The organism is Thermococcus sp. (assembly GCF_026988555.1).
In the GTDB taxonomy this organism is placed as follows: Archaea; Methanobacteriota_B; Thermococci; order Thermococcales; family Thermococcaceae; genus Thermococcus.
Window position 1 is genome coordinate 1 of record NZ_JALSLB010000056.1, and the last position, 40,997, is coordinate 40,997.

General features: G+C 54.2%; 52 protein-coding genes. 23 read left to right on the forward strand and 29 right to left on the reverse strand.

Annotated features, from left to right (window positions below; all coding sequences use genetic code 11):
- Positions 1–270, forward strand: a 270-nt coding sequence (locus MVK60_RS08745) for a hypothetical protein (RefSeq protein WP_297438507.1), incomplete at its 5' end; no start/stop codon positions are given.
- A gap of 7 nt (positions 271–277) precedes the next feature.
- Here MVK60_RS08745 and MVK60_RS08750 read toward each other — a convergent pair.
- Positions 278–940 carry a TIGR00266 family protein gene (locus tag MVK60_RS08750; protein ID WP_297438591.1) on the reverse strand — a complete coding sequence of 221 codons (663 nt, stop codon included), beginning with the start codon at positions 938–940 and terminating at the stop codon, positions 278–280.
- Positions 941–1,096: 156 nt separating this feature from the next.
- On the opposite strand from MVK60_RS08750, the gene MVK60_RS08755 reads away from it, so the two are divergent.
- Genes MVK60_RS08755 through MVK60_RS08765 form a run of 3 tightly spaced genes read left to right on the forward strand, consistent with a single transcriptional unit; the run spans position 1,097 to position 3,739 of the window.
- Entirely contained in the window at positions 1,097–2,149 is a 1,053-nt protein-coding gene (locus tag MVK60_RS08755) for a hydroxymethylglutaryl-CoA synthase (RefSeq protein WP_297438593.1), read from the forward strand.
- Positions 2,150–2,166: 17 nt separating this feature from the next.
- Positions 2,167–3,333: a thiolase domain-containing protein gene (locus tag MVK60_RS08760; RefSeq protein WP_297438595.1), complete on the forward strand. Its 1,167-nt coding sequence runs from the start codon at positions 2,167–2,169 to the stop codon at positions 3,331–3,333.
- 1 nt (position 3,334) lies between these two features.
- Positions 3,335–3,739 carry a Zn-ribbon domain-containing OB-fold protein gene (locus tag MVK60_RS08765; protein WP_297438509.1) on the forward strand — a complete coding sequence of 135 codons (405 nt, stop codon included), beginning with the start codon at positions 3,335–3,337 and terminating at the stop codon, positions 3,737–3,739.
- A gap of 75 nt (positions 3,740–3,814) precedes the next feature.
- Here MVK60_RS08765 and MVK60_RS08770 read toward each other — a convergent pair whose 3' ends face one another.
- On the reverse strand, positions 3,815–4,111 hold the full coding sequence (locus MVK60_RS08770) for a hypothetical protein (protein ID WP_367270885.1): 297 nt from the start codon (positions 4,109–4,111) through the stop codon (positions 3,815–3,817).
- A gap of 10 nt (positions 4,112–4,121) precedes the next feature.
- Entirely contained in the window at positions 4,122–4,628 is a 507-nt protein-coding gene (locus tag MVK60_RS08775) for a GNAT family N-acetyltransferase (protein ID WP_297438510.1), read from the reverse strand.
- Between the two features lie 70 nt (positions 4,629–4,698).
- Here MVK60_RS08775 and MVK60_RS08780 point away from each other — a divergent pair, with 70 nt between their 5' ends.
- Positions 4,699–5,241: a multiprotein bridging factor aMBF1 gene (locus MVK60_RS08780; RefSeq protein ID WP_297438512.1), complete on the forward strand. Its 543-nt coding sequence runs from the start codon at positions 4,699–4,701 to the stop codon at positions 5,239–5,241.
- Between the two features lie 45 nt (positions 5,242–5,286).
- Here the strand turns inward: MVK60_RS08780 and MVK60_RS08785 are convergent, their stop codons facing one another.
- Positions 5,287–5,658 (reverse strand): DUF356 domain-containing protein, encoded by a 372-nt coding sequence (locus tag MVK60_RS08785; protein WP_297438514.1) that lies wholly within the window; start codon positions 5,656–5,658, stop codon positions 5,287–5,289.
- Positions 5,659–5,794: 136 nt separating this feature from the next.
- On the opposite strand from MVK60_RS08785, the gene MVK60_RS08790 reads away from it, so the two are divergent.
- Together MVK60_RS08790 and MVK60_RS08795 are read left to right on the forward strand one after the other, a co-directional pair.
- Complete coding sequence (locus tag MVK60_RS08790) at positions 5,795–6,367, forward strand: TATA-box-binding protein (protein ID WP_297438516.1); 573 nt, start codon at positions 5,795–5,797, stop codon at positions 6,365–6,367.
- A gap of 217 nt (positions 6,368–6,584) precedes the next feature.
- Entirely contained in the window at positions 6,585–7,454 is an 870-nt protein-coding gene (locus MVK60_RS08795) for an asparagine synthetase A (protein ID WP_297438518.1), read from the forward strand.
- A 194-nt stretch (positions 7,455–7,648) separates the two neighbouring features.
- Here MVK60_RS08795 and MVK60_RS08800 read toward each other — a convergent pair whose 3' ends face one another.
- Genes MVK60_RS08800 through MVK60_RS08810 form a run of 3 tightly spaced genes read right to left on the reverse strand, consistent with a single transcriptional unit; the run spans position 7,649 to position 11,591 of the window.
- Entirely contained in the window at positions 7,649–8,266 is a 618-nt protein-coding gene (locus tag MVK60_RS08800; RefSeq protein WP_297438520.1) for an indolepyruvate oxidoreductase subunit beta, read from the reverse strand.
- Positions 8,263–10,203, reverse strand: a complete 1,941-nt coding sequence (gene iorA / locus MVK60_RS08805) for an indolepyruvate ferredoxin oxidoreductase subunit alpha (protein WP_297438522.1) — start codon at positions 10,201–10,203, stop codon at positions 8,263–8,265. Before iorA ends, MVK60_RS08800 begins: the two co-directional genes overlap by 4 nt.
- Before the next feature lie 11 nt (positions 10,204–10,214).
- Positions 10,215–11,591 carry a CoA-binding protein gene (locus MVK60_RS08810; RefSeq protein ID WP_297438524.1) on the reverse strand — a complete coding sequence of 459 codons (1,377 nt, stop codon included), beginning with the start codon at positions 11,589–11,591 and terminating at the stop codon, positions 10,215–10,217.
- 226 nt (positions 11,592–11,817) lie between these two features.
- On the opposite strand from MVK60_RS08810, the gene MVK60_RS08815 reads away from it, so the two are divergent.
- Entirely contained in the window at positions 11,818–12,492 is a 675-nt protein-coding gene (locus MVK60_RS08815; RefSeq protein WP_297438526.1) for a metal-dependent hydrolase, read from the forward strand.
- Positions 12,493–12,536: 44 nt separating this feature from the next.
- Positions 12,537–13,541, forward strand: coding sequence for a cell wall-binding repeat-containing protein (locus MVK60_RS08820; protein WP_297438528.1), 1,005 nt, complete (start codon positions 12,537–12,539; stop codon positions 13,539–13,541).
- A 35-nt stretch (positions 13,542–13,576) separates the two neighbouring features.
- Here MVK60_RS08820 and MVK60_RS08825 read toward each other — a convergent pair whose 3' ends face one another.
- The 4 genes from MVK60_RS08825 to speE all read right to left on the reverse strand — a co-directional run bounded on the left by MVK60_RS08825 (position 13,577) and on the right by speE (position 16,914).
- Complete coding sequence (locus MVK60_RS08825; RefSeq protein ID WP_367270884.1) at positions 13,577–14,398, reverse strand: hypothetical protein; 822 nt, start codon at positions 14,396–14,398, stop codon at positions 13,577–13,579.
- 31 nt (positions 14,399–14,429) lie between these two features.
- Positions 14,430–15,107, reverse strand: a complete 678-nt coding sequence (locus MVK60_RS08830; RefSeq protein ID WP_297438530.1) for a hypothetical protein — start codon at positions 15,105–15,107, stop codon at positions 14,430–14,432.
- Between the two features lie 65 nt (positions 15,108–15,172).
- Complete coding sequence (locus MVK60_RS08835) at positions 15,173–16,054, reverse strand: lysylphosphatidylglycerol synthase domain-containing protein (protein WP_297438532.1); 882 nt, start codon at positions 16,052–16,054, stop codon at positions 15,173–15,175.
- A gap of 5 nt (positions 16,055–16,059) precedes the next feature.
- Positions 16,060–16,914, reverse strand: coding sequence for a polyamine aminopropyltransferase (gene speE / locus MVK60_RS08840; protein ID WP_297438601.1), 855 nt, complete (start codon positions 16,912–16,914; stop codon positions 16,060–16,062).
- A gap of 194 nt (positions 16,915–17,108) precedes the next feature.
- Here speE and MVK60_RS08845 point away from each other — a divergent pair, with 194 nt between their 5' ends.
- Positions 17,109–17,609, forward strand: coding sequence for a hypothetical protein (locus tag MVK60_RS08845; protein ID WP_297438533.1), 501 nt, complete (start codon positions 17,109–17,111; stop codon positions 17,607–17,609).
- A gap of 39 nt (positions 17,610–17,648) precedes the next feature.
- Here the strand turns inward: MVK60_RS08845 and MVK60_RS08850 are convergent, their stop codons facing one another.
- The 3 genes from MVK60_RS08850 to MVK60_RS08860 all read right to left on the reverse strand — a co-directional run bounded on the left by MVK60_RS08850 (position 17,649) and on the right by MVK60_RS08860 (position 21,433).
- Positions 17,649–18,122 (reverse strand): pyruvoyl-dependent arginine decarboxylase, encoded by a 474-nt coding sequence (locus tag MVK60_RS08850; RefSeq protein ID WP_297438535.1) that lies wholly within the window; start codon positions 18,120–18,122, stop codon positions 17,649–17,651.
- A 168-nt stretch (positions 18,123–18,290) separates the two neighbouring features.
- Positions 18,291–19,442 carry a cation:proton antiporter gene (locus tag MVK60_RS08855; protein WP_297438537.1) on the reverse strand — a complete coding sequence of 384 codons (1,152 nt, stop codon included), beginning with the start codon at positions 19,440–19,442 and terminating at the stop codon, positions 18,291–18,293.
- A 59-nt stretch (positions 19,443–19,501) separates the two neighbouring features.
- Positions 19,502–21,433, reverse strand: coding sequence for a hypothetical protein (locus MVK60_RS08860; protein ID WP_297438539.1), 1,932 nt, complete (start codon positions 21,431–21,433; stop codon positions 19,502–19,504).
- A 225-nt stretch (positions 21,434–21,658) separates the two neighbouring features.
- On the opposite strand from MVK60_RS08860, the gene MVK60_RS08865 reads away from it, so the two are divergent.
- Positions 21,659–22,066: an ACT domain-containing protein gene (locus MVK60_RS08865; protein WP_297438541.1), complete on the forward strand. Its 408-nt coding sequence runs from the start codon at positions 21,659–21,661 to the stop codon at positions 22,064–22,066.
- Here the strand turns inward: MVK60_RS08865 and MVK60_RS08870 are convergent.
- Genes MVK60_RS08870 through MVK60_RS08905 form a run of 8 tightly spaced genes read right to left on the reverse strand, consistent with a single transcriptional unit; the run spans position 22,049 to position 25,825 of the window.
- Complete coding sequence (locus MVK60_RS08870) at positions 22,049–23,527, reverse strand: proton-conducting transporter membrane subunit (protein WP_297438543.1); 1,479 nt, start codon at positions 23,525–23,527, stop codon at positions 22,049–22,051. The two genes, MVK60_RS08865 and MVK60_RS08870, sit on opposite strands and share 18 nt — an antisense overlap.
- Complete coding sequence (locus MVK60_RS08875) at positions 23,524–23,811, reverse strand: cation:proton antiporter subunit C (RefSeq protein WP_297438545.1); 288 nt, start codon at positions 23,809–23,811, stop codon at positions 23,524–23,526. Before MVK60_RS08875 ends, MVK60_RS08870 begins: the two co-directional genes overlap by 4 nt.
- Positions 23,804–24,211 carry an MnhB domain-containing protein gene (locus MVK60_RS08880; RefSeq protein WP_297438547.1) on the reverse strand — a complete coding sequence of 136 codons (408 nt, stop codon included), beginning with the start codon at positions 24,209–24,211 and terminating at the stop codon, positions 23,804–23,806. The genes MVK60_RS08875 and MVK60_RS08880 overlap by 8 nt, the downstream gene beginning before the upstream one ends.
- Positions 24,202–24,453, reverse strand: a complete 252-nt coding sequence (locus MVK60_RS08885; RefSeq protein ID WP_297438549.1) for a hypothetical protein — start codon at positions 24,451–24,453, stop codon at positions 24,202–24,204. The genes MVK60_RS08880 and MVK60_RS08885 overlap by 10 nt, the downstream gene beginning before the upstream one ends.
- Positions 24,450–24,680: a hydrogenase subunit MbhD domain-containing protein gene (locus MVK60_RS08890; protein ID WP_297438551.1), complete on the reverse strand. Its 231-nt coding sequence runs from the start codon at positions 24,678–24,680 to the stop codon at positions 24,450–24,452. The genes MVK60_RS08885 and MVK60_RS08890 overlap by 4 nt, the downstream gene beginning before the upstream one ends.
- Positions 24,661–24,975, reverse strand: coding sequence for a monovalent cation/H(+) antiporter subunit G (gene mnhG / locus MVK60_RS08895; RefSeq protein WP_297438553.1), 315 nt, complete (start codon positions 24,973–24,975; stop codon positions 24,661–24,663). The genes MVK60_RS08890 and mnhG overlap by 20 nt, the downstream gene beginning before the upstream one ends.
- Positions 24,972–25,244 carry a monovalent cation/H+ antiporter complex subunit F gene (locus MVK60_RS08900; RefSeq protein ID WP_297438555.1) on the reverse strand — a complete coding sequence of 91 codons (273 nt, stop codon included), beginning with the start codon at positions 25,242–25,244 and terminating at the stop codon, positions 24,972–24,974. Before MVK60_RS08900 ends, mnhG begins: the two co-directional genes overlap by 4 nt.
- Positions 25,220–25,825, reverse strand: coding sequence for a Na+/H+ antiporter subunit E (locus tag MVK60_RS08905; protein WP_297438557.1), 606 nt, complete (start codon positions 25,823–25,825; stop codon positions 25,220–25,222). The genes MVK60_RS08900 and MVK60_RS08905 overlap by 25 nt, the downstream gene beginning before the upstream one ends.
- Positions 25,826–25,999: 174 nt before the next feature.
- On the opposite strand from MVK60_RS08905, the gene gcvH reads away from it, so the two are divergent.
- From gcvH to MVK60_RS08920, 3 genes are all read left to right on the forward strand, one after another.
- Positions 26,000–26,404 (forward strand): glycine cleavage system protein GcvH, encoded by a 405-nt coding sequence (gene gcvH, locus MVK60_RS08910; protein WP_297438603.1) that lies wholly within the window; start codon positions 26,000–26,002, stop codon positions 26,402–26,404.
- 162 nt (positions 26,405–26,566) lie between these two features.
- Positions 26,567–27,220: a neutral amino acid NAAT transporter SnatA gene (gene snatA / locus MVK60_RS08915; RefSeq protein ID WP_297438559.1), complete on the forward strand. Its 654-nt coding sequence runs from the start codon at positions 26,567–26,569 to the stop codon at positions 27,218–27,220.
- Positions 27,221–27,264: 44 nt separating this feature from the next.
- Positions 27,265–27,546 (forward strand): family 4A encapsulin nanocompartment shell protein, encoded by a 282-nt coding sequence (locus MVK60_RS08920; RefSeq protein ID WP_297438560.1) that lies wholly within the window; start codon positions 27,265–27,267, stop codon positions 27,544–27,546.
- Here the strand turns inward: MVK60_RS08920 and MVK60_RS08925 are convergent.
- The 5 genes from MVK60_RS08925 to MVK60_RS08945 form a co-directional block, all read right to left on the reverse strand.
- On the reverse strand, positions 27,530–28,426 hold the full coding sequence (locus MVK60_RS08925) for a triphosphoribosyl-dephospho-CoA synthase (protein ID WP_297438562.1): 897 nt from the start codon (positions 28,424–28,426) through the stop codon (positions 27,530–27,532). The two genes, MVK60_RS08920 and MVK60_RS08925, sit on opposite strands and share 17 nt — an antisense overlap.
- Positions 28,427–28,654 (reverse strand): hypothetical protein, encoded by a 228-nt coding sequence (locus MVK60_RS08930; protein ID WP_297438564.1) that lies wholly within the window; start codon positions 28,652–28,654, stop codon positions 28,427–28,429.
- 1 nt (position 28,655) lies between these two features.
- Positions 28,656–29,090, reverse strand: a complete 435-nt coding sequence (locus MVK60_RS08935) for a PspC domain-containing protein (RefSeq protein ID WP_297438566.1) — start codon at positions 29,088–29,090, stop codon at positions 28,656–28,658.
- 260 nt (positions 29,091–29,350) lie between these two features.
- The gene (gene pfpI, locus MVK60_RS08940) at positions 29,351–29,851 is read right to left on the reverse strand and encodes a deglycase PfpI (protein ID WP_297438568.1); all 501 of its coding nucleotides are present in this window, start codon (positions 29,849–29,851) and stop codon (positions 29,351–29,353) included.
- A gap of 73 nt (positions 29,852–29,924) precedes the next feature.
- The gene (locus MVK60_RS08945; RefSeq protein ID WP_297438570.1) at positions 29,925–30,377 is read right to left on the reverse strand and encodes an Lrp/AsnC family transcriptional regulator; all 453 of its coding nucleotides are present in this window, start codon (positions 30,375–30,377) and stop codon (positions 29,925–29,927) included.
- Between the two features lie 118 nt (positions 30,378–30,495).
- On the opposite strand from MVK60_RS08945, the gene MVK60_RS08950 reads away from it, so the two are divergent.
- The 8 genes from MVK60_RS08950 (at position 30,496) to MVK60_RS08985 (ending at position 39,296) form a co-directional block, all read left to right on the forward strand.
- On the forward strand, positions 30,496–31,665 hold the full coding sequence (locus MVK60_RS08950) for a GTP-binding protein (RefSeq protein ID WP_297438605.1): 1,170 nt from the start codon (positions 30,496–30,498) through the stop codon (positions 31,663–31,665).
- Positions 31,666–31,851: 186 nt separating this feature from the next.
- Complete coding sequence (locus tag MVK60_RS08955; RefSeq protein WP_297438572.1) at positions 31,852–33,330, forward strand: FAD-dependent oxidoreductase; 1,479 nt, start codon at positions 31,852–31,854, stop codon at positions 33,328–33,330.
- A 2-nt stretch (positions 33,331–33,332) separates the two neighbouring features.
- Positions 33,333–34,493 (forward strand): FAD-binding oxidoreductase, encoded by a 1,161-nt coding sequence (locus tag MVK60_RS08960; RefSeq protein ID WP_297438575.1) that lies wholly within the window; start codon positions 33,333–33,335, stop codon positions 34,491–34,493.
- 114 nt (positions 34,494–34,607) lie between these two features.
- Entirely contained in the window at positions 34,608–36,053 is a 1,446-nt protein-coding gene (locus MVK60_RS08965; protein WP_297438577.1) for an FAD-dependent oxidoreductase, read from the forward strand.
- Positions 36,046–36,564, forward strand: coding sequence for a 4Fe-4S dicluster domain-containing protein (locus MVK60_RS08970; protein ID WP_297438579.1), 519 nt, complete (start codon positions 36,046–36,048; stop codon positions 36,562–36,564). The genes MVK60_RS08965 and MVK60_RS08970 overlap by 8 nt, the downstream gene beginning before the upstream one ends.
- Positions 36,557–36,847, forward strand: a complete 291-nt coding sequence (locus MVK60_RS08975) for a (2Fe-2S)-binding protein (protein ID WP_297438607.1) — start codon at positions 36,557–36,559, stop codon at positions 36,845–36,847. The genes MVK60_RS08970 and MVK60_RS08975 overlap by 8 nt, the downstream gene beginning before the upstream one ends.
- Complete coding sequence (locus tag MVK60_RS08980; protein ID WP_297438581.1) at positions 36,837–37,994, forward strand: FAD-binding oxidoreductase; 1,158 nt, start codon at positions 36,837–36,839, stop codon at positions 37,992–37,994. The genes MVK60_RS08975 and MVK60_RS08980 overlap by 11 nt, the downstream gene beginning before the upstream one ends.
- 63 nt (positions 37,995–38,057) lie before the next feature.
- Entirely contained in the window at positions 38,058–39,296 is a 1,239-nt protein-coding gene (locus MVK60_RS08985; RefSeq protein WP_297438583.1) for an MFS transporter, read from the forward strand.
- Here the strand turns inward: MVK60_RS08985 and MVK60_RS08990 are convergent.
- Together MVK60_RS08990 and MVK60_RS08995 are read right to left on the reverse strand one after the other, a co-directional pair.
- Entirely contained in the window at positions 39,280–39,819 is a 540-nt protein-coding gene (locus tag MVK60_RS08990; protein WP_297438585.1) for an RNA 2'-phosphotransferase, read from the reverse strand. The two genes, MVK60_RS08985 and MVK60_RS08990, sit on opposite strands and share 17 nt — an antisense overlap.
- A 32-nt stretch (positions 39,820–39,851) precedes the next feature.
- A complete protein-coding gene (locus MVK60_RS08995; protein WP_297438587.1) occupies positions 39,852–40,715 on the reverse strand; it encodes a hypothetical protein in 864 nt (287 codons plus the stop codon).
- A gap of 49 nt (positions 40,716–40,764) precedes the next feature.
- Between MVK60_RS08995 and MVK60_RS09000 the strand changes: the two genes are divergently transcribed.
- The coding region (locus MVK60_RS09000) for a hypothetical protein (RefSeq protein ID WP_297438589.1) at positions 40,765–40,997 on the forward strand (233 nt) is incomplete at its 3' end.

Genomic DNA, 40,997 nt, shown 5'->3' on the forward strand with positions numbered 1-40,997 from the left:
AAGGACTTCAGAAGGGCAGAGCCCAATGAGGTGCTTGAGGTCAGGGTCAACGGGCTTGCCTTTGGTCGATACAGGCTGGGAGAATACAGGGGTGCATACGGGTATGTGGAATCCTACGCCATCTCAAATTCCGGTCTTCTCATAGAGGATGCAGATGGAAAATGGTACTATCTGGCTTTTGACAATATTCATGAAGCTGTGGACGCCATGATGGACGATAACAAAAAGGAGAAGGTTATAGAGGTACGGCGCTTCCATCAGGCTAAATAAATAAAAATCAGTCCCTGCCCTTCGGCAGATGGGGGATTATCCAGCTTATAAAACTGTCCATGCTCCTCGTCTGTATGTAGAGAGTTCCCGTGCCGTGGAATTCCGCCACCAATCCTTCTCCGCTGAAGAGCGTGCTCTTAAGCCCTCCAACACGCCTTACCTTGAAGTCCAGTCCGTCCGTGAAGGCCACCATGTGTCCGGTATCTATGACAAAATGCTCGTTGTGGAGTTCCTTCCTGTATATCGCCCCGAAGCTTGAGAGGAATACCATACCCCTTCCGCTCATCTTAAGGAGGAAAAGGCCTTCCCTTCCGAAGAAGGTTTTTGCCCCTCCCCACTTGGTATCTATGCGTATTCCCTCGCTGCTGGCCAGAAATGCCCCGCTCTGGGCGTAGAGGGTTCCGTCGATTTCCAGCCCCTCTATATCCCCGGGATAGGAGGGTGCAAGCCCCAAAGTCCCAGGCCCGCGGAATGTGTTGATGAAAAAGCTCTCTCCCCCGAGCATTGAACGCTTTAAAGCGCCAAAAACGCCTCCCTTGGCTTTTGTCTCCATCTTTATGGTGGGACTCATGTGCACCATGGCTCCGGCCTCCGCCTGAATGGCCTCCCCCTGGGAGAGCTCCACCTCAAGCAGAGAAAAGCTCGGCCTGTGGTTTATCGTGTATCTCAAAAACATCACCTCACAGAGATTATGCAGGGGTTCCTTATATACCTCCGCATCGTTAATCGTCGAAAAAACCTTTTACTTTCACCGAAAGACTTTTATAATGGCCGGGTTTAGCACTAAAAGAACGTTTAAAGCTCAGCTCTTATGCAGGTGATGGCCATGGGAAAACTGCTGAAACCTATTAAGGATGTCGGTATCGTCGGATACGGTGCCTACGTCCCCATGTACAGGATTAAAAACGAGGAGATAGGAAGGGTCTGGGGTGTTTCGAGCTTTCCTATCAGGGAAAAATCAGTCCCGGGTCTGGATGAGGATGCAATAACGATTGGAATTGAGGCAGCGAGGAATGCCCTTAAAAGGGCGCGGATTGATCCCAGGCTTATAAGGGCACTCTGGTTTGGAACCGAGTCAAAGCCCTACGCCGTCAAGCCTTCTGCAACGGTTATAGCCGAGGCAATCGGTGCAACACCCGATCTGGATGCAGCCGATTTCGAGTTTGCATGCAAAGCGGGAACCGAAGCCCTGCAGGCTGCTATAGGATTCGTGGGTTCTGGAATGGCTGAATATGCCATGGCGATAGGTGCCGACACATCCCAGGGGAGGCCGGGTGACCACCTCGAATTCACCGCCTCGGCCGGTGGAGCGGCCTACCTCCTCGGTCCAAAAGGTTCTGATACCCTCGCGTATTTTGAGGCAAGCTACTCCTACGTAACCGATACCCCCGACTTCTGGAGGAGGCAGCACGAGCACTACCCGAGGCACGGCAACCGCTTCACAGGCGAACCTGCATACTTCCATCAGATAATAAGTGCCGCCAAGACCCTCATGGAAGAGATGGACTACACGCCGGACGACTTCGACTACGCCGTCTTCCACCAGCCCAACGTCAAGTTCCCGCTGACGGCCGCAAAGATACTCGGCATCCCGAAGGAAAAAGTAATTCCAGGACTCCTTACAGGGTTCATTGGCAACACCTACAGCGGCGCAACCCTCGTCGGCGTTTCGGCGGTTCTCGACGTGGCCAAACCCGGTGACAGAATTCTCTGGGTGAGCTTTGGTTCAGGAGCAGGAAGTGACGCCTTCAGTCTCGTCGTGCAGGACGCCATAGAGGAGAAGAGAGACCTAGCACCGAAGACAATGGACTACGTGAACAGAAAGAGGTACATCGATTACGCGCTCTACGCGAAGGCCAGGAGGAAGTACATACTGTAGGGGGTGTTAAGATGACGATTGAAAAGCCCGTGATCATCGGCGTTGGTATGATTCCTGTCGGAGAGCACTGGAAGCTCTCGCTCAGAGACATAGCCGTTGAAGCCCTTCTCAACGCGATGGATGATGCTGGAGTCGAGAGGGTTGACTCGCTCTACGTTGGAAACATGATCTCAGGTTCCTTCATTGAGCAGGAGAACCTCGGCGCCCTTATAGCCGACTGGGCAGGCCTTGGAAACGTTCCAGCCGTTAAGGTTGAGGCCGCATGTGCTTCAGGTGGGGCGGCTGTGCAGGAGGGTGCAAAGGCCGTAATGGCCGGCCTTGAGGACGTTGTTGCGGTTGTGGGTGTTGAGAAGATGACCGACGCCTGGCCGAGCGACGCCACCAGGTATCTGGCCTACGCCGCTGATGCGGACTGGGAGCTATTCCACGGGGCCAGTTTTGTGGCATTAAACGCACTCATAATGAGGCACTACATGAATACATATGGCTACACCGAGGAGGACCTGGCGCTCTTCGCAGTCAACGCCCACGCCAACGGTGCCAAGAACCCCTACGCAATGTTCAAGGGACCCATAAAGGTTGAGACCGTCCTGAAAAGCCCCTACATAGCAGACCCTCTCAAGCTCTTCGATGCATCGCCGGTCTGCGACGGTGCGGCGGCAGTGATAATCACCACACAGGAGAAGGCCAAGGAGCTCGGCGTTCCCAGGGAGAAGTGGGTCGAGGTTGCTGGAATGGGGAGGGCGATTGACACCATAAACCTCGCCAACAGGGAAGACCTTCTCACGCTTAAAGCTGCGAAAATTGCAGCGGATAGGGCATACAGAATGGCCGGCGTTGAGGCTAAGGAGGTCAACTTCTTCGAGGTTCACGACGCCTTTACCGTCATGGCCGCGCTCAGCCTCGAGGCCCTCGGTGTCGCGAAAAAGGGAGAGGGCGCGAAGCTCGCCAGGGAGGGCCAGATAGCGGTCGATGCAAACTACCCGATACAGACTATGGGAGGGCTGAAGAGCAGAGGGCACCCAGTTGGAGCCACCGGCGTTTACCAGACGGTCGAGGCGGTTCTGCAGCTCCGCGGCGAGGCACCTGAGGGGATACAGGTTCCGAACGCCGAGGTAGGTCTGACCCAGAACATAGGCGGTACGGGCTCGAACATAACGGTCAACGTGTTTAGGAGGGTCTGAGATGGGAAAGCCCATGCAGGTTGCAAGGCACTGGAGACACTTCCGCGAGAAGTACGCCCTCATCGGGGGCAAATGTGAGAACGGCCACATATTTTTCCCCTACAGAAGCGTCTGTCCCGTATGCGGAAGCAGGAACGTCAAGGAATATGAACTGAACGGAAAGGGGAAGGTCATAAGCTGGACAATAGTACGGAACCCCCCGAGCGGCTTTGAATACTACCGGCCGTATCCCCTCGCACTAATCCAGCTGGAGGAGGGTCCCGTCGTTCTGGCCCAGCTAACCGACGTTGACCCCGAGGAAATCCATGAGGGTATGGAGGTGGAGATGGTAACAAGAAAACTACGCGAGTTCGACGAGGACGGAATAATACTCTACGGGTACAAGTTCAGGCCCGTTTTGAAGTGAGCTCTTTCCTATTTCTTTCCTACCCTCCGGAAGTCGCCCAAATAGGAAGCGGTGGTAAAGTGGATGTGCGGCTCCTCAAGCCTTTTCGATCTTCATTCGCTCGCCGCTCTCAAACTCCAGCTCCAGGAGGCCCCTTTTCATCCTAACCTTGATACCATCAACGACGGCTTCTATCCCACCATTCTCCGCCCTAACACCAAGCATCCCCGCTATCTCATCCACGCTCTTCAGAGAGCCGTTCATGGTAGTTTCCATGACCTCACCTTCGCTCTCAATGCTAATCCTGAGCTTTCCTTTACCGTCACGTATGAAACTCTCCTCTTTCAATTCCCTTACCTTATCGGGTTGAGGTGGGTGTACACACGGCATCATTTTCACCGATTCAATCTTCACCCGGGGGTTTATCAGGTTTTGCATGAAGGTCCCTGACCATCCTAACCCATATTCCGCTCTGCCCAACCTTCCTAAAGCCGTAGCTTTCGTAGAACTCGATGGCACCCCTGTTTTTCTCACCGACCCACAGCTCAACACGATCCGTGTAACGGGACAGGTAATCCAGACCTTTCCCCATCAGGATGCGTCCGATACCGTGGCCCTGGAATCTTCTGTCGACGACGAACTCATGAATCGCACCAACTATCCTGCCCTCGTACTTGCTGTACCAGTCACGGTCACATACTATAAAGCCCGCGAGTTCTCCGCCCCTTCTGGCCACAAAAAAGCCATCCCTGGCCTTACTCCAGCACCAGCGGAGATAGCGTTTGGCGTAGCCCTCGCCCTCACCACCGTACTCACGGAGTCCCTCGTACCCCCTCATGTAGATCCCGACGAGTTCCTCCAGGGTTTCCGCGTTGAGTCTATCAAGCCTCTCAACTTCTACCGCGCCCATCAGAGATAGTACGGCGACGGGTTTATAAAAGATAGCTCTAAGCCTTAAATGGAGCAAGAAGGTGATTGGGATGGGGAAGGCGAAGCCCAAGTTATGTGAAATCTGCGGTGCACCGATAAGAGGGCCTGGACACAAGATAAGGATCGAGGGGGCCGAACTTCTGGTGTGTGACCGGTGTTACGAGAGATACAGCCATAAGAAGCCCGGGACATTCAGCACCATGCCCACCGGCAGGCGGCCGGTCAGGAGAACTCACATCCCGTCGGGACCGAAGCCCAGGAATACCGGAAGACCCAGAACCGAGCGCCCGCTATACCAAGAGGAGATAGTGGAGGACTTCGCTGACCGGGTCTACCACGCGATTCAGAAAACAGGCAAAAGTTACGAGGAACTCTCCCACGAGATCGGCCTCTCAATGAACGACCTGAGGGCGATCGCTCACGGCTACCGCGAGCCCACCATAAAAGAGGCAAAAAAGCTTGAGAAGTACTTCAAGATAACGCTAATCGAGCGCACGGGCCAGGAGGTTCAGGAAAAAGCCACGGTTCCAAAGGATTATGAACCGACCCTCGGGGACGTAGCAAACATCAGGATCAAGAAGCGGAAGAAGTAACGGACACCGACCAGCGCCCTTCCGAACCACTCACTCGTGTTTTCTTCAGTCCTCATTCTTCGCCCTCTTTGGGGGGTGGAACCCTTTAAGTTTTTCAAAGGTTCTCCAAAGACGCATCAGCTCCTCCCAAGCATCGGTATCTGGGGGAATCACCAGTACATGCGCCGGTGGGTGGATGTCGGTCAGCCGTCCTATGGCCTTCGCGGGGGGAAGGTCCACCTGGGCAACTACGTGCGCGTTGAACCTTCTCCTCGGCTTCTCACCGCTCACGCTCTCAAACGCCCAGTCCGAGAGGGCGGGGGGTATTATCCTTGGATCACCCCGGATCCTCATTCCTCCGTAGCGAACGAGATCGGCCAGTGCGATGCTGGCCTTGTGAAAATCGTCAGTTCTAACCAGGATAAACGTGTTTCTCATCGAACGTCACCGTGGCCCCTTGAATGAAGACCTTTTAAGGGTTCCTCAATGAAAGCCTCGCGTACCTAAACCTTTAAAAACTCATCCGGGCTCATTTATAAAGGGTTTTTAAACCCACCATGTGGAGGTGTAAACCTTGGTTGATATGGGCAATGTAAAGCTCAGAATTGAGAACATAGTCGCTTCTGTTGATCTGTTTACCCAGCTGAACCTTGAGAGGGTCATAGAGATATGCCCCAACTCCAAGTACAATCCGGAGGAGTTCCCCGGAATTATATGCCGCTTCGAGGAGCCAAAGGTCGCCCTTCTGGTGTTCAGCTCCGGAAAGCTCGTTGTCACAGGAGCCAAAAGCGTCGATGACATCGAGAGGACAGTGAACAAGCTGATTCAGATGCTCAAGAAGATAGGGGCGAAGTTCGGTCGGGCACCCCAGATAGACATCCAGAACATGGTCTTCAGCGGCGACATAGGTATGGAATTCAACCTCGATGCGGTCGCTTTGAGCCTGCCCAACTGTGAATACGAGCCGGAGCAGTTCCCCGGCGTCATCTATCGCGTCAAGGAGCCAAGGGCCGTGATACTGCTCTTCTCCTCAGGAAAGATCGTCTGCTCTGGGGCAAAAAGCGAGCACGACGCTTGGGAAGCCGTTAGGAAGCTTATCAGGGAGCTTGAAAAGTACGGCCTCATTGAAGAAGAGGAAGAGTGGTGAAAGGCTTTCTCTTCTTATTCCCTCTTTGTCAGGGTCCCGAACGCTCTGTTTTGCCTTAGTACAATCTCCCGAGAGGCCTAGGAAAGGGCGGTACCCATATTCCTGGCTGTCATTTATTCAGATATTACCGTTAATATGGATATATTTTAATCAATAATCCAAAAATTTCGAATAAATGTTATTTAACCCTAAGTTTTATTGTCTTCAGGTGGAAACCATGGACACCAGAACGTTAAGGATAAAGACTGAGATACTGGGCTACCTCTCGGACACATTTCTGTCAAAGGGCTATCTCTGGATGCTTCCCAAGGTGCTTTCTCCAGTAACCGATCCCCTATGGCCAGACCCAGCGGAGCAAAAAACCGAACTGCTGGAAGTCGAGGTGAGGACGTACGGGATGAGACTGCGGCTGATGCACAGCATGATACTCCACAAACAGACGGCGGTTTCAAGGTTCGGAAGGATATTCGTGCTGTCTCCGAACGTGAGGATAGAGGCCCGGAAACCAGACGGGTGGCACACCTTTGAGTTCACCCAGTTTGACTTCGAAGCCCGCAATCTGAGGATGAAGGACGTAATGGAAACCCTAGAAGAGGTCATTAAGGGAATCGTCAGAAGGTTGTGTGAGGATGCCCTCGTATCCTGCGAGGAGTATGGGAGCATATTAAAAGGAGGCTTCCCAGTTTACAATTATGCCGATTTGGGAGAGGAGGAAGTAAACCGGTTAACACAGGAGAAAGAACGGCCGTTTTTTGTTGTGAACATACCGCGCGAGTTCTACGACTACTACGACGAAGAAACCGGGGAGTGGCATAACTACGATCTCTACGTGCCGGGATACGGCGAGGTGGCAAGTGGAGGTGAGAGGGAGTGGGAATACGAGAAGATAAAGCGGAAGATACTCAAAGGTGGCCTTAAAGTTGAGAACTTCGCTCCCTATCTCAGGATGGTCAAAAACGGCGAGATCATGCCTTCGGCAGGGGCAGGACTTGGAGTGGAACGGCTCGTAACGTTCTTCTCAGGCCTTAGGGATATATCTGAGGCGCAGGTGTTTCCACGGATTCCATACATGAAGGTGGAACTTTGAAGGAGAATTTGGATTCAACGTTCATCCGGTGGTGACGTTTCATCGAGTGAAGACGGGGCATACCGCGGTGCAGGGAAATCCCCCAACCGTAAGTTAGGTTCACTGGAAAGGATAATGGTTTTTAGGGATAAAAATCCGAGATCAACACCAGAGAAGCACTGATGCTTGAAATTAATAAAAATTGCAGGAGGGCATCAAAGCCCCAGAATCTCCTTCGCGGCCTCGATTCCGAGGTCAAAGGCTTTCATGTTCACGTCAACGGCCTTCGGCGGGACGTTGAGCCTTATGACCTCCCTGACATGTTCTGCGTCGAGCGGGAACTCGGGGATCTGGGTGAGTGCCCCTATGAGGACGGTGTTGGTTGTGATGACGTGCCCCGCTTTGATGGCCAGTTCCTCCGCGTTGAAGCCGATCCACTTGGCCCTAAAGTCGTCTTCCACTATCTTCTTTATCTCGTCGAGTTCTGGATAGCGGGCCTTACCCATCGAGACCTGGACGGGGACGATGGACTTGGTGTTGGTAACGATCATCCCCCCCCTTCTGAGGTGGTTGATGTAACGGAGTGCCTCGACCGGCTCAAAGCTGAGGATAACATCACCCCTTCCTTCCGGGACCATCGAACCGTAGACCTCGTCGCCGAAGCGGACGTACGAGACGACGCTTCCAAATCGCTGGCTCATCCCGTGAACCTCACCCATCCTAACCTTGTAGCCTGCATGAAGGGCGGCCCAACCGAGTATATTCGCCGCGGTGAGAACACCCTGACCGCCAACACCCGTAATCACTATGTTGTACTCATTAACGGGCTTCATTCCTCTCCCCCCTCTACTGGCTTGAAGGCACCGAATGGACAGATCTGCGCGCACCCTCCGCAGCCCCAGCACATGCTGGGCTCTATCCTCGCCTGCTTCTCCTCCTCATCCCAGTAGATTGCAGGACAGCCGTAGGCGTTGATACATATCTTACAGCCGGTACAGGCATCCTCATCGACGTAGTATATCGGCCACTTCTCGCCCCTGCGCCTCATCTGACCTATCTTGTAGAGGGCACAGACCTGCCTCGACACGACGACGCTGACTCCTTCGACCTCAAGAGCCTTCTTAACCGTCTCGTAAGTCTTCTTTATGTCGTACGGATCAACCACCGCCACAAAGTCGGCACCCATCGCCTTAGCGACGTCCTCTATCGGAATCCTCTTACCCATGCCGTGGGGCGTCTGGCCGGTGCTCGGGTTAGGCTGATCGCCGGTCATGGCCGTGACCAAGTTGTCGAGAACCACTATGAGCACGTTGGAGCGGTTGTATATCGCGTTCGCCAGGGCGGGAAGACCGGTATGGAAGAACGTTGAGTCCCCAATGGTGGCCACAATGACCTTCTTCTCCTTCTTTCTCTGTTCCTCGCTCACCGACCCGTGCTGGGCCATCTCGAGCCCATGGGCGATGCCGATTGAGCCGCCCATGGCGACGGTCGTGTCAACCGCGTTGAGCGGTGGGAGCAAACCGAGGGTGTAGCAACCTATATCGCTCGGGTAGATTCCCCTCGAGTGGGTGGCCTTCTTTATAGCGTAGAAGCTGTTCCTGTGCGGACAGGCGGGACAGAGGCTCGGCGGCCTCGGCGGGACCACCTCGAGGGCCTTGTTGTACTTGACGTCGAGCTCTTCGTAGTTCAGCGGGGTCTCAAGGTTGAGGAACTTCGCTATGGCGGTAACCGCCCTTCTGGTGGTCATCTCATAAACCCTCGGTACAAGGTCCTTGCCATGTATCGGGATCGTGAGACCCTTATCGTAGGCCCAGGTCTTGACCTGCTCCTCAACCACGGGCTCAAGCTCCTCGACGATGAGAACCTTCTCAAGGCCCTCCATGAACCTCTCAAGCAGGCCGTAGGGAACCGGGAAAGGCGTGCCAAGCTTGAGAACCTTGACATCCTCCACGCCAAGCCAGTGAAGTGCCTCCTTTACATAGGCGTAGGAAAGGCCCGGCGCTATTATGCCAACCTTCGCGTTCTCATTGCCTTCTATCCAGTTGAACGGACAGTCTTCGAGCTCCTTGCGGATCTTCTCGATCTTTTCAAGAATCTGCGGGTGGAAGCGTCTCGCATTTGATGGGACGTCAACGAACCTGTTCGGGTCTTTTTTGAACTTGCCAAACTTCCTCTTGCCGGTCTTTATATCCTCAGGGAGCTCCCCAAGGACGACGTCTCCCCTAGAGTGGGAGCTTCTCGTCGTGGTCCTCAGGATGACGAAGTGCTTGAACTTTTCGCTGAGGTCAAAAGCGTACTTAACCATCTCCTTTGCCTCATGCGGGTCGCTGGGTTCAAGCACGGGGACGTTGGCGAACTTTCCATACATTCTTGTGTCCTGTTCGTTCTGGCTGCTCCACATGCTCGGGTCATCCGCCACCATTATGACAAAACCGCCCTCAACACCCATTCCAACGGAGCTCATGAATGTGTCGGCGGCAACGTTGAGCCCCACGTGCTTCATCGCCGTCATTGCCCTTAAACCGCTCCAAGCCGCTGCGAGAGCGGTCTCGAAGGCGACCTTCTCGTTGGTGGAGTACTCCATGTAAACGCCGGCCTTCTTGGCAACTATCGCCATCGTATCCGTAAGCTCAGAACTGGGGGTTCCTGGATAGGCCGCATAAACAGCGACGTTCGCCTCAAGCGCACCTCTGGCTATAGCTTGGTTGCCGAGAAGGGGAACCTTCTCCCCCGGCTTGTCCCACAAAACCATATCGGTAACTTTTGCCATCCAAAATCACCTCACTCCTCCTTCAAAACTCCCCTTGCCTTTGCAGACTCCACCAGGGCGTGAGCCCCAGCCGCAACGTCCTCAGGCCTTTCGTAGCTCGGAATTCCGTTCGCCTCGAGGACTTCCTTAGCCTTCTCACTCACGTAGCCTGCCATGAAGAGGCCGAGGACGGGCTTGCCGTTGTTGACCTCCTTAACGGCCTTGATAACGCCCTCAGCGTGCTCGGTCGGGGTCATTCCCGCGAAGGTTGGGACGACGCAGATGCTTATGAGCATGTCAACGTTCGGATCCTCAAGGAGAAGCTTTGCGGTTCTGTAGTAGTCCTCGCCCCTGGCACTCGCGATCATGTCGACCGGGTTCTTGACTGCTGCCATCGGCGGAAGGAACGAGCGAAGCTCCTCAATCGTCCCCGGTTTGAGGTCCGCCAGGTTGAGGCCGAGCCGGTCTATCGCGTCGGCTGTGAGGACGCCGGGGCCACCCGCATTGGTCATTATGGCAACGCGCTTGCCCTTCGGAAGCGGCTGGGTGAAGGCCCTCGCCATGCTGAGCATGTCGTCTATGGTCTCCGCGACTATGACACCGCTCTGCTTGAAGGCGGCTTCGTAGATGCGCCAGCTTCCAGCGAGGGAACCGGTGTGACTCGAAGCGGCCCTCGCACCGCTTTCGCTCTTTCCTGCTTTGAGAACTATTACAGGCTTTTTCCGGGTAACGCGCTTGGCGACCTCCATGAAGCGTCTCCCGTCCTTGAGACCCTCTATGTAGAGGGCTATGGCCTTGTCCTCCCCGGTGTCCGCCAGATACTCCATGAACTCGGAGAAGTCCACGTCCGCCATGTTGCCTATGCTGACGAACTTGGAGAAGCCTATCCCCTCCTTGACGGTCTTGTAGATTATCCCAGCTCCTAGAGCCCCGCTCTGACTGATGAAGGCTATGTTACCCTTTTTAGCATCCATGACGAAGGTCGCGTTCATGTCGTCCTGGGTGTTCATTATACCAACGCAGTTCGGGCCTACGAGCCTCATGCCATACTTCCTTGCTATCTCAACGAGCTGGCGCTCCTCCTTCTTTCCCTCAGGTCCAACCTCACCAAAGCCCGCGGTAATGAGGATTATCCCCTTAACCCCCTTCTCACCGCAGTCGATTACCGTCTGCCTGACGAAGCGCTTCGGAACGACGATGACCGCGAGGTCAACCTCGTCGGGGATATCCTTCACGTTTCTGTAAGCCCTGACTCCCTGGACCTCTTCATCCTTGACATTAACTGGATAGACCTTGCCAGCCTTGTATTTTTTGAGGTTTTTGAAGACTTCATAGCCGAGCTTGAGGGGGTCGTTTGATGCCCCTATAACAGCTACAGCCCTCGGCTTGAAGAAGTAGTCAAACGTCATCTGTCACTCACCGTTAAAACCTCGATTGAATCGTATATAAGCTTTCCCAAAACGGACAGTGAGGCAGATATGGACGTTAACAGCCTATATAATGCTTTAATGGGCATAACAGAACATTAAACGGCGGGGTTCATATCATTAACCCGAATGAGAGGGCGCCGTTAAAGACCCCCTGTCGAAAACTTTATAGCAACCGCCGGTTAGTATAACTCCGGAGGTGGTCTGAGTGGTGCAGATTCGGTTTTTGGGACACGCCGCGTTTGAGGTAGCCGGCAGCAAGAGAATTCTGATAGATCCATTTCTTACGGGGAATCCACAGGCGGCAGCGAAGCCAGAAGAGCTCAATGCAGACCTGATCCTCGTCACACACGCCCATGGTGACCACATCGGTGACGCTGTGGAGATAGCCAAGAGAACCGGAGCCAAGATAGTCGCGATGTTCGACGTGGCCAACTACCTAGTCGAGAACAACGATGGGATAACCACGATAGGAATGAATTATGGCCCGACCGAGATCGATGGTGTAGGGATCGTGCAGGTTCCCGCCTGGCACTCCAGCAGCGATGGAAAGTACAGCATAGGCAACGCCTCAGGATACATCGTAAAACTCGACGGAAAGACGATATATCACGCCGGGGACACCTTCGTCTTCTCCGACATGGCCCTGTTCAGTGAGCTTTACGGGCCGATTGACGTTGCCCTCCTCCCAATAGGCGGCCACTTCACGATGGGGCCGAGGGAGGCCGCTAAGGCCGTTGAGCTGCTGAAGCCAGGAAAGGTCGTTCCGATGCACTACAACACCTGGCCCCCGATTTCCGCCGACCCGGAGGAGTTCCAGGGGCTCGTCGGGGACGGAGCGGAGGTCTATATACTCAAACCCGGTGAGGTCCTGGAGCTTTGAAAAAGCTTTTTAAGCTTCCTCCCCCACCCTTTTTAGGTGATAAAATGGTTAGACGGGCCCTTGCACTGGTATTCATCCTCGTAATTGCATCGTCGTTTGTTATACCCCTAATAGGGGCCCAATCCGAAAACCCCAAATACGACCTTATCATCGTCAGGAATGATGATCCGATAGATTACATAGTTGCCTTACCCTATTCAAAGATGCTGGGCATTCCAATCCTGCCCGTTAATCCCAAAGAACTGGACACCACGATGCAGGCCCAGCTCCAGTCATACGCCCAGTTCGGATGGAGTCACGTTCTGATAATCGGTGACTCAAAGGCCGTGAGCGACACCGTACAGGACCAGCTCATGAGCCTGGGCTTTATCCCCGAGAGAATTGGGGGTGTGGTGAGAACCGCAACGGCGGCGAAACTGGCGGAGTACTTCTACCCCAACGGAAAGGACACCGTGGTAATAGCAAGCTCCAGCGACTACGGTTCGGCCCTAGCGGCGGCGCGCTTCGCCATGAACTACGATTACCCTCTCCTCCTCAATCCCGAGACCAATCTCTCGGTGTACACCGAGGAGGCACTCAAGAAGCTCAAACCAAGTTTGGTGATACTCGTCGGTGCCGGCCTCCCCGCGAACCTAGAGCAGACCCTGAACTCACTGGGGTACCACACCTACTGGTACAAGAAGAACGTCGAGATAACAATAAAACCACCGGCGAAGGGGAAAGAGACCGACTGGACAAAGGTCATCATAGCCGTGGCCCTCTCCCTTGCAGTGGCGGTTCCAGGATCCCTCTACTACGCCAGGAAGAAGTGGGCCGAGAACAGGGTTCCCATTGAGGTGCTCACCGAGAAGGAGCGCATAGTTGTCAAGGCCATAGTGCAGAGGGGCGGTGAAGTCAAACAGGAGGATCTCCCTGAACTTACGGGCTATTCAAGACCCACAATAAGCAGGATAATCCAGGAACTTGAAAAGAAGCAGTTGGTTACCAGGGAGAAGATAGGGAAGACTTTCATGGTAAAACTCACAAAAGACATAATCATGCGGGATTGACCCCAAGACAACGGCTTTCAAAAGGTAGAGATAAATCAGAGCCAGATCCTGTTTCCCTTGACCTTTATGTATCCTAATGTCTGAAGTTCCTTGAGGAAGTCCTCGATGGAGTCCTCGTCGAAGTACACGTTGATCCTCTCGTTCTTCCCATCCACCACTATCGGCTCCCGCTCCATAAGGGCTTCCAGGAGCTCGTTCTTTTTCCTGTGCTCCCAGGCCATCTCAAGTATGGTGTCCGCCAGAACCGAGCGGGCTATCCCCTCAAACATGGCATCAACGATGCTCTCCTCGGTTGCGCGGTCCTCGGCTATCCGAAGGGCACTCTCGATGAGTTCCCTATCGACCTCCATGACTTCGACGTAGTAGTGTTTCGCAAGGGTAAACTCCGTTATCATGCCTACGTTGAAGCGTTCCTCCACGGCCTCAAGGTACCCCTCCATCTCCTCTATCGGGAAACGGAGCTCCAACCTCAAGGAATCCAGAGAAGGCACCTCCCGGAGAATCAGCTTCCCATCGTTCTCCACGACCGCCCCGGACTCGAGAAGTGCCATCATGAGCATGAACTTTCCGTGCTCCGACTCGTCAAAAAGTTCCTCAACACGTTTCTCCGCACTAGGTTTCCAGTAGGAGAGGAGGTCATCGAAAGCGGCTTTGAGCTCCTCCAGGCTCTCAGCTACGGGTTCAATTCCCTCTGCCCGTTCAAGGAGCTCGGCGTACGTACCGCTGATGATGGTGTAATGCGCAACATCCGGTCGAACTTCCTCCTTAGTCCTGTTCATGACCCCCGCCCTACTGAGCTCCCGGGAGAGGGTGTTCATATCCTCCTTGCTCAGAACTTCGAACCTCAACGTTCTCACCAGGGAGATAAACGGGTGAGGGGTTATAACCTTATTCACGTTTTCCATCGGTCTCGGCGGGGGGCAGAAGGGTACGGAGGAGCATTCTGAGGGGTTTGTTGGTCAGGGAAGTGAGGGTCTCCTCAACATCCTCCTTGAGGCCCTCATCATAGGTTGTGTACAGGTAGAGGGCGTAGGCCATCATCTTTGGGTCCCCTTCGTGTGTCCGTTCCAGTGCACGGGCGAGTAGGGGATCGTTTAAGAGCTTTTCCGCGAGTGCCCTCATCCCATCAACATCCCCCTCCTCAACGGCCCCCCGAAGTGGGGTGTAGAACCCGGAGATGACGAGTTTGGCGGCCCGTTCAAGCTCCTCAAGCTCCTCAATGGGCGTTCCCAGGTGCTCCTTTTTGTTTAGAACGAGATAAACCAGGGGGGCCACCGCAATCACGAGGGCTATGATGAGGTAAGGGAGCAGTGGAAGGTTAAACGTTTCAGGTAGATTCCTCTTCATGCGTATGAGTACTAGGACCCCCGCCATCAACCAGAGGCCCAGCAGGATGAGGTAGTAAACTCCGTAGTCCTTCCTACCCCGCAGAAGGCGATACTTTGATGGAGCGCCTATACCCTCTAGGTATTTGAGCCGCTCCTCGGCTATCTCAATCTGGGCGCTCAGACGTTTTATCCTGCCGTCGATCTCGGCGAGCACGTTCTCCGTTTTCACATCACCCACTAACTCCTCTGCCGCGTTATCCTTCATAAGGTTTCCCACCCGATGTCCCGACGGTGAGGATACCGCTATCTCTCCCTCCCCACCAGCCGGTAGAAGGCAACCGCGCCCAAGAGTGCGTACGCGTACTGGCCGATGAACTTGTAGGTTATTGCGGTTAACGCCGCCAGTCCGGAGTGTCCTATGCCGAACATGAGACCCACCTCGTTCGCGCCCATTCCCCCAGGGGTTCCAAGGAGGCCTCCAAGAACCTCCGAGTAGATGATGGCCATAACGGCACTGCGGAAGGAGAAGTCTGCACCAAAAGACAGGCCAACCAGGAGGAGGGAAAGGGCATTAAACACCACGAGGAGGGAGGCGACGAAGAAAGCGGCGGCCAGGTTGACGGCCCTCGATTTAACGGCGCTCCATCCTTGGTAGAAGGACCGAAGGCTTTTCTTGATGCCCTCCCATTTAAGCCGGTTTATTGGGTAGGAAACCAGACGATAGTAAAAACCGTCGAAAACTACCGCCCCGAGGAGGAGAAGCACGAAAGGGAGTGCACTCATATCGGAGTTCAACCCCATTATCATCATGCCGCCGACCGTCAACTCAAGGGTTATCGCTAGTGCCGTAGCCCCAAGGACCTTGAAGTAGTCAGTGCCAAGGAACTTGGCCTTGATGATGTTCCCGATGGCGGCGTTAAGTGAAAAAGCCAGGTACGTCCCAGCTAGATTGACCTTCAGGACCTCAGCGTAGGTGGTTCTGGCGACCCCCCTGACGAGAACGTACCAAAGAAGCGTGTAGAGCAGGTACGAGACCACCCCCGCCAGCACCGCCAGGAGGAAGAGTAAGGGGTTGAGGTGCCGTATACTGGCCTGGACGTTGGAGGCCTCGCTCTTTATCTTGTAGAGGAGGTAAAAAAAGAGTACCGCTGTTATAACCAGTGTGGCTGCCTGCTTCCTGCGCATTTGGCTCACGTTCGCTCGTTCTCAAGCAGCCGTCTCACATAGCGTGGCATCTGGAATAGAGTCCCGTGTCTCTCCGGGTCGTAGTAGTAAAGGTCAAGCTTTCCTGCCCTCCCCAGGTCAACCTTGTTGAAGTCAAGGTAGCCCCTTATCCCGACGAGAAAACCCCAGGGTGAGGCGTAGCCGATTACCGGGAAGCTGAAGTAGTGGACGTGATCGAAGACCTTCTTCATCGCCATGTAAGCGTCGAGGAGCTCGTTCGTGAAAAGGTAGACGCTACCGGCCTGCGTGATGTACAGGCCGTTGTCGTTTAAGCGGGTGTACGCGCTCTCAAAGAATCCCTCAGAAAAGAGGAGCTTGGCCGGTCCAACAGGGTCTGTTGAATCCACTATTATGACGTCGAATCTCTCCCCCGTGTTCCGGAGGTACTCAACACCGTCCCCCACTATCACCTCAGCCCGGGGATCATCAAAAACGCCCTTGGCAACGTCCATATAGAGCTTTGAGACCTCTATAACCGTCTCATCAATCTCAACCATGACAACTCTTTCAACGTCTTCGTGCTTTAGAACCTCCCGAAGGGCCCCCCCATCGCCACCGCCGATTATCAAGACCTTTCTGGGACGTGGATGGGCCAGCATAACCGGATGAACGAGAACCTCATGATAACTCTCCTCCCCCACCTCGAGGAGCTGAACCGTCCCATCAAGGACCAGCAGTTTACCGAAGCCCTCGGTCTCGTAAAGCTCCAGCCTCTGGTATTTAGTCTGGGTTTCAAGGAGCCTCTCTTTGACTTTGAAACCCACCCCATATCCCCGCGGATACCACTCAATGAAGGCGTTATCCTCCCTGTTGAATCCCATGTTTCTCACCTAAATCCAGAGACGGGATTGGGGTTTTAAAGTTGATGCCCCCCGGTCCCCGTGCTCAGTTATCCATGTACAATAGTAGCATAAGTTCACACAGACAGCAACGGACATTGATGTACTATAATTTTTGCAACTGCATGGTAAGGATTATAAGACGAAAACACGAAATGTGTCCACAGGTGCGGTAAATGTCCACGGGCCATTCAAACATCAGAAAGGAGCTCTTCCGCAGGATAAAACGCGTGGCGAAAGAGGCTGAGGACGGGATGAGGTACGGGGTACCGCACTTGGTGGGGGAGGTCAGTCTGGAGGGAAACGACCCCAAAGTGGAGGTTGTCGTTGCGGTATTTGAGGACACCAGACACCGTTTCATGATAGTCGAGGGTGGGAGCGTTAAGTTTCTGTTTCCCGTGGACAGTGAGAGCCCCCGCAGGACATTTATGGAACTGTGGATGTTCCTAAACGGGAAGTCCGAAGATAGTCGCATCAGACCTGGAAACACCATAAAAGGCCCCCTTTACGAGGTGCTCCGGAAGAAGAGGTTTGAAATCGTGTGGATGAGCTCCCAGGGGAGTGAGAGCACCGGATACGCCCAGATCGTTGCGATCAGGGACGGCGTGCGGTACAACATGCTGTTCGAGGTTCTGGGGGACAACCTCTTCAGAGTAGTTGACGTGAAGGAGACATAAAGAACAGCGAAGAGAGATTCTCAAACAAAAAGGGACAGTTCAATACGGAAACATAACGACGACCGCCAGTGCCGCCACTGGTTTGTCCCTTACGGTGGCCTCGGCAGAAGCCACGCGGAACTCTTTGAGGTTCCAGCCGCGGACTGCGAATCCCTCCTCGACCATTTTTCTGACCATTTCCTCGGCCTCTTCTTTAGTGCAGTAACCGGAGTACTCGTAGATAAGACCCCCCTGGTTACCCTCACTTATACCGACCCCAAGGGCCGCACTGATGGTCATTCCGGGCTCATCACTCTCCACATGGGCATAGACGGTGGGAAGGAGCATTCCTATGGGAACGTCGTGGACGCCCTCCATCCACTCAATGTGTGCGGGGATGACGCTGCTCAGCTTGACCAGATTAACGTTACCTATACCCAACTTCAGCAGGGCGTTGTCAAAGGCGTTGAGCTTGGTACCGCCTTCGGCAGCGGCCGCGCCTATAAACGCCTTCTTGGGAGTTGTCCAGCTCATCTCAACTTCCTCCGTCCAGTTCTCTCCAGTCTTTCATTTAATGACTTAAACCCGAACTCGCTCACTCGCTAATCAAGCACTGGCTTAAAAACGTTTCGTTACAGCGTGCACTGCGGGAATGGCAAAGCCAAGGAGGGTAAGAGCGGTGGATAAGCCTCCACGCACCCCTCAGGGAGCTTCTCGGGCCTTACTGTTGTACACCTCCACAGCCCTTCCTATTGTGGCCGACACGAATATCCCGAGGATGCTCACGAGGGAGGCGAGGGCGTACATGTGTTCACTCAAAACCCCGTACGAGTATCCGATCTCCCCAACGAGAAGACCGAGAACTCCAAAACTCGAAATCCCGGCAGCCCTTGACAGGGACGTCTTCAGACTTTCCTCCCACACCAGCGCCGTCGTCAGCACTATCCTGACCAAGTATATAACAACGAAGAAGTACACGACGACAAGGGAGAGCTCGGTATCGAAGTTTATTCCCCTCCAAGCGAAGAATATGGGGGCGAAGATGCCGTAGGTCACGCCAGAGATTATGGTGTGAACCCGCTCGTACTGTTTGGTGCCCATGAGGTCGCTGTGAAGGAGTAGACCAACTAAAAAAGCCCCAATGCTGAAGTGGAGGCCTATCTGCTCGCTGACCAGGGCAAGGGACGTCGCCAGTATCATAACCATCCCAAAGACGGCCTCATCACTTTTGAGCCTGCGAAGTTTGGTCACGAGCCACAGCTTGTGCTTTATGCCGATGACGTAATTGATGCCAAGTATAACAGTCAGGAAAACCGCGTCCTTGACGAGTTCGAGGAATATCCCGAAGTAGCTGAGGTGATGCAGTTCGAAATTTATGAGAAGGTACAGAATGACCAAGGTTCCGACCTCGCTTATAACGGCATAAGAGAGGGCTATGTGCAGAAAATCCTTCCCAAAGAAACGTGTCATCCTCAGAACCACGGGTGCGGACGCGACTGAGAGTATGGAGGCGACTATCACGTTGTCGGCTCCCACCCGGTAAGAGGTAAAAGGAACCGTGAGGAGGAACATGACGGTGAGGGTGATGAGATATATCGGGAAGCTCTTCCTGCCGCCCAGACGGACCTCCTCCGGCGTAAGCTCAAGGCCAGCGTATAGCATGAGAAAGAATATACCAAGCTCGGCCAGGAGACCCAGTTCCTCCCTTGGAAGGTTGTGGATGATGGCCCCCAAAAGCAGTCCGGCAGAGATCTCACCGAGAAAGCCGGGATAGCCGAACCGCTCAAAGATCTCAGCGAAAATCCGTGCGGTGGCTATGATAATGAAGACGTAACCGATAACGTCGAACGCCAACAGGCACCCCCATAACTTCTGCGGGGTATCCCTTAAATATCTTTGGCGGTTCTAACTCCCTAAGCCAAGAGGATACCCGCGTTTATCAGGAAATGTACAAGGGACAAATACGGAACAGATGGGTGACGGTCGTACAGATAGAGGCTGAGGAGCTGATAGAGGAAGAGGTACACCGAGTAAATAGGGATAATCTTCAGATACGTGAAGAAGATGTTCAGGTTCAAGAGATGGGTAAACAGGAAGAGCATGCCGACGACCAGCCTCGTCTGGAGGGACGTTCCAGCCCCCCTATAGATTATTCCCTTCATCATGACCTCCTCCGCAACGCTGAAAAGTAAGAGCAGCAACAGGCCCACCGCGGTTTTGCTGAAGGGAATGATCTCACCCAGCCCCCTCCCGAACAGGATGAACGCGGGAACAAGCAGCAGGGAGAATACCACAGTGCCCCTGTCTGGCAGAGAATGAACCAGTTCATCCCTGAAATTGAGGATGAAATAGAGCAGGACCAGGAGAAGGACCGAGAGAAGTTCGTACCGTCCAAGGAAGAGGATCGTTGACAGATAAAAGACCAGAGCGCCCTTAAGGAATATTCCAGAGGTCCCAGACCTCACGGCCACGAAGTACAGCGCCATTAAGATGAAAAAAGATGTGGAGTAGATAGAAGGAACCAGAACCAGAAATACCAGAGCCACGTAGAGGAGCACAACCTGAGTAAGCATTCCCGGGGCCGAAACAAGTGCCTGCCTCATCCAATCCCAGGATATCACGGCGATGGAGATGACAAAGAAAGCCAGCAGAACAACCAAGAACACGAGGTAGGGCGAGGTACGGTACCACATGATGATGCTCTCGGTGAGGGAGTAGATATAGACGAGCACGTACGGTGCTATAAACGAGAGTGAGGCCAGAGGGAGGACCGAGGAAAGCACCTCCGGCCAGTTCTTCTCGTAGAGGGGGATAATGGCGAAGAGAGACAAGGACGCCACGAGCGCGAAGATGGACAGGCGTACGTCGTAATTAGGAACCCACGGCATCATAACAACGCCATAGCCATTGTAGCTCACCAGAGGGCTCAGGAGAACGGAGGGAAAGATGAAGAAGGTTACCATGACCGGTATCTCAACGACTGTGAGCTTTACAACATCGAGTTTTTCATGTAGCGCCCTAAGAAGGAAGGGATAGAGAATGGAATAAACGTACGCTCCAAGGGAAATGTAGGTGGCGGCCGGCACATGAACTCTGGAAACGGTGAGTCCCAGCTGGGCGAGGTAACCTGAGGGGTCCCAGAGCCCGGTTGTAGCAGGGACCACGTATAGATTAAAATCGGAGAGAATATAGAACAGGAGAACTGCATAAAAATAAAAAGCCAGCTTGTTAACCTTACCTGCGGGTTTTATCAGGAGTTCCTCGGCAATGAAGGTATCAAACTCAAGAACCATCTGAAAGAGCTCCCGGAGGTTTAGGCCCTCCCTCGAAGTACTCTTGACCACAGAATACACGAGGTAGAGGGTGGCTGCGAGCGCCACAAACTTGTCCATCAGGAGAGAATAAAGCTGACTGACCGGATAAACTATCCCAATGGCCAGCAGGAGGAGCATAACCATCTTTCTAACGCTCTTCTCGAAAAGGTAGGCAACAACGGGGAGGACCAGGAACATCAACAGGATCGGCAGCATGTTGAGAACTCCCCTGTACTCTACAAGAACCCTATTCGGAAGAATGAACTTCAGCATTATGTTAACGTTCGAAAGGAAGAATATAGAAATGAGGGTGTACACGGTAACGGGACGAAGTCCAAACTCAATTTCAAGGAATTCTTGGAATATGAAGAACGCTAAAAACATCGTGGCGAATATAGCCAGATCGTTGAGAAACGGGGGGAGGCTAACCTGCACGTTAGCGGCATCCAGAGAATCCAGAACGAAATCGTAAACCTGAAGCAGGAGAAGAATGAACACGAAGAGCGAAGCTATCCTCTCCCTAAGCTTCATTTTAACTCCCTCAATCTGTGATTGGAGAGCGGGATTGGCAAATGGAGCTTAACCCCATGTTCACCCACCCAGTGTTAAAGTAGGACGGCCGTTATCTCCACGTGCCTGTCCAAGTCTCCAAATCTTTGAAACTTATAATACTTAAGGGTTGCGTATTCCAGTAAAGATTGCAGGGGCGGACGTAACTTAGAGTAGGTTTTTATCCATGAACCTGAAAGTCCATACATGAAACACTACGAGATTGTAAGGATCAAGGAGGATGGAAAGGTGGAGCTTCCCTTTGAGTACGCCCACGAGCTGGGGCTGGTGGAGGGGGGGTACTTCCTCGTCGAGATAGACCCAGGGCTTAAGGAGGCCCACCTTGAGAGGATAGCCCTCCCCGGGAAGAAGCTCCTCGAAGTTGAACTGGTTGTGGAGGACAGGCCTGGTGTCTTGGCAAAGGTGAGCGGCCTCTTCGGGAGACATGGGGCAAACATCCTCTTCAGTGAGAGTGAGGAGCTTAAAGAACTGGACCTGGCGGCTATCGTTGCCGTCCTTGACGTTAGCAAGAGCAGGATTCCTCTGGAAGAGCTTGAGAGGGAGCTCCTCAATGAGGAGGGGGTAAGGGAGGTCAGCCTAAAGAACGTGGAGTAGGAACAGTAGAAAGAGTGCGTACAGGGCCGCGTTTATGCTCACATCCCTCCCCACAGGGAGGTCAAACCCAATCCCGCGGCCAGTGAGTCCGGAGAGCCTCAGCAGGGCAAAGGTTAAGATGCCTGCACCCACTATAACCACATCAAGGGGCTGGAGAGCCCTGTAAAGATACAGTCCAAAAACCACCACCAAAAGTGGGGGAACTATTGAAAGGAATCGGTAAACCCCTGCAACACCCACCCCAACACCGCGCGATAACCAGTAGTTGAGCTTTGCGAAGGCGGCCAAGGTCCCAACACCCGCGAGGTAAAAGAGCCACCGACCCCACGTCAGACCGCGAAGAAGCTCCGCTTTTCCCAGGGCACTTACGAATGGGGAAACACCGCCGATGGCCAAACTGAGGGCGATAACTGAGACGGCGATCAGGGTATCTCCCCTGTACGAGAGGGCATCAAGACGCCGGCTCCCCCTGGCATCTGAGAGGGAACCAACTGAGAGGAAGAGGCCCCCTTTGATTATCGCGTGTGCGAAGGAGTAGTACACAGCCCCCAGCAGGTTTCCCGTTCCGAGTCCAATAAGGGCGTACCCCATCTGGGAGACTGTCGAGTAGGCGAGCAACCTCTTCGCGTCCCTCTGAAGAAGGGCCATACCCGCCCCGACAAACATTGACACGAAGGCAATGGAAGTGAGTGCGGTCTTAAAGTGGATGCTCAATGGGAGGTATTTGGAAAGGAGCAGCATACCGTACAGGGGCACGTTTACGGTTATCCCCGAGAGAATCACAACCGGTGTTGGGGCCACAGAATTTGCATCGGGGAGCCAGGAGTGAAGAGGAAACACACCCGCCTTAAGAAGCAGGGAGGTAAAGGCTATCGCGATCGCAGCGACTACCTCTTTTGATTGCGTTACGGCCCGGGACATAAGGTAAAGGTTGAGGTATCCTGTCTTGAGGTACAGCAACCCGACTGCAAACACAAAGAAGTAAGATGAGATCATGGACAGCATGAGGTACTTGTACGCGGCCCGCTTAGCCTCGCTGTCCCTTGGAAACGCCACGAGGGAGAAGGTGGACACCGACACGACCTCCATGTAGATGTAGTAGTTGAAGAGATCGCGGGATATAAAGGCACCCAGGAGTCCCGTATGAATCAGGAGAAGCAGGACGAATGGTTTAACCTTTCCTCTGAAGTAAACCACGGAGTAAAGCGCAGCGATGGAAAAGAGCAGCAGTTCCGCCAGGATAAACCACCTGCTGTACGGGCCTACGGCAACCTCAATACCCCCCGTCCGCGTCCAGCCGCCGACGACCTCGCTTCCCTCACCCCCGAAGAGAAAAACCACCCAAGGGGCAAAGGCACCCGTCAGAAATAAGTACTTGGTCAGGTTATTACGGTGTAGGGGAATGAGAAGCGCAGTGGCAAAGGCAAATAACAGCGGAAGTGCAGCGAGCAGAGGGATCACGCATCCACCCCCATGTCGGTTATCAGAGCAAGTGCCAGGGCCGTCAGTGCCACGTCCACCACCAGTGTTGTGAGCATGAGGGTCGCGGGGAGCGGGTCAACGGGGTTCGCGGGCATCACCGGGAACGTTCGGTTTGGTACGTAGCCCGTCCCGATGAAGAAAAGTACAAGCCCAACCGAGAGCACGTTTACGGAGAGAACCTGCTTTATCGGTTTCTCGTTTACCATGATGCCGTAGAGACCTATTAACATTACTAGAACCCCAACGGTCTCCGCGTCAATCATGGTCAACCCACCTGGACAGGAGATAAAACGTAAGGATAAACGCGGCGGCAACCTTTAAGGCCACCCCAACGTTGAATAGTACGATCGTGCCCCCCGGAAGGTAAGGCCTCAGAAAGTTGAAGAAGAAGCCCCCGAACAGGAGACCGGCCAGTGCAAGGGCCGTGAGGAACAGGCCAGAAAACCCCTCCAATAAACTGACCTCCCCTCCGGGAAAGTGCCTTTTTACCCATCTTGGGCCGTACGCGGTCATCAGGAGGATGGCACTGACCGCCAGGACCACACCAGCCTGAAAACCGCCCCCTGGGCTTGCGTATCCGTACAGAGCCAGGTAAGCCCCGTAAGTTACCAGAAACGGTGCCACCAGCGTGGTCGTTGTCTTAACCACTAAGGTCATCCCCATCTCCCCTTCCCTCCCAATATGAGCGAGAAGCCGGTAGCAGCGGCAAACAGAATGGCCACCTCCCCAAGGCTGTCGTAACCCCTCCAGTCAGCTAGAATAGCCGTGACCAGGTTGGGTATTCCCACGTCCTTCCAGTGGGTCACGTAGTAGGTGTAGCTCCCTCCAATGGTCTTCGAGTAATCGAGACCCCAGAGCGTCGCCAAGAGCGCACCAGCTATCAGGATTGCAAGCAGACGCCTCACTCCCCTACCCCCCTAACAGCGTAGAGGAAGAGTCCGGTGAGCACTGCCCCGACAACCACAGCGGACAGGGCCACGTCGGGGGCCCTGAGCATGATAAGCACGAGCACGAACACTAGGCCAAGGAGACCGTAGCGGATAACCGCCCTAACCGGTTCCCTGGATTCCACCACCGAGACGGCCAGGAAAACCATTGCTACCAGAAGGACGCTAAGGATGGTCCCCACCATACATATCCACCACCACTTTGGGTTTTATCCCACGTTTGTAGGCTCCCCTCGCTATTGCATGGGATAGCATGGGGTTGATGAGGGCTATAAGGAAGGCGAGCAGTATGAACTTGAGCCTTATGAGGGGGGGCGCATTTACGGAAACGGCAAGGGCCAGCAGTATGCTCATTGCCCCGCCGGTGTCGCATTTGGAGGTCGCGTGAAGTCTGGTGTACACGTCGGGGAAACGAAGGAGACCCAAAGCTCCGAACAGCATTATGAACAACCCAAACGCCAGGAGGACGAACTCGATCACCTTCCCACCTCCAGGTACCTGGCTGTTATGAGGCCGCCCACGGCGTTTACCATGAGGAGGACTACAGCCACGTCTAGGAGGTAGTACGCGTCCAGCACTACCGAGAGCACCGCCACCATAACGACCACCTTCGTCGTGGCAGTGTTGAGGGCAACCATCCTATCGGCCAAGGTCGGACCGAACACGACCCGGTAGCTGACCACGGCGGCCGTAAAGACCAGGAACCAAACGGTGTACCTGAGGGTCACCAGAAAATTTTCTTCAGCCATTCCTCCAAATCCCCCTTAATTATTCTCCCTGCCCTCTCACCGTCCAGCGTCTCCACGTTGATCCAGTGAACGTACAAATAAGCTTTCCCGAGCTTTTTCTCCACATCCAGCGTCAATGTTCCCGGTGTTAGCGTTATCGAGTTAGCGAGGATCGTCAGGCCCGTATCAGAGTAGAGATCCGCCTCGATCTTAATGATGCCAGGGGTTATGTCCAGGAGGATAACGTTTCTCACGACGCGGAGGTTGCTCTCAAGGAGGCGGAACGCCATGATGAACAGGTACTGAGGAACCACAAAAAGGAAGATGTAGAGGGACTTGATGAGAAGGTGCCCCCTCCCCCGTATATCCTCCGTCAGCATGTCCCTCATTATCACCGCGATGAGCAGCGTGACCACAGCGGCTATGAGCAGGTGAACCTCATCCCCCCAACCCGCCACCAGCAGCCAGAAAGTGAAGAGGACCACCCAGGTTACGGCGACCCTTTCCCACGGGGGGAGCTTCATCGCCTCGTAGCTCTCGTAAAGAACCCTCCTCTTGATGTCTTCGATACGTTCTTTGAGGTAGAAGTGAACCCTGCTCATAATGGAATTTACGGTTTTTGGGGTTATAATAGTTTTGAAACTTCACAACTTCAGACATTTTTTCGAAGGATATACGAGCGATTCCTACTCAATCTGAGCTACCTCTTGGTTGCCATAGCGATCATTTATGGAAAAGTTTAAATCTACGGCCCGCTAGTGATATCGGTGATGTTCATGATTAAAGCCGGAGAATACAAGGTCAAGGAGGGGCTTTACTATACCAAAGACCACGAATGGGCCCAGGTTCTTGAGGACGGGACGGTTCTCGTGGGCATAAGCGACTACGCCCAGAAGGAGCTCGGTGACCTCGCCTACGTTGAGCTTCCGGAGGTTGGAAAGGAGGTCAGCAAAGGCGATGTCCTTTGCGAGCTTGAGAGTGTCAAGGCCGTCTCCGAGGTCTACGCCCCTGTCAGCGGCGAGGTGGTTGAAGTCAACGAGGTTCTTGAGGACTCCCCCGAGGTCCTCAACGAGGAACCCTACGAGAACTGGATAGCCAAGCTCAAGCCGACCAACCTTGAGGAAGAGCTCAAAGGGTTAATGGACGCAGAAGCCTACGCCAAGTACCTCGAAGAGATTTAACCGCATCTTCACCGTTTTCATATTTCCCCTCAAGGGTGGGGCCGAAAAAGAAAAAGAGCTCAGCCTTTCTGGTTCATCATCGGACCGTCAGATACCCTAGAGGTCTTCATCGCTCAATTATAGAAACGGCCCTATGTTTTTAAACTCTTTTTAACCAGGTTGATGGGTGGTCACGTGATAGGGCTCCTGAAGTATTTCCTGCTCCTCTACGGAGGGCTGTTTGCAATAACAAACCCAGTTGGAGCGGTCCCCATGTTCCTCAGCATTACACATGACCTTGACCCCGTAAACCGCAGAGAGATAGCCAATAAAACGTCGGTCTCGGTGATCCTGACCCTGCTGACCTTCGCCCTCATCGGGCAGTGGATATTCAAATTCTTCGGGTCAAGCGTCGATGCGTTCTCCATAGCAGGAGGGATACTCCTGTTCAAAATGGGCCTTGAGATGCTCTCCGGGAAACTCTCATCCGTGAAGATCAGTCGCGAGGAAACCGAGGAGTTTGGGGAGGACGTCGTTACCCTTGAAGAGGTCGCAATAATCCCCCTTGCGATCCCCCTGATCTCCGGTCCGGGGGCCATAACGACGGTCATGATATACATGGCGAAGAGCGGAACCCTGCCTGGAAAACTCACCGTCATGACGACGGTAGTCACGATAGGCCTAACGGTCTGGCTCGTCCTGCACTCCGCAAACAGGATACAGGAACGTCTCGGTAGGGTGGGGATAAAGGTCATGACCAGGATGATGGGCCTCATACTGACCTCTATGGCGGTTCAGATGATAATAAACGGGGTTAAAGGGGCCTTTGGGCTCTGAGGAAACCTTTTAAGGTTTCCCTTCAACCCCCATCCGGTGGTAGTATGAGGGGAGACCTTATCCGTGTTCTGAGTGCCATAGAGGAGAAGGCCAATGAGCTCAAGATGGACGGTTATCAGCCGGACGTGGTGTTGTTCGGCGCCGAAGCGTACGAGTACGTAAAAGCCCAGGTTGCCGAGGAGTTTGGAGGAGAGGAGGAGGTTCTGGAACTGTCCGGAATAACGGTCAGGATCCTCGATGAACTCGACGGCGACGGGGTCGTTGTAGACTCCAGCGCCCTGGGTCTGGGACTCGGCGGTGCCAAGCGCTTTAGGGTTGTTGAGTGAAGCGGTACCCCCTGAGCAGCAGTAGACTCAAAGCCACAGCCATCACGTCGGCCAGACTTCCAGGGTTCCTCAAGTCCCCCTTCTCCCTCATAAAGGCGTCGAGTTCTTCAGCGCTCATCTCCCCGTTCAGGACCCCTTTGGCTTTTCTCATGACCAGTCCCGCTTCCTCCATCCCAGCCTTCCTAATTATCAGGGTATCAGGGACCGTTGCCAGCAGCTCAAGAAATGCTCTCCTCACAGCATTCTCAAGGGAATCCTCCTTAACCATGGAGTACAGACGTACAAAGGTTCTATAGCTGAGCTCGTAGCCGTTTATCCACTCACAGAACACCAGTTCCCTATCGCAGCTGATCTCTGCCAGCCTCTTCAGGTTGACGCTGTCCCTGAAGACCTCCCGAAAAGAATCATCGCTGTAGACGTCGTACTTGACACCGCCCGGGATGCCCTTGGGATTCGCGAGACGTATTGCCCTGTAGAGCTCCATCGTATCCCGTGCCGTGGATTCGCCTATCAGCCGCACCGCCCACTCCCTACCCTCAATCATGTTCCTTCCGGCCGCAAGCCCGATGACCAGGGGAATGGAGAGCGCGGTTACCCCAAAACTGGGGTTGGCATCCTGAACCTCCTTCGAGTTCTGAACGGCCCTTTTTATTAGCTCCCCAATGCCCGCCTCATTGAGTCGGTACGTGCCCCTCCTCAGCAGATCACCGACTTTCGTGGCCTCGTGAAGTATGTCCACCGTCCAAGTCTCGGCAAATAGGAAATTGTAAAAGCTCAGATCGTCGAAATCGCGGTAGCGATTCACGTTGCCTGGTTTGGGAATCGCGGCCTCCAGAAGGGGCCCCAGTGTGAACGCTTTGATTATCCTCCACCGTTCCATTTATATCACCAGGTATATCAGCAGGTACAGGATGTAGAGGGCCAGGACGATCCGCCTAGCCGTTTTCCTGAACATGAGGTAAAACCCAAAGGCCACCAGAGTTACTCCCCAGAAGGCGTCCTTGATGTAGGGGGCGTAGGGTTTAAGGGGTTCCAAGAACGTGGGCTGGAATTCCTTCAACAGAACGAGGAAACCCAGAAAGACCATAACTGAACCCAGCCACCTCACATCAGTCACCCCCCGTGAGCAGGATTACACCGATTACCAGGAGGACCACCGCGGTGAGCGTCCTGAAATCTATGGCCGGCGTTAGAACGCGGACGAACGGCCCCGCCAGGAGCAGAGCACCGAGGAGTATGAGAACGAGGGCGATTACCCGTGAATTATCTCTGTCTGGGAAAATCCTACTCAGTCCATCCTCGGTCTCATCGATGACCGTGTCCAGCCTATCGGGAAGAGAGCCCTCCACCGGCCCGCTCCCCTCCTCGGGTATTATTAAAGCCGCCAGAAAATAGAGCAGTACCATCGCCACTGGATTGAAAACCAGGAGGACCACGAATATAAGCCTCACAAGGGTTGGGTCCACCCCGATGTGTTCGGCGATCCCGCCTAGGACACCTAGAAGAATCCTCTCATTCCTTGACCTTGTGAGTTTTCCCCCCATCTCACCACCACCATAATGGGATAGGGTGGGCTTAAAAACCATTACTCAACCGTCACGTTTTCAATATGTTCGAGGAACTCACCAGCAAAGTGACGGTGGCCCCGATGAGGACAACCGCCAGAACGGCGCCAATCACGATCGGAAAACCCCGACGTGCATGATCATATTCCCACCAGTGGGATATACCAACCAGCCCCATAAGGTTCACACTCCGGCGACCGTCCTCCATACATCCCAACTAAAACAAGGTGAGGAAATGCTCACTTAAGGAGCTTCACGAACTCCCTCATCCATGCGTGGAGGTCGCCGGGGTGCCTTGAGCTGACCCAGTTGCCGTCAACCACTACCTCCTCGTTCACCCATTCAGCGCCCGCATTTACCACGTCGTCCCTGATGGTTATAGTGCTGGTGCCCCTCCTGCCCCCCAGCACTCCGGCGGAGATGAGTATCTGCGGGCCGTGGCAGATGCTGGCGACGGGCTTGCCCTCCTTGAACATCCTCCTAGTTATCTCAATGGCCTTCTCGTTGAGCCTGACTATCTCGGGCGCCCTTCCGCCGGGCAGAACGAGGGCATCGAACTCGTCCGGGTCAACCTCCTCAAAGGCAAGGTCAACGTTGACGGAATAGCCGTGCTTGCCCGTTATCTTGCCCCTCTCAAAACTCGCCACGTAGATCCCGTGCCCTCCCTCTTTTATCCTGTGGAGGGGGTATATGAGCTCCAAGTCTTCAAAACCGTCCGCGCTCAGAAACAGCACCTTCATCTCAAACACCTCCATGCTAACGTTCAGATGAAGATAGGAAAAGACACTTATAACCCTTTCTGGACGGAAATGGTCAGAGCGGGAGCTCGGTGGTCTCCTTGTGAACCTTCAGAACCACCATGGTGTGGGTGGCCTCAACCCCATCCGTTCTCCCGATCGTGTCAAGGAACTCGTTGAGTTCTTCGCTACCGTAGGTCCTTATCTTGATGAGCATGTCGTAGTCTCCAGTGGTCTCATAAATCTCGACGATCTCCGGGTATTTACTAAGCTCCTCGGCCACGGTGGCGTACTTCCCTGCCCTGGACTTGATAAGGATGAAAGCCAGAAGGTTGAAGTTCAAAGCCTCGGGATCAAGTATCACCGTGAACTTCTTTATGATGCCGCGCTCCTTGAGCTTCTTTATCCTCTCATATACCGTGGACTCGGCGAGGTTGACCTCACGAGAAATCTCGCGGAGGGGCGTCCTGCTGTTCTTCTGGAGTATCGAGAGGATCTTCCTATCGACGTCGTCCAAACCCATTCGCATGAGCTCACCACCACTGAAAAAATTTTCGGATAAGTATATAAATTTGCCGATTTTGTGGAACCATACTTTTATAAAACTGGCCAGGCTCTTTAGTTTGAAGAGCTTCTTGGTGGTGTCCATGCCAACGAACGTGACAGCAGAGTACCTAGCGGCCGAGGAGGAGTACAGAAACGCAAGAACCATCCCAGAAAAGATACGCGCCCTAGAGAAGATGTACGCCACGGTGCCAAAGCACAAGGGAACGGAGAAACTTCGACTTCAGATAAAAAGAAAGCTCTCAGAGCTCAGAAAAGAACTTGAAAAGCAGAGACAGCTCCAGAAAAAAGGAAGTGGAGGGTACTCTTTTAGCGTGAAAAAGGAAGGAGCGGCTCAGATAGTCCTAGTGGGACTTCCAAACGTCGGCAAGAGCTCCCTAATGAAGAGACTGACCAACGTTGAGGCGGACGTCGCCGACTATGCGTTCACCACGGTCGAACCCATCCCGGGGATGATGCACTACAGAGACGTTCAGATACAGCTGGTGGAGGTTCCGGGACTCGTTGAAGGAGCATCCCTTGGAAAAGGCATGGGCACGCAGTTGCTTAGCGTTATAAGGAACGCCGACGCCGTGGCTATAGTCGTTGACCTCTCAAAAGACTCCATAAAACAGATGAACCTGCTCTTACGGGAGTTTGAGAGAGCGGGCATCAAAGTGAACAGGAGGCGCCCGCGCGTTGAGATAAAAAGGACGTCCAGCGGGGGCATCATCATAAACGGGGTGGAGAACATCCAGGGTGATGTGGGCGAGGTCATGAAGATGCTCCGCGAGGAGCGCATCCACTCAGCGGAAGTCACTGTGAAGGAACCGGTAACCCTGGAGGAGTTCGCCGACGCCCTGGACGACAGCCTCGTATGGAGAAGGGGCGTGATCATAGCGAACAAGGGAGATGCGGCCGGAAGTAGGGAGAACTACGAGCGTCTGGTGAGAAACTATGGGGAACGCTTTAGGATAATACCTGTGTCGGCACGGCGCGGGGTAAACCTGGATGAGCTCAGGGAGACACTCTACGACCTCGCAGGGATAATACGTGTTTTCACCAAGAGCCCGGGGGAGGACCCGGCTTACCCACCGATAGCCATGAAGAGGGGCTCCACCGTCCTCGACGTCGCCAAGAAGGTTCATAAAGAGTTCGCCAGGAACTTCCGCTACGCTCGGGTCTGGGGTAAGAGCGTCAAGTTCCCGGGCCAGAGGGTTGGAGCAGACCACGTTCTTGAGGACGGGGATGTGGTTGAGATTCATATTAGATAATTAAGTAGAACGACCCAATGCACTCAACTTCACCCCTACGTTCTCGATAAACTCAAAAAGAATGCCAACCGGCGTACGTTCATAACGGGGCCAAATCCTGTTTAAAACCTTTTTTGCACAACCCAACGTTTATAAGCATCGGTGTATAAAGGGTGGCGCCGGTTGTAAAACTTTTGAGGTGGGAGCATGAGAACGCTCGACCTGACCGAGAAGGACCCTTCTAAGAGGATCACCATCTATTTTGAGGGAGAGGAATACGAAGCCTATGAAGGCGAGAAGTTCCCCGTCGCAATGCTCGCTAACGGTGTTTACTGGCTCACAATCAGTACAGAGGGAAGACACAGGGGCGCCTTCACCTTCGGCCCGGTCCCCCTAACCGTTAACGGCGTTAAAAACATCAACGGGAGAAAGCTAAGGGTCAGAGACGGTATGAGAATAAAGAGACAGTCCTACGATGAGTTCCAGGAACAGGTGAACGTGGATAGGGACAAGCCGGTCCTCCGTTATGTCGTGGACGTTGCCGTTATAGGCGCCGGTCCCGCGGGTCTTGGAGCCGTTGAGGAGATCGGGGGAAAACTCACCGTTGCACTCATCGAGGAGAGGGGCTGGCTTGGTGGGGACATGTGGCTCAAGGGCGTTGAACAGGAGGACTTTGGGGATCCAAGGGGAGCCATTGAAAAGTTAACCAATTTTCCGGAGAACGTTCGCGTCTTCCTCAGTACAGCCGCCCTGGGAGTTTTTGACAGGGGAGAGTATCTCCTAGTCCCAGCCGTGAGGAAAGACCAGCTCATCGAGGTGATGGCCAAACGCATCGTCATCGCCACTGGGGCCGTCGACTCGATAATGCTCTTCGAAAACAACGACTATCCGGGTGTATTCAGAAGGAGCGATGCCCTGGAGGTCATCAATGTCTGGGGAGTCGCTCCGGGAAGAAGGGTCGCCGTCGTTGGGGCGTTCCCTGAGGAAGTACTCCCCGAACTGGAACGCTGGGGCATAGAGTATGTTGTCGTGCCAAATCCCAGACGCGTCGAAGGTGTGGGTAGGGTTGAACGCCTCATCGACGGGAACGGCAACGTCTACGAGGTCGACGCCGTGATAATGGCCGACGGAAGAATCCCGGACATAAACCCAGTCACACAGGCCGGTGGAAAACTCAGGTTCAAGCGCGGTTATTACACCCCGGTTCTCGATGACCGACACAGGATAAGGGAAGGGATATACGTCGCGGGGAGTGCGGTGAGTGTAAAGCCCCACCACGCGAACTACCTAGAAGGGAAGCTCGTCGGGGCTAACGTCCTCAAGGAGTTCGGCTTTGAGGCCGAGCCCTGCACCTATAGGGAGAGACTGAGGGAGTACGAGCCCGTGGGCAGACAGATACCCAGGTTCCCGCTCGACGAGTTCAGGGGGGAGGACGTGCAGATATGCGGCTGCGGAGTCACCCTCAAAAAGGTTGACGACGTGGTGAAGAGCGGCATAACAGACCTGCAGATAATTAAACGCCTCACCCACCTGGCCATGGGATTCTGCCAGGGCCGTTTCTGCCTCTTCAACGGTGCCCTCCTAGCCTCACAGAGGAATGGAACGCCAATGGGAGAGCTCGACATGCCCGTCGCAAGGCCTCCCATAAAGAACGTCAGGATGAAGGTCCCCGCGGGGAGGGATTAAAGATGCCGACTAGGAGTTTACCCGAAAGGAGCGAGATAACCATCGTAGGCGGTGGGATAGTAGGGGTTACAATCGCCCACGAGTTAGCGAAGCGAGGCGAAGACGTCACGGTTATCGAGAAGCGCTTCATAGGTTCGGGCTCGACCTTCCGCTGTGGAACGGGAATAAGGCAGCAGTTCAACGATGAGGCAAACGTACGGACTATGAAGCGCTCCGTCGAACTGTGGAGGAAATACAGCGAGGAGTACGGCTTCTCCTTCGAGCAGACTGGCTACCTCTTCCTGCTCTACGACGACGATGAAGTAGAGGAGTTCAAGCGCAACATAGCCATCCAGAACCGCTTTGGCGTCCCCACGAGACTGATAACATCTGAGGAGGCCAAGGAGATAGTGCCGCTCATCGACATAAGCGAGGTTATCGCCGCTTCCTGGAACCCCACCGACGGAAAGGCAGATCCGTTCTACGCCACCGCCGCCTTTGCCCTTAACGCCGAGCGCTTCGGTGCCAAACTCGTCGAGTACACGGAGGTCAAGGACTTCATAGTTGAAAACGGCAAGATTAAAGGCCTGAAGACGAACTGGGGGGTTATTAGGACCGGCACCGTCATCAACGCCACCAACGCGTGGGCCAAGCTCATCAACGCGATGGCCGGGATAGGCGTTAAAATCCCGATTGAGCCGTACAAGCACCAGGCGGTAATCACCCAGCCGATAAAGAGGGGCTCTATAAAGCCGATGGTCATCTCCTTCAAGTACGGGCACGCATACCTAACCCAGACCGCCCACGGCGGCATCGTTGGAGGCGTTGGTTATGAACTCGGCCCGACCTACGACCTCAGCCCGACCTACGAATTTATGCGCGAGGTGAGCTACTACTTCACCAAGATAGTTCCAGCTTTGCGTGAGCTCCTCATACTGAGGACGTGGGCAGGCTACTACGCCAAAACCCCAGACAGCAACCCCACCATCGGAAAAATCGAGGAGCTGGACGACTACTACATCGCGGCTGGATTTTCAGGCCACGGCTTCATGATGGCGCCGGCGGTTGCAGAGATGATGGCCGAACTCGTGACGAAGGGAAGAACGGACCTTCCAGTGAACTGGTACGACCCATACCGCTTCGAGCGTGGAGAACTGCGCGGACAGGCACTCCAGATGGGGTGAAAGCGAAGTGTTAATGGACATTTTCCTGTTTTTCGTTTTCAACCAAAGGTGAACAACGTTTTTATGAAAAAATCCTCATAAACCTCCCCCTCTAGGTTACACTGGTGAAAGGAGATGCGCCTCACTGAACATCCAGTTCTCAGATTTCATCGCGGCAGGAAGGTTAAAATATACTTCGAAGGTCAGCCAGTAGAGGCCTACGATGGTGAAACAATAGCAATGGCACTTCACGCAGCTGGAATCCGCGTCCTAAGCCACAGCAGTGAGAAACACCGCCCTCGAGGGCTTTTCTGTGCCATAGGCAAGTGTTCTTCGTGTTTGGTGAAGGTGAACGGGATTCCCAACGTCCGCTCCTGCATTACCCTTGTAGAAGATGGCATGAGGGTGGAGATGCAGAGGGGGAAAGAGGAGCTCCCAAAGACAGCGAAGTCTCCGGCCTGGAGGGACGTGCCCCGCCACGAGGCTGACGTGGTCGTCATTGGTGGAGGACCCGCGGGATTGATGGCGGCCATAAACGCCGCGGACGCCGGGGCGAGGGTAATCCTAATTGACGAACAGCCAATGCTCGGCGGCCAGCTCATCAAGCAGACCCACAAGTTCTTCGGGAAGAGGGAGCAGTTCGCTGGGATCAGGGGGGTTGAGATAGCGAGGATCCTTAGCAACGAAGCGAAAAAGAGGTATAATATACAGATTTTCCTGGAGACGTCAGCCCTTGGAATCTTCCAGGAGGGTGAGAAAAAGCTCATCACGGCCGTTCGGAGGAACACTGAACTGGTCGAATTTATGGGAAAGAGCCTCGTCGTTGCGACGGGGGCTATGGAGAAAATGATTCCCTTTGAGAACAACGACCTGCCCGGGATTTACGGCGCCGGCGCGATTCAAACGCTCATGAACACCTACGGAGTCAAGCCCGGCGATAGAGTCCTGATCATCGGGGCCGGAAACGTGGGACTTATTCTGGCGTATCAGCTCATCCAGGCCGGAGTTGAGGTGAAAGCGATAGTCGAGGCCATGCCCAAGGTGGGCGGCTACTTCGTCCATGCCGCCAAGGTCAGAAGGCTCGGGGTTCCGATACTCACGAGACACACCATCCTGCGCGCCGAGGGGAAGGAGAGGGTCGAGAGGGCAGTCGTTGCCCGACTGGACGAGAACTGGAGGCCGGTTCCCGGAACGGAGAGGACCTTTGAGGTTGACGTCATAGCCCTAGCTGTTGGATTGAGACCCAGCATCGAACTCCTCCACCAGGCCGGCTGTCAGGTAAGGTACGTCCGCGAGCTGGGCGGGCACGTAACCGTGAGGGACGAGAGGATGGAGACCACCATCAGGGGGATATTCGTCGCAGGGGACTCCGCCGGAATAGAGGAGGCCACCACCGCTATGCTGGAGGGAAAAATAGCGGGCATAGCGGCCGCACTGACGGCGGGGGTTGCCGCTCCAGAATGGCTCAACGAGATAGAGAAGGCTCAGCGCGACCTGTATGAGTTCCGTTCGGGTCCCTTCGGAAGACACGTGCTGGAGGGAATAAAGAAGGCCCTTATCGGAGGTGTCGCCAGTGAGTGAGATTCCCGCTTACCTCAGAAACGGTTACATCACCCCGGAGGAGCTTGAAAAGTTCATCCCCTTGCCGAGCGAGGAGAGGATGAGGAAACGGCCGGTTGCGATTCCGGAGTGTCCGCAGGAGATACCCTGCGCCCCGTGCAGGGAGGTATGCCCCGTCAACGCCATCGAGATGCCTACTCCCAACGATTTGCCGATTGTGAACTACGAGAAGTGTGTGGGCTGCTCCCTCTGCGTTCAGATATGTCCTGGCCTGGCCTTCTTCATGGTGCACTACGTCGGTAACAGAGCAAGGGTAACGATGCCCTACGAACTCCTGCCGGTTCCTAAGAGGGGCGAAGAGGTGATCTTACTCAACCGCACCGGCGAACCCGTCGGCAGGGGGAGGGTTGTTCTCGTCATCCCGCGCGAAAAGAGCATGGGGGATAGGGCGGTTATCACAGTGGAGATGCCCATAGACCTTGCCTGGGAGGTCAGGGGCATAAAGGTGCCAGGGGATGAGGAAGATGGCTGAAGATCCGAGGGAGAGGATAATAATCTGTCGCTGCAACGACGTTACGCTGAAGGAGATAGAAGAACTGGTGGAGCAGGGGATAACCGACATTGAGGAGATAAAACGCCTCACGCGCATTGGGATGGGTCCCTGCCAGGGCAGGACCTGCGTGCCGCTTGTTATAGGAATAATAGCGAGGAAAACAGGCAGAAAACCCGAAGAAACCCCTGTTCCAGCCACGCGCGTTCCAGTGAGACCGGTGATGATGGGAGTACTCGCGGGGGAGATGGACGATGAGGGATAAGGCGGAGACCGTTATCATAGGCGGCGGCATAATCGGCCTTTCAATCGCCTACAACCTGGCCAAGCTCGGGGAGGAAGAAATCGTAGTCCTTGAGAAGGGCTACCTCGGCAACGGCTCGACCTTCCGCTGTGGAACGGGAATAAGGCAGCAGTTTGGCGAGGAGGCCAATATCAAGATGATGAAGCGCTCGGTGGAGCTATGGGGTGGGCTGAGGGAGGAGCTCGGACGCGACGTGGAGTTCACCCAGACCGGTTACCTCTTCCTTATCTACGATGAGGAGGAGCTTGAGTCTTTCAAAGAGAAGGTAACTCTGCAGAATCGGTTAGGCGTCCCATCACGGATAATAACACCTGAGGAGGCCAAGGAGATAGTGCCCCTCCTGAACACTGATGGGGTTATAGCCGCTTCATGGAACCCCACGGACGGAAAGGCCAATCCATTCAAGACCGTCTTCGCTTACGCAGACGCTGCCAGGAGGTTGGGGGTTGAAATCCATGAATACACCGAGGCAAAGGACATCAAGGTGGAGGGAGGCGAGATAAAGGCCGTTGTCACAGACAGGGGGGAGATAAGGACAGAGCGGGTGATAAACGCGGCCAACGCCTGGGCACCCCTGGTAAACAGGATGGCAGGCCTTCCGCTTGATCTCCCCATCCACCCCTACAAGCATCAGAGCGTCAAGACGGAGCCGATAAAAGCCGGCCAGATCGAGCCAATGGTGGTTTCCTTCAAGCACGGGGGGGTTTACCTAACGCAGGAAGCCAACCAGGGAGGGGTTATAGGTGGCTACGGCCTTAAATACGGCCCAACCTACGACATCACACCCACCTATGAATTCCTCAGGGGGGTAAGCTACCGCTTCAGTCAGATAGTCCCCGCCCTCAAATATGTCAACGTAATAAGGGTGTGGGGAGGGTTCTACGCTGAGACCCCTGATGGGAATGCGGCCATCGGTCGGATAAAGGAGGTGGAAGAGTTCTACATAGCAGCTGGCTTCTCCGGTCATGGATTCATGCTAGCGCCCACTGTGGGAGAGGCCCTGGCGGAGCTAATCGTGAATGGAAAAACCGACAAACCCCTTGAGTTCTACGACCCGTACCGCTTCGAGCGTGGAGAACTGCGCGGACAGGCACTCCAGATGGGATAATTTCTATCCTCTTCTTATCATTTCGACGGAAATTTTATAAGCCCCCAATCCTTTCTTCCAGCGATGGCGAAGAGAGAACTCGTAGTTGCCCAGGGAAAACGCGAGAAGACGCTCAAACTCAAGAAACTCCGGGTTAAACGGAGGAACGTCGCTATTCTAGCGGTAGCCATGTTCATCGCCAACGTGTCCTTCGGAATGGCTTTCCCATACCTCAGCGTCTATATGCGCCTCCTCGGTGCGAGTATGTTCATGGTGGGTCTCCTAAGTGTCGCTTTCAACCTAACCTCTACCGTTTCCCAGTACCCCTTCGGCTGGCTCTCCGACTCAACGGGCAATAGGAAGGGATTCATAGCCTTCGGCGTGGCCTCCATAGGTGTGTTCTACACGGCAATGGCCTTCATCGGCTCCGCCGCTGGCGTTTTAATTCTCAGAACCCTCCAGGGTGTCTCTGGTTCTGCCATGACGCCGGCCCACTCCGCCCTCATATCCGAGCTCTCGACCAGGGCGGGCTCGATATTCGGTCTCTTCAACTCCATCGAAAACGCCGGTTACATGGTGGGCAACTTCCTCGGCTCGGCGATAATCGGCTACCTCGGTGTCAGGAAACTCTTCCTCATTTCCGGTCTCCTCCTCTTCGTCTCAGCCGGGATAGTCATCTTAATCCGCGAGCGCCCGACCGGAAGACGCTCTCTCCTCGGCATGATTCTTGTGCAGGAAGGCAGGGAGAGCTGGAGGGCAACCGTTAATGGCTCGGCCTTCAGGCGATTGATACATGGACGCCTTGGGATGTTCTACGCAACGGTCTTCCTCGTCATGGTCGCCAGCGGGCAGTTCTACAGCGTATCGTCGGTTTATTTCAAGGAGACCTTCGGCGAGTGGAGCGTTGGCGTTATCTTTGGCATCGAGAGCCTCGCGGCCGCGTTAACAGGCTACTTCCTCGGGAAGCTGATAGACAGGTATGGAGCCAAGAGGTTCTACCTGATAGCCATAGCGGGCTACGGCTTGGCTTTTCTGCTCTACGCCTTCGTTAAAAACGTCTGGCTCGTCTTTGGAGTGGCTTTCCTCTCGGGCGTCAAGTGGGTTCTGACGATAAACTCGACCTCTGCCTACGTCGCCCAGAACGTTAAGGTCAGCGAGAGGGCCCAGGGGATGGGCTTGCTCAACGCCATGATGAGCCTCGGCTGGGTCGTCGGGCCTCTCATAGGGGGCTATCTCTCGGGAGTAAGCTTCACGTTGAATTTTATCAGCACGCTGGTTCCCCTCGGGCTGGCCTTCGTTTTAGCCCTCAGACTGCCAGAGTGATGCACTCGGGCGGAACGCGCTCGACTATTCTAACGTTCTTCCCGGCCTTGTAGACTTTCAGGCCCTTTCTCCTCAGGCAGTCGGCGTCTATGACGAGCAGAACGACGTCCCTTCCGTGCCTCCTGCCCGTTTCGAGGGCTTCTTCCCTGCTCGTTGTTAGATGGACGAACTGCCTTTTCATCGGCTTAAGGCCCTCCTCCATAATCCGCCCAAGGTTCCTCTTCGGCGTCCCGTGGTAGAGGATTTTTGTTTCCGTGTCTTCCCCGTGGTTGAGCCTTACCTCAAAGCTGTGGCCATACCTCGCCCTGATTTTTCCATCTCTAATCTCGTAGCGCCCCTTAGGGTCCCTTTCGACTATCTCCCTCACGAACTCCTCGGTTACGTCTGGGTAGACCCTTCTCAGGGCATTCACGAGCTCCTCCAGGGGGATGAAGCCCTCTCTGTCGAGTTTAAGACCGAACTCCTCCGGAGAATGGCGAAGTATGTAGGCCATAAGCTTGCTGACCCTCACCCTCGACGGCATGTAGAAAGGGCAGTGGTAGAGGATAAAACCCTTTAGGAAACGTAGCTCTGGGGAACTTTAACCGGCTTCTTAACGTTGATGTCAAAAATTATGAACTCATCGTAGACGTGCCCTATTTCGTAGACATCAACGCGCTTCCCGAGGTTTTCTCCCCGGATGTGAACGCTTATGCGGTATCCCATCCTGCCACCAACGAGAACGCCGTTCCTGAAGCGGAGCTCGAGAACACCTTTGGTTACGTTGAAAGTCATGTTAGAGTTTCCTATGAAAGCCTTCGCAATGGCAGTTAAGTCTTCCTCCGTGATGTTGTAGTAGAGGAACTGCGTCCCGTTCTCAAATGCCTCCTTAAAGGGCTTCCGTTGGAGGTATCTCCCCGCGAAGCTAACTATGTTATATTTCCACGTCATGTTGAGCAACGCTCCAAGAGAAATCCCGAGAGTTTCGTTGGTTAGCTTGAGCCACCTGGCACCGAGGAAGACGTAGACGTCTTTTCCAACTATTATGTCCCTCGTAAAAGTCGATACACCACTCGGAAATGTTATAGTGGTCGTGTTTATGTCTGCCTTTCTGTCCGCGAGATCCACGTATCTGACTCTACGGTATATTACAGTAACGTTCCTACTCTGGGTCAGGTTACCAGTCGTGAGGGTTAGGTTAAGAACCGTGCTCGTGTTCTCACGGTAGGAGAACCGTTTTATTTTCTCCAGGTTGTTCAGAAACTCGTCGAGGGAATACTTTTTGATCTGGCCCGCGGACTTTGATGAACTGGTCGGAGAATAACTCTGAACGCCCGTCGGGGAGCTGGAAGCATGAGAGCCGTTCTCGATGCAGCCCGCTGAGAACCCGATGACGACCAGAACCATCAAGACGTATGCAAGCTTTTTCAACTTACTCACCCGGAGAGGTTTTCTCAAACCTTAAAAAGTTTGCCCGGGAATTCTAGGCATGTCACACTTCAAAAATTTGAACACGCCTCAGAGAAAACTGTTAATCGCCTCGATGAGTGTAGTAATTTCACTCGCGGCCTATGGAAGAACGGAAAGCTTTTACATGAGCCACGGGACTGGAGCTTTAAAGTTCACAGTGTACAACGTTCTTTTCCTTCTCCCCACGCTTCTCGCCTGTGTCTTCCTTGGCGGTAAAAGAAGAAGATGGGTTCCATTCTACGCACTGTTCCT

Excerpts from the sequence above, each read along its gene's own strand:
- MVK60_RS08755 (WP_297438593.1), top strand. The coding sequence starts at position 1,097 with ATGGGAAAACTGCTGAAACCTATTAAGGATGTCGGTATCGTCGGATAC.
- MVK60_RS08765 (WP_297438509.1), top strand. The coding sequence starts at position 3,335 with ATGGGAAAGCCCATGCAGGTTGCAAGGCACTGGAGACACTTCCGCGAG.
- MVK60_RS08770 (WP_367270885.1), bottom strand. The coding sequence starts at position 4,111 with ATGATGCCGTGTGTACACCCACCTCAACCCGATAAGGTAAGGGAATTG.
- MVK60_RS08775 (WP_297438510.1), bottom strand. The coding sequence starts at position 4,628 with ATGGGCGCGGTAGAAGTTGAGAGGCTTGATAGACTCAACGCGGAAACC.
- MVK60_RS08780 (WP_297438512.1), top strand. The coding sequence starts at position 4,699 with ATGGGGAAGGCGAAGCCCAAGTTATGTGAAATCTGCGGTGCACCGATA.
- MVK60_RS08785 (WP_297438514.1), bottom strand. The coding sequence starts at position 5,658 with ATGAGAAACACGTTTATCCTGGTTAGAACTGACGATTTTCACAAGGCC.
- MVK60_RS08795 (WP_297438518.1), top strand. The coding sequence starts at position 6,585 with ATGGACACCAGAACGTTAAGGATAAAGACTGAGATACTGGGCTACCTC.
- MVK60_RS08800 (WP_297438520.1), bottom strand. The coding sequence starts at position 8,266 with ATGAAGCCCGTTAATGAGTACAACATAGTGATTACGGGTGTTGGCGGT.
- iorA (WP_297438522.1), bottom strand. The coding sequence starts at position 10,203 with ATGGCAAAAGTTACCGATATGGTTTTGTGGGACAAGCCGGGGGAGAAG.
- MVK60_RS08810 (WP_297438524.1), bottom strand. The coding sequence starts at position 11,591 with ATGACGTTTGACTACTTCTTCAAGCCGAGGGCTGTAGCTGTTATAGGG.
- MVK60_RS08820 (WP_297438528.1), top strand. The coding sequence starts at position 12,537 with ATGGTTAGACGGGCCCTTGCACTGGTATTCATCCTCGTAATTGCATCG.
- MVK60_RS08835 (WP_297438532.1), bottom strand. The coding sequence starts at position 16,054 with ATGCGCAGGAAGCAGGCAGCCACACTGGTTATAACAGCGGTACTCTTT.
- speE (WP_297438601.1), bottom strand. The coding sequence starts at position 16,914 with ATGGGATTCAACAGGGAGGATAACGCCTTCATTGAGTGGTATCCGCGG.
- MVK60_RS08845 (WP_297438533.1), top strand. The coding sequence starts at position 17,109 with ATGTCCACGGGCCATTCAAACATCAGAAAGGAGCTCTTCCGCAGGATA.
- MVK60_RS08850 (WP_297438535.1), bottom strand. The coding sequence starts at position 18,122 with ATGAGCTGGACAACTCCCAAGAAGGCGTTTATAGGCGCGGCCGCTGCC.
- MVK60_RS08860 (WP_297438539.1), bottom strand. The coding sequence starts at position 21,433 with ATGAAGCTTAGGGAGAGGATAGCTTCGCTCTTCGTGTTCATTCTTCTC.
- MVK60_RS08865 (WP_297438541.1), top strand. The coding sequence starts at position 21,659 with ATGAAACACTACGAGATTGTAAGGATCAAGGAGGATGGAAAGGTGGAG.
- MVK60_RS08875 (WP_297438545.1), bottom strand. The coding sequence starts at position 23,811 with ATGATTGACGCGGAGACCGTTGGGGTTCTAGTAATGTTAATAGGTCTC.
- MVK60_RS08880 (WP_297438547.1), bottom strand. The coding sequence starts at position 24,211 with ATGGGGATGACCTTAGTGGTTAAGACAACGACCACGCTGGTGGCACCG.
- MVK60_RS08890 (WP_297438551.1), bottom strand. The coding sequence starts at position 24,680 with ATGGTGGGGACCATCCTTAGCGTCCTTCTGGTAGCAATGGTTTTCCTG.
- MVK60_RS08900 (WP_297438555.1), bottom strand. The coding sequence starts at position 25,244 with ATGGCTGAAGAAAATTTTCTGGTGACCCTCAGGTACACCGTTTGGTTC.
- MVK60_RS08905 (WP_297438557.1), bottom strand. The coding sequence starts at position 25,825 with ATGAGCAGGGTTCACTTCTACCTCAAAGAACGTATCGAAGACATCAAG.
- gcvH (WP_297438603.1), top strand. The coding sequence starts at position 26,000 with ATGATTAAAGCCGGAGAATACAAGGTCAAGGAGGGGCTTTACTATACC.
- snatA (WP_297438559.1), top strand. The coding sequence starts at position 26,567 with ATGGGTGGTCACGTGATAGGGCTCCTGAAGTATTTCCTGCTCCTCTAC.
- MVK60_RS08920 (WP_297438560.1), top strand. The coding sequence starts at position 27,265 with ATGAGGGGAGACCTTATCCGTGTTCTGAGTGCCATAGAGGAGAAGGCC.
- MVK60_RS08925 (WP_297438562.1), bottom strand. The coding sequence starts at position 28,426 with ATGGAACGGTGGAGGATAATCAAAGCGTTCACACTGGGGCCCCTTCTG.
- MVK60_RS08935 (WP_297438566.1), bottom strand. The coding sequence starts at position 29,090 with ATGGGGGGAAAACTCACAAGGTCAAGGAATGAGAGGATTCTTCTAGGT.
- pfpI (WP_297438568.1), bottom strand. The coding sequence starts at position 29,851 with ATGAAGGTGCTGTTTCTGAGCGCGGACGGTTTTGAAGACTTGGAGCTC.
- MVK60_RS08945 (WP_297438570.1), bottom strand. The coding sequence starts at position 30,377 with ATGCGAATGGGTTTGGACGACGTCGATAGGAAGATCCTCTCGATACTC.
- MVK60_RS08950 (WP_297438605.1), top strand. The coding sequence starts at position 30,496 with ATGCCAACGAACGTGACAGCAGAGTACCTAGCGGCCGAGGAGGAGTAC.
- MVK60_RS08955 (WP_297438572.1), top strand. The coding sequence starts at position 31,852 with ATGAGAACGCTCGACCTGACCGAGAAGGACCCTTCTAAGAGGATCACC.
- MVK60_RS08960 (WP_297438575.1), top strand. The coding sequence starts at position 33,333 with ATGCCGACTAGGAGTTTACCCGAAAGGAGCGAGATAACCATCGTAGGC.
- MVK60_RS08965 (WP_297438577.1), top strand. The coding sequence starts at position 34,608 with ATGCGCCTCACTGAACATCCAGTTCTCAGATTTCATCGCGGCAGGAAG.
- MVK60_RS08975 (WP_297438607.1), top strand. The coding sequence starts at position 36,557 with ATGGCTGAAGATCCGAGGGAGAGGATAATAATCTGTCGCTGCAACGAC.
- MVK60_RS08980 (WP_297438581.1), top strand. The coding sequence starts at position 36,837 with ATGAGGGATAAGGCGGAGACCGTTATCATAGGCGGCGGCATAATCGGC.
- MVK60_RS08985 (WP_297438583.1), top strand. The coding sequence starts at position 38,058 with ATGGCGAAGAGAGAACTCGTAGTTGCCCAGGGAAAACGCGAGAAGACG.
- MVK60_RS08990 (WP_297438585.1), bottom strand. The coding sequence starts at position 39,819 with ATGCCGTCGAGGGTGAGGGTCAGCAAGCTTATGGCCTACATACTTCGC.